Source organism: Pseudanabaena mucicola FACHB-723 (genome assembly GCF_014696385.1).
In the GTDB taxonomy this organism is placed as follows: Bacteria; Cyanobacteriota; Cyanobacteriia; order Pseudanabaenales; family Pseudanabaenaceae; genus Pseudanabaena.
Genome location: NZ_JACJQB010000006.1, coordinates 1 through 57,671 on the forward strand (window position 1 = coordinate 1; position 57,671 = coordinate 57,671).

General features: G+C 43.8%; 57 protein-coding genes and 1 pseudogene (1 of these 58 running past the window's edge). 25 read left to right on the top strand and 33 right to left on the bottom strand.

Annotated features, from left to right (window positions below; genetic code table 11):
- Both H6F41_RS19470 and H6F41_RS04860 read left to right on the top strand, forming a co-directional pair.
- Positions 1-129 (top strand): annotated as a pseudogene (locus H6F41_RS19470) (IS4 family transposase); the annotation flags it as partial.
- A gap of 241 nt (positions 130-370) precedes the next feature.
- The gene (locus H6F41_RS04860) at positions 371-1,282 is read left to right on the top strand and encodes an ABC transporter ATP-binding protein (RefSeq protein ID WP_190402362.1); all 912 of its coding nucleotides are present in this window, start codon (positions 371-373) and stop codon (positions 1,280-1,282) included.
- Here the strand turns inward: H6F41_RS04860 and H6F41_RS04865 are convergent.
- Positions 1,260-2,309 (bottom strand): hypothetical protein, encoded by a 1,050-nt coding sequence (locus H6F41_RS04865; protein ID WP_190402363.1) that lies wholly within the window; start codon positions 2,307-2,309, stop codon positions 1,260-1,262. The two genes, H6F41_RS04860 and H6F41_RS04865, sit on opposite strands and share 23 nt — an antisense overlap.
- Before the next feature lie 107 nt (positions 2,310-2,416).
- Here H6F41_RS04865 and H6F41_RS04870 point away from each other — a divergent pair, with 107 nt between their 5' ends.
- Positions 2,417-3,388: an ABC transporter ATP-binding protein gene (locus H6F41_RS04870; protein ID WP_190402475.1), complete on the top strand. Its 972-nt coding sequence runs from the start codon at positions 2,417-2,419 to the stop codon at positions 3,386-3,388.
- Between the two features lie 43 nt (positions 3,389-3,431).
- Here the strand turns inward: H6F41_RS04870 and cimA are convergent, their stop codons facing one another.
- Both cimA and tatC read right to left on the bottom strand, forming a co-directional pair.
- Positions 3,432-5,054, bottom strand: coding sequence for a citramalate synthase (cimA, locus tag H6F41_RS04875; protein ID WP_190402364.1), 1,623 nt, complete (start codon positions 5,052-5,054; stop codon positions 3,432-3,434).
- Positions 5,055-5,073: 19 nt separating this feature from the next.
- On the bottom strand, positions 5,074-5,760 hold the full coding sequence (tatC, locus tag H6F41_RS04880; protein ID WP_369683018.1) for a twin-arginine translocase subunit TatC: 687 nt from the start codon (positions 5,758-5,760) through the stop codon (positions 5,074-5,076).
- 490 nt (positions 5,761-6,250) lie between these two features.
- On the opposite strand from tatC, the gene H6F41_RS04885 reads away from it, so the two are divergent.
- Positions 6,251-6,649 (top strand): hypothetical protein, encoded by a 399-nt coding sequence (locus H6F41_RS04885; protein ID WP_190402366.1) that lies wholly within the window; start codon positions 6,251-6,253, stop codon positions 6,647-6,649.
- Between the two features lie 109 nt (positions 6,650-6,758).
- Here H6F41_RS04885 and H6F41_RS04890 read toward each other — a convergent pair whose 3' ends face one another.
- The 3 genes from H6F41_RS04890 to H6F41_RS04900 all read right to left on the bottom strand — a co-directional run bounded on the left by H6F41_RS04890 (position 6,759) and on the right by H6F41_RS04900 (position 10,511).
- Positions 6,759-8,246, bottom strand: coding sequence for a glycosyl hydrolase family 57 (locus H6F41_RS04890; RefSeq protein ID WP_190402367.1), 1,488 nt, complete (start codon positions 8,244-8,246; stop codon positions 6,759-6,761).
- A 191-nt stretch (positions 8,247-8,437) separates the two neighbouring features.
- Positions 8,438-8,890, bottom strand: a complete 453-nt coding sequence (locus H6F41_RS04895; RefSeq protein WP_190402368.1) for an Hsp20/alpha crystallin family protein — start codon at positions 8,888-8,890, stop codon at positions 8,438-8,440.
- Positions 8,891-9,152: 262 nt separating this feature from the next.
- On the bottom strand, positions 9,153-10,511 hold the full coding sequence (locus tag H6F41_RS04900; protein ID WP_190402369.1) for a TldD/PmbA family protein: 1,359 nt from the start codon (positions 10,509-10,511) through the stop codon (positions 9,153-9,155).
- Positions 10,512-10,690: 179 nt separating this feature from the next.
- On the opposite strand from H6F41_RS04900, the gene H6F41_RS04905 reads away from it, so the two are divergent.
- Entirely contained in the window at positions 10,691-13,009 is a 2,319-nt protein-coding gene (locus H6F41_RS04905; RefSeq protein WP_190402370.1) for an ATP-dependent helicase, read from the top strand.
- A 47-nt stretch (positions 13,010-13,056) separates the two neighbouring features.
- Here the strand turns inward: H6F41_RS04905 and H6F41_RS04910 are convergent, their stop codons facing one another.
- Genes H6F41_RS04910 through H6F41_RS04920 form a run of 3 tightly spaced genes read right to left on the bottom strand, consistent with a single transcriptional unit; the run spans position 13,057 to position 14,310 of the window.
- On the bottom strand, positions 13,057-13,686 hold the full coding sequence (locus tag H6F41_RS04910) for a MotA/TolQ/ExbB proton channel family protein (protein WP_190402371.1): 630 nt from the start codon (positions 13,684-13,686) through the stop codon (positions 13,057-13,059).
- Complete coding sequence (gene rbfA, locus H6F41_RS04915) at positions 13,679-14,062, bottom strand: 30S ribosome-binding factor RbfA (protein ID WP_190402372.1); 384 nt, start codon at positions 14,060-14,062, stop codon at positions 13,679-13,681. Before rbfA ends, H6F41_RS04910 begins: the two co-directional genes overlap by 8 nt.
- A 44-nt stretch (positions 14,063-14,106) precedes the next feature.
- Positions 14,107-14,310, bottom strand: coding sequence for a DUF751 family protein (locus H6F41_RS04920; protein WP_190402373.1), 204 nt, complete (start codon positions 14,308-14,310; stop codon positions 14,107-14,109).
- Positions 14,311-14,502: 192 nt separating this feature from the next.
- On the opposite strand from H6F41_RS04920, the gene H6F41_RS04925 reads away from it, so the two are divergent.
- The 6 genes from H6F41_RS04925 (at position 14,503) to H6F41_RS04950 (ending at position 20,684) form a co-directional block, all read left to right on the top strand.
- A complete protein-coding gene (locus H6F41_RS04925; protein ID WP_190402374.1) occupies positions 14,503-15,360 on the top strand; it encodes a M28 family peptidase in 858 nt (285 codons plus the stop codon).
- 4 nt (positions 15,361-15,364) lie between these two features.
- Positions 15,365-15,820: a GNAT family N-acetyltransferase gene (locus H6F41_RS04930; RefSeq protein ID WP_190402375.1), complete on the top strand. Its 456-nt coding sequence runs from the start codon at positions 15,365-15,367 to the stop codon at positions 15,818-15,820.
- Between the two features lie 106 nt (positions 15,821-15,926).
- On the top strand, positions 15,927-16,955 hold the full coding sequence (locus tag H6F41_RS04935; protein WP_199288664.1) for a vWA domain-containing protein: 1,029 nt from the start codon (positions 15,927-15,929) through the stop codon (positions 16,953-16,955).
- Positions 16,956-16,975: 20 nt separating this feature from the next.
- The gene (locus H6F41_RS04940; RefSeq protein ID WP_190402376.1) at positions 16,976-18,349 is read left to right on the top strand and encodes a vWA domain-containing protein; all 1,374 of its coding nucleotides are present in this window, start codon (positions 16,976-16,978) and stop codon (positions 18,347-18,349) included.
- Positions 18,350-18,517: 168 nt separating this feature from the next.
- Entirely contained in the window at positions 18,518-18,832 is a 315-nt protein-coding gene (locus H6F41_RS04945; protein WP_190402377.1) for a DUF6679 family protein, read from the top strand.
- 91 nt (positions 18,833-18,923) lie between these two features.
- Positions 18,924-20,684: an Rqc2 family fibronectin-binding protein gene (locus tag H6F41_RS04950; protein ID WP_190402378.1), complete on the top strand. Its 1,761-nt coding sequence runs from the start codon at positions 18,924-18,926 to the stop codon at positions 20,682-20,684.
- A 49-nt stretch (positions 20,685-20,733) separates the two neighbouring features.
- Here H6F41_RS04950 and H6F41_RS04955 read toward each other — a convergent pair whose 3' ends face one another.
- Positions 20,734-21,051, bottom strand: coding sequence for a circadian clock KaiB family protein (locus H6F41_RS04955; RefSeq protein WP_190402379.1), 318 nt, complete (start codon positions 21,049-21,051; stop codon positions 20,734-20,736).
- A 4-nt stretch (positions 21,052-21,055) separates the two neighbouring features.
- On the bottom strand, positions 21,056-22,753 hold the full coding sequence (kaiC, locus tag H6F41_RS04960) for a circadian clock protein KaiC (RefSeq protein ID WP_190402380.1): 1,698 nt from the start codon (positions 22,751-22,753) through the stop codon (positions 21,056-21,058).
- Positions 22,754-22,978: 225 nt separating this feature from the next.
- On the opposite strand from kaiC, the gene H6F41_RS04965 reads away from it, so the two are divergent.
- Positions 22,979-25,063: an ATP-binding protein gene (locus H6F41_RS04965; RefSeq protein WP_190402381.1), complete on the top strand. Its 2,085-nt coding sequence runs from the start codon at positions 22,979-22,981 to the stop codon at positions 25,061-25,063.
- Positions 25,064-25,097: 34 nt separating this feature from the next.
- Here the strand turns inward: H6F41_RS04965 and H6F41_RS04970 are convergent, their stop codons facing one another.
- Positions 25,098-25,772 carry a C40 family peptidase gene (locus H6F41_RS04970; RefSeq protein ID WP_190402382.1) on the bottom strand — a complete coding sequence of 225 codons (675 nt, stop codon included), beginning with the start codon at positions 25,770-25,772 and terminating at the stop codon, positions 25,098-25,100.
- 240 nt (positions 25,773-26,012) lie between these two features.
- Between H6F41_RS04970 and H6F41_RS04975 the strand changes: the two genes are divergently transcribed.
- Genes H6F41_RS04975 through H6F41_RS04985 form a run of 3 tightly spaced genes read left to right on the top strand, consistent with a single transcriptional unit; the run spans position 26,013 to position 28,537 of the window.
- Positions 26,013-26,633 (top strand): RNA polymerase sigma factor, encoded by a 621-nt coding sequence (locus H6F41_RS04975; protein ID WP_190402476.1) that lies wholly within the window; start codon positions 26,013-26,015, stop codon positions 26,631-26,633.
- 10 nt (positions 26,634-26,643) lie between these two features.
- Positions 26,644-28,173, top strand: a complete 1,530-nt coding sequence (locus tag H6F41_RS04980) for a hypothetical protein (protein ID WP_190402383.1) — start codon at positions 26,644-26,646, stop codon at positions 28,171-28,173.
- Positions 28,174-28,186: 13 nt separating this feature from the next.
- Positions 28,187-28,537, top strand: coding sequence for a hypothetical protein (locus tag H6F41_RS04985; protein ID WP_190402384.1), 351 nt, complete (start codon positions 28,187-28,189; stop codon positions 28,535-28,537).
- 55 nt (positions 28,538-28,592) lie between these two features.
- On the opposite strand, the gene H6F41_RS04990 is transcribed toward H6F41_RS04985, so the two are convergent.
- From H6F41_RS04990 to H6F41_RS05000, 3 genes are all read right to left on the bottom strand, one after another.
- Positions 28,593-28,820, bottom strand: a complete 228-nt coding sequence (locus H6F41_RS04990) for a hypothetical protein (protein ID WP_190402385.1) — start codon at positions 28,818-28,820, stop codon at positions 28,593-28,595.
- A gap of 208 nt (positions 28,821-29,028) precedes the next feature.
- Entirely contained in the window at positions 29,029-29,994 is a 966-nt protein-coding gene (locus H6F41_RS04995; protein ID WP_190402386.1) for a 50S ribosomal protein L11 methyltransferase, read from the bottom strand.
- 10 nt (positions 29,995-30,004) lie between these two features.
- On the bottom strand, positions 30,005-31,018 hold the full coding sequence (locus tag H6F41_RS05000; RefSeq protein ID WP_190402387.1) for an agmatine deiminase family protein: 1,014 nt from the start codon (positions 31,016-31,018) through the stop codon (positions 30,005-30,007).
- A gap of 235 nt (positions 31,019-31,253) precedes the next feature.
- On the opposite strand from H6F41_RS05000, the gene H6F41_RS05005 reads away from it, so the two are divergent.
- Complete coding sequence (locus H6F41_RS05005) at positions 31,254-32,861, top strand: Hsp70 family protein (protein ID WP_190402388.1); 1,608 nt, start codon at positions 31,254-31,256, stop codon at positions 32,859-32,861.
- An 80-nt stretch (positions 32,862-32,941) separates the two neighbouring features.
- Positions 32,942-34,195 carry a glycosyltransferase gene (locus H6F41_RS05010; protein WP_190402389.1) on the top strand — a complete coding sequence of 418 codons (1,254 nt, stop codon included), beginning with the start codon at positions 32,942-32,944 and terminating at the stop codon, positions 34,193-34,195.
- A 2-nt stretch (positions 34,196-34,197) separates the two neighbouring features.
- Here H6F41_RS05010 and H6F41_RS05015 read toward each other — a convergent pair whose 3' ends face one another.
- The 3 genes from H6F41_RS05015 to H6F41_RS05025 all read right to left on the bottom strand — a co-directional run bounded on the left by H6F41_RS05015 (position 34,198) and on the right by H6F41_RS05025 (position 37,809).
- A complete protein-coding gene (locus H6F41_RS05015; protein ID WP_190402390.1) occupies positions 34,198-34,851 on the bottom strand; it encodes a DUF2459 domain-containing protein in 654 nt (217 codons plus the stop codon).
- A gap of 12 nt (positions 34,852-34,863) precedes the next feature.
- Positions 34,864-36,909, bottom strand: coding sequence for a magnesium chelatase ATPase subunit D (bchD, locus tag H6F41_RS05020; RefSeq protein WP_190402391.1), 2,046 nt, complete (start codon positions 36,907-36,909; stop codon positions 34,864-34,866).
- Between the two features lie 69 nt (positions 36,910-36,978).
- Entirely contained in the window at positions 36,979-37,809 is an 831-nt protein-coding gene (locus tag H6F41_RS05025) for a sigma-70 family RNA polymerase sigma factor (protein ID WP_190402392.1), read from the bottom strand.
- 447 nt (positions 37,810-38,256) lie between these two features.
- On the opposite strand from H6F41_RS05025, the gene H6F41_RS05030 reads away from it, so the two are divergent.
- Both H6F41_RS05030 and H6F41_RS05035 read left to right on the top strand, forming a co-directional pair.
- Complete coding sequence (locus H6F41_RS05030) at positions 38,257-38,637, top strand: hypothetical protein (RefSeq protein ID WP_190402393.1); 381 nt, start codon at positions 38,257-38,259, stop codon at positions 38,635-38,637.
- A gap of 114 nt (positions 38,638-38,751) precedes the next feature.
- On the top strand, positions 38,752-39,138 hold the full coding sequence (locus H6F41_RS05035; protein ID WP_190402394.1) for a pentapeptide repeat-containing protein: 387 nt from the start codon (positions 38,752-38,754) through the stop codon (positions 39,136-39,138).
- Here H6F41_RS05035 and H6F41_RS05040 read toward each other — a convergent pair.
- Positions 39,135-40,070 carry a TIGR04168 family protein gene (locus H6F41_RS05040; protein WP_190402395.1) on the bottom strand — a complete coding sequence of 312 codons (936 nt, stop codon included), beginning with the start codon at positions 40,068-40,070 and terminating at the stop codon, positions 39,135-39,137. The two genes, H6F41_RS05035 and H6F41_RS05040, sit on opposite strands and share 4 nt — an antisense overlap.
- Positions 40,071-40,290: 220 nt before the next feature.
- On the opposite strand from H6F41_RS05040, the gene H6F41_RS05045 reads away from it, so the two are divergent.
- Positions 40,291-41,382, top strand: coding sequence for a RuBisCO accumulation factor 1 (locus tag H6F41_RS05045; protein ID WP_190402396.1), 1,092 nt, complete (start codon positions 40,291-40,293; stop codon positions 41,380-41,382).
- 7 nt (positions 41,383-41,389) lie between these two features.
- On the opposite strand, the gene mnmE is transcribed toward H6F41_RS05045, so the two are convergent.
- On the bottom strand, positions 41,390-42,841 hold the full coding sequence (mnmE, locus tag H6F41_RS05050; RefSeq protein ID WP_190402397.1) for a tRNA uridine-5-carboxymethylaminomethyl(34) synthesis GTPase MnmE: 1,452 nt from the start codon (positions 42,839-42,841) through the stop codon (positions 41,390-41,392).
- Positions 42,842-43,102: 261 nt separating this feature from the next.
- Here mnmE and H6F41_RS05055 point away from each other — a divergent pair, with 261 nt between their 5' ends.
- The 3 genes from H6F41_RS05055 (at position 43,103) to H6F41_RS05065 (ending at position 48,493) form a co-directional block, all read left to right on the top strand.
- On the top strand, positions 43,103-46,663 hold the full coding sequence (locus H6F41_RS05055) for a PAS domain S-box protein (protein WP_190402398.1): 3,561 nt from the start codon (positions 43,103-43,105) through the stop codon (positions 46,661-46,663).
- A 76-nt stretch (positions 46,664-46,739) separates the two neighbouring features.
- Entirely contained in the window at positions 46,740-47,795 is a 1,056-nt protein-coding gene (locus tag H6F41_RS05060; RefSeq protein ID WP_190402399.1) for a response regulator, read from the top strand.
- A gap of 86 nt (positions 47,796-47,881) precedes the next feature.
- Complete coding sequence (locus H6F41_RS05065) at positions 47,882-48,493, top strand: precorrin-8X methylmutase (RefSeq protein ID WP_190402400.1); 612 nt, start codon at positions 47,882-47,884, stop codon at positions 48,491-48,493.
- 87 nt (positions 48,494-48,580) lie between these two features.
- On the opposite strand, the gene H6F41_RS05070 is transcribed toward H6F41_RS05065, so the two are convergent.
- A complete protein-coding gene (locus tag H6F41_RS05070) occupies positions 48,581-48,997 on the bottom strand; it encodes a DUF3119 family protein (protein ID WP_190402401.1) in 417 nt (138 codons plus the stop codon).
- A 179-nt stretch (positions 48,998-49,176) separates the two neighbouring features.
- On the opposite strand from H6F41_RS05070, the gene H6F41_RS05075 reads away from it, so the two are divergent.
- Positions 49,177-49,413: a hypothetical protein gene (locus H6F41_RS05075; protein ID WP_190402402.1), complete on the top strand. Its 237-nt coding sequence runs from the start codon at positions 49,177-49,179 to the stop codon at positions 49,411-49,413.
- Positions 49,414-49,429: 16 nt separating this feature from the next.
- A complete protein-coding gene (locus tag H6F41_RS05080; RefSeq protein ID WP_190402403.1) occupies positions 49,430-50,095 on the top strand; it encodes a HEAT repeat domain-containing protein in 666 nt (221 codons plus the stop codon).
- 132 nt (positions 50,096-50,227) lie between these two features.
- On the opposite strand, the gene H6F41_RS05085 is transcribed toward H6F41_RS05080, so the two are convergent.
- The 12 genes from H6F41_RS05085 to H6F41_RS05140 all read right to left on the bottom strand — a co-directional run.
- Positions 50,228-50,506 (bottom strand): peptidoglycan-binding domain-containing protein, encoded by a 279-nt coding sequence (locus H6F41_RS05085; protein ID WP_190402404.1) that lies wholly within the window; start codon positions 50,504-50,506, stop codon positions 50,228-50,230.
- A 134-nt stretch (positions 50,507-50,640) separates the two neighbouring features.
- Positions 50,641-50,889 (bottom strand): Txe/YoeB family addiction module toxin, encoded by a 249-nt coding sequence (locus tag H6F41_RS05090; protein ID WP_322095878.1) that lies wholly within the window; start codon positions 50,887-50,889, stop codon positions 50,641-50,643.
- Positions 50,890-50,951: 62 nt separating this feature from the next.
- The gene (locus H6F41_RS18740; protein ID WP_199288665.1) at positions 50,952-51,107 is read right to left on the bottom strand and encodes a type II toxin-antitoxin system Phd/YefM family antitoxin; all 156 of its coding nucleotides are present in this window, start codon (positions 51,105-51,107) and stop codon (positions 50,952-50,954) included.
- A gap of 40 nt (positions 51,108-51,147) precedes the next feature.
- Positions 51,148-51,360, bottom strand: coding sequence for a DUF2283 domain-containing protein (locus H6F41_RS05100; RefSeq protein ID WP_169364709.1), 213 nt, complete (start codon positions 51,358-51,360; stop codon positions 51,148-51,150).
- A gap of 5 nt (positions 51,361-51,365) precedes the next feature.
- Positions 51,366-51,587 (bottom strand): type II toxin-antitoxin system HicB family antitoxin, encoded by a 222-nt coding sequence (locus tag H6F41_RS05105; RefSeq protein WP_190402406.1) that lies wholly within the window; start codon positions 51,585-51,587, stop codon positions 51,366-51,368.
- A 20-nt stretch (positions 51,588-51,607) separates the two neighbouring features.
- On the bottom strand, positions 51,608-52,012 hold the full coding sequence (vapC, locus tag H6F41_RS05110; RefSeq protein WP_190402407.1) for a type II toxin-antitoxin system tRNA(fMet)-specific endonuclease VapC: 405 nt from the start codon (positions 52,010-52,012) through the stop codon (positions 51,608-51,610).
- Positions 52,009-52,242 (bottom strand): antitoxin, encoded by a 234-nt coding sequence (locus H6F41_RS05115; protein ID WP_190352997.1) that lies wholly within the window; start codon positions 52,240-52,242, stop codon positions 52,009-52,011. The genes vapC and H6F41_RS05115 overlap by 4 nt, the downstream gene beginning before the upstream one ends.
- Before the next feature lie 198 nt (positions 52,243-52,440).
- A complete protein-coding gene (locus H6F41_RS05120) occupies positions 52,441-53,133 on the bottom strand; it encodes a DUF2290 domain-containing protein (RefSeq protein ID WP_190402408.1) in 693 nt (230 codons plus the stop codon).
- Positions 53,126-55,294, bottom strand: coding sequence for a DEAD/DEAH box helicase (locus tag H6F41_RS05125; protein ID WP_190402409.1), 2,169 nt, complete (start codon positions 55,292-55,294; stop codon positions 53,126-53,128). The genes H6F41_RS05120 and H6F41_RS05125 overlap by 8 nt, the downstream gene beginning before the upstream one ends.
- A 78-nt stretch (positions 55,295-55,372) precedes the next feature.
- The gene (locus H6F41_RS05130; protein ID WP_190402410.1) at positions 55,373-55,615 is read right to left on the bottom strand and encodes a hypothetical protein; all 243 of its coding nucleotides are present in this window, start codon (positions 55,613-55,615) and stop codon (positions 55,373-55,375) included.
- 88 nt (positions 55,616-55,703) lie between these two features.
- Positions 55,704-56,150, bottom strand: coding sequence for a cyclic nucleotide-binding domain-containing protein (locus H6F41_RS05135; protein WP_190402411.1), 447 nt, complete (start codon positions 56,148-56,150; stop codon positions 55,704-55,706).
- Positions 56,151-56,153: 3 nt separating this feature from the next.
- Positions 56,154-57,671, bottom strand: partial view of a hypothetical protein gene (locus tag H6F41_RS05140; RefSeq protein ID WP_190402412.1) — the 3' portion only. 1,428 nt of this gene lie beyond the right edge of the window; the window shows 1,518 of its 2,946 coding nt (coding positions 1,429-2,946); its start codon lies off the right edge, out of view — the gene reads right to left on this strand; its stop codon occupies positions 56,154-56,156.

The following is a 57,671-nucleotide window of genomic DNA, read 5'->3' on the forward strand; positions in this document are numbered from 1 at the left end:
AAAAAGCATGGTCACTTTCCTAAGAGTATCTTTCGGCTTGGCTTTGATTTTCTTCGGCATATTATCTTTGACCTTCATCTCAATTCTCAAGCCTTCTTTAACTCTATTAAATTTTTGTCCTGTACTTAGGATAAAACCCTAAAACCTGTGGCGCACGCGCAGCGTGCGCCACAGGTTTTAGCTCTGGGTTTTAACTATACCTAGCTACTTAGTTAGTAAATAATCATAAATCTGCGCTGCCTGCGTAGCGGGCGACACAAGCTTTATTGTTAGTTTTTAAATATGCTGCGTTGTATGTAGTTACTTGGTTGTCATGTAAAATTAGCTCACAACTTTCGCCCAATAATTTTTTCAAGAGATAGATATACCTGTGCTAGAGGTTCGTGATGTCTGTAAATCCTACGGCAAGAAGCAAGTTTTACAGAACTTGAGCTTTGCAATTAAATCAGGGGAAGTCTATGGGCTTTTAGGTCCCAATGGGGCTGGGAAGACTACTACGATTAGTATTCTTTGTGGCTTGATCAGTGCCGATCGCGGTACTGTGACCATGAATAACCTTAGTTTATCTAATGCCACTCGCTCACTGATTGGCGTTGCGCCGCAGGAAAATATTTTCTATAAAAGTCTGACCTGCGAAGAGAATTTACTTTTTTTTGGTCGTCTCTATGGGCTGAAACCAGAGATTTGCAAAAAGCAAGCACAATACTGTCTGGAATTAGTTGGACTTAGTGATCGTGTTAAAAGTATTGCCGAAACCCTCAGTGGTGGAATGCAACGCCGACTGAGTATGGCAATCGCACTCGTCCATCAGCCGCAATTAGTGGTGCTTGATGAGCCAACCACAGGACTTGATATTGAAGCCCGCTATGAAATTTGGGAATTAATTCGGAAACTGCGTGGTCAAGACACTGCGATTCTTTTAACCACCCATATGCTAGAGGAAGCCGAGCGTCTTTGCCAAAGGATTGGGATCATTAAGCAGGGTAGTTTGCTGGCTGAAGGTAACCTTGATGAGTTGCGGAAATATGTCCCTGCTCAGGAAATTGCAATTATTTGCACACCCACCGAAGATCTGGCGATCGCAAGGGCATCGGAACTTGGTTTTAGCTATCGCCGTTACGGACGAGATCTCGCTTTTTGGTTGCCCAAGGTAATGGAATTAAAGGAGATTTTGGAATGTTTTGAGGGGATCACGATTAATTCGGTTACGCGCCAACCTGTGCGTCTGGAAAATATTTATGTGGAAGTTACTCAAGGTACTAACTTACCTCGAGACTTTTAGCATGGGTGATAATTGCCTGCGTAAAAGCAAGGAGATTTTGCTGCATTTTGTCCAATTCGTTAGATACAACTCGATCTAGTGAAGTGTAGTAGGTGGCGGCTAGTTTAGGGCGGCTCGCAGATTTAACCATCCATAGACCATCGGCTAAACTGGCTCTAATTTCAATGTTGATATCGTCATTTTCTTTTAACGTAAAGCTATCGGAAATTCCTTGAAAAGCCCGAATTTGGTCTCTATCATCCCCCTTGATCCAAACCGTGGCGACTAGATAGGGACTAATTGATTGCAAATCATTATGGGATACCGATCGGGTTGTGTATATGTATAGCAGTTGCAACCAAGGCAAAGGATAATTGATTTCTAAGGCGTTATAGCCACTATGCTTTGCGATCGCAATATCTTTGTGATGAAAGTGGTCGATAGTTAAGCCCCATTGCTCACTAAACTTTTTGGCTAACTCTGGACTCAGAAAGAGATTTCCCCATGTACGATGCTGCCAAGGCTGCATGTCCATAAAATGCATATATTCGGCAAACTCATGAGCAATTCGTTCCTGCCTTTGCGCCACCAATGCATAGATATCTTGCCAGCAGAAGTAGGGCATTGATGAATCGCTATAGTTTTGCGGCTGGAGATAATATCGCTTGGCATTTTCACTGGCTAAAATTTCTGGCTCAATGAGGCAATAACTATTACCAATCAAAACGACATAGGTCGTCTTGGGCTGAAATCTAGCTAAAACTAAGAGGTTTTCTAAAGAATGGTGGGTGAGTTCGCTTTCTAAAAGATGGCTGCAAATAATGTCAAAGTCTTGGCATTGCAACAACAGATCGGGCTTAATCGCGGCAGCTAAAAAAGCATTGTGAACTGCACCCATAAACTTAGAATTCGGCTGACCTGAACGCTGAGTCAAAAAATCGACAAACTCTTGACCTAAACCCTGAACATTTTCCAATAAATATTCCCAAGAAGCTGCAAAACGCTCTTTTTTTGTCAAATTTGGGGAAAGTAGAAAAATATTACTCATAGAGTGGCGCTATCTAGCCGCATTTCCATACATTGTATAGGTTAATTGGAGACTAGTGCTTTAGAATAATGTTTTCAAGCATGAACTTTGCAACTTCGATCGCAGCTATGGTAGAAGTAGTGACCAACCAATCCGAGCCACAGATTATTTCAAGCAATGCTATTGTCGCTGAGGGCTTGAGTAAGACCTATCGCACTGGTTTTTGGTTAAATCAAAAAATTAGTTCTTTACAGGATTTTTCATTAACCATTCCGAATGGTGAGACCTTTGGTGTTTTGGGACCAAATGGTGCAGGTAAAACCACGTTACTAAAAATTTTATTGGGCATCGTCCAACCCACTTCAGGTACAGGAAAAATTTTAGGCTATCCCCTTGGCGATCGCACCGCGAAGCAATCGATTGGTTATCTGCCCGAAAATGCCTATTACTACGACTATCTAACAGGCTGGGAGTTACTAGACTTTATTGGTAGTTTATTTGGTGTTGAGGCATCCTTACGTCGCCAGAGAATTGCGGATCTGTTAGATCTGGTGGGGCTTTCACAGTCAGTAGCCCGCAAAAAGCAGTTGCGCCAATATTCTAAGGGCATGGTGCAACGGATTGGAGTTGCTCAAGCCTTGATCAATGATCCTGACGTGGTGTTTCTTGATGAGCCAATGTCGGGACTTGACCCCGTTGGTCGCTATCAGGTGCGCGAAATTATTTTGATGCTCAAAAATCAGGGCAAAACGGTATTTTTCAACAGTCACATTTTGTCGGATGTGGAGCTAATTTGCGATCGCATTGGCATCTTAAACAAAGGCGAACTCGTTGCCATGGGGACTTTGAATGAGTTACTCGGCACAGAACAGTCTTATCAAGTCAGTGGTCATGGTGGCTCTGAGGCAGAGTTAAAACCTTGGCTAGAGCATTTGACCTTTCAAGGTGATACTTGGCATGGTCAATTAGCTAAAGACTTACCAGATTTTCTCAATTTCTTATCCGGCATCAATGCCAAGGCAATTTCTATTGAGCTAGCCAGACAAACGCTCGAAGAATTTTTTATTGAGCAAATCAAAGCTTCACGGCACAAAGACTAAACCAAAGCATAGAGTTGCGGCGCAACTCTATGTTTTAGCGATTTTATGCTTTGGCGATTTCCATCATATGTCTGACTGCTGATAACAAACCATATTCAAAACCTTCGGCAAGTGCTTTACAAGAAGCATCAATAATATTTTGCGATACTCCCGCCGTTGACCAACGCCGCTTACCATTGCTGAATTCAATTAAGACCCTTGTTGTTGCTTTTGTGCCAGAGTCACTATTGAGAATTCGGACTTTGTAGTCGGTGAGATAGAAGTTCGCAATTTCAGGATAAAAACTAGTCAGAGCTTTGCGAAGGGCTGCATCAAGGGCGGCGACGGGGCCATTGCCTTCGGCGGCGGTAAGATGTTCTTCATCTTTGACTAACACTTTGACTGTGGCTTGGGAATTGACTGCACCAACGGAATGGGTGACATCGGATGTGGAATAGACATGAAAACTGCTGATCGTAAAAAATTTGGGGCGATCGCCTAAGGCTTCACGAACTAGTAGCTCAAAACTTGCTTCGGCGGATTCAAACTGATAGCCAATCTGTTCAAGATCTTTAGTGATTTGCAAAATTTGCCGACAGGCGGGATCTTCTTTGCGGAGGCAAATGCCAAAGGTTTCGACTTTGGAGATGACATTGCTGATTCCTGCTTGCTCAGAGATGACAATGCGACGATTGTTGCCAATACTTTCAGGAGTAATATGCTCGTAGGTAAGGGGATTGCGTTGGACAGCGCTGACATGGATGCCTCCCTTATGGGCAAAGGCAGAAGCCCCCACAAAAGGTGCGTGATCGTCGGGGGCAAGGTTGACGATTTCGCTAACTTGGCGAGAGGTGGCTGTGAGGTTTAATAACCTATCGGCAGCGATGCAGTCATAGCCCATTTTGAGCTGCAAATTGGGGATCAAGGTACAGAGATTGGCATTACCACAGCGTTCACCATAGCCATTAATCGTTCCCTGCACCATGGTTGCGCCATGCTGAACAGAAGCAATTGCATTGGCAACGGCTAGCCCCGCATCATTGTGGGTATGAATGCCAATTTGCGGCGAGGTGCTACCCCATTCTCTAAGAGATGCATCGACCAATTCTGTAATTTGAGAAATTTCATCGGGCAGCGTACCGCCATTGGTGTCGCACAGGATAAACCATTCTGCACCAGCATCAAAGGCGGATTTTAGGGTTTTGAGCGCATACTCAGGATTATTTTTGTAACCGTCAAACCAATGCTCGGCATCGTAAATAAGTCTGCGATCGCAATTTTTGAGATAGGCGATTGTATCGCTGATCATGGCAAGATTTTCTTCGAGGGTTGTGCGTAAACCTTCGATGACATGGAGATCCCAAGATTTGCCAAAAATGGTAATCCACTTAGTTGCTGCGCCGACAATGGGAACAAGCATTGGATCATCTTCAGCCTTGATCCCTGCGCGACGAGTTGAGCAAAAGACGACTAATTCCGCGTTGCGGAGAGGATGATCTTGCATCCGCCGAAAGAATTCGCCATCCTTAGGATTAGCCCCTGCCCAACCACCTTCGATAAAGGCAACCCCCATGCGATCGAGGCAATCGGCAATCCGCATTTTATCTTCCACAGACAGCGATAAACCCTCGCGCTGTGTACCATCACGAAGGGTCGTGTCATAAATCGCAATTTTTTGAGTTTCCATGTTTGCCGTTTCGCGGAGTCTACTTACCCATTGCCTTAACCAAGAAAATGCCGCCGAAGTACAAAATACCCACCGCACCAGCCAACAAACTCTGAGTCATTGGATCGGTCGATGGCGTTAATACTGCACCTAAAATCACTGCGCCTAGGACAACGTAGCGCCAACCTGCCAACATGCGAGCTGAGTTAACAATTCCTGTCATGGCTAATAATGCTTGGATGACTGGGATCTGGAAAGCTAAACCCGTACTGAATAGTAGCAATAGGACAAATTCAAAGTAACGATCAATTGACCAGAACTGCTCCACGACATCACCACCATAGCTGATGAAGAAGTTGAGAGCGGCGGGGATCAATAGCTCGTAGGCAAAGACAATGCCAAGTACAAATAAAATGCTAGAACCAAAGACAATGGGTGCAATCGCCCGTTTTTCTTTGCGAGTCAGCCCTGGCAGGATAAATCGCACAATTTGGTAGAGGATGGCAGGACTTGCCACCAGTAAACCACTATAGCCAGCCACCTTAATCGACACGAAGAAATATTCTCCAGGGGCAAGCTGCAAAAACTTTACGCCTTGGGCTGGGATTTCTAAGAGGGCAACAATTTTATTAACAAAGGCAAAGCAACCAATGATCGCGACAACTATGGCAATTAGGGCGTAAAAAATTCGCGATCGCAATTCCTCAAGGTGATCAAAGAGTGACATCTCTACATCTTCAATGGCATCCTCCTCGATTGCTGAGACATCTAGATTGTCTATGGCTTCGGCTTGTCCATTCGCCAAATTCTTGGATTCTTCTGCTTCACTTATCGTCTCTAGCATGATGTCGTTACTAAAATCTACTTGTCGATTGCCTAACCCGATCTTTGAAAAACTATCAACTAATCTAGTCTAAGTATATTGATACTATAGCTGTTGCCAGTCTTGTTAGGAAACAAACCCAGAATGCAAGTTGCGCTGCAACTTACATTCTGGGTTTGTAGGTAAGATAGGCCGCATTAATGCCGCATTAGTACAGATCGCGGCAATTATGTTAACTTCCTGATATTTAACCGTAAAATCCTGATGGCGATGTTATATTGCTTACTAGGTAGTCAAATAATTTAGATGTCTCTGGATATAGCAATCTCATAAATTCTTGTCGCTTGCTATGGATGTCTAAAAATAGACTGTGTATAGGTTTCAGGAAAAAATTATGATGATCACATGCAAATTTTTAGGCTTATTCGCGATCGCAAGTGGCGTATTTGCTTTAAATCCAGCATCTTTAAATGCTCAAATTGCGATCGGTAACGCTCAATCCAACCAGTTATCTCCTGCTCAACAAATCCTCCAAGATATGCAACAGAGCAATGCGCCTGCGGTGGGTGGTGGCAGTATGCAAATACTCAGGTTTACAGGTGCAGAGGTGTCGCTTGCTCCTTTAGAAGGTTTGGATCGCCTCTTCAATTGGGAAATTAAGGAAGAAAGTGGTATCACATCTGAGAAGACCTTGGGGGATCGTGTTGAAGAATTTAAATTAAATCAACGGCAGCGAATTGTTTCTGATAGTGAAATTTTTAATGCCATCGATCGCCTCAAACGCGAAAATTAGCCAAGTCCTGACTTCATAAAAAAGTTTGCTTTGCAAACTTTCCAGAGAAAATTTTAAAAGCGGCGCAAAGCGCCGCTTTTAAAATTTTCTCTGGGTTTAAATGTTGTATTTATAGCTTCGCTTGACGATATAGTTCACGGGCATAGTCTGTCCATGTGCCTTGTCCCCAATAACGGAAACAACTAGTTTGCACCAAGAGGTTATATAGCAGTGCGTGCTGATAATCTGGACTCTTGGTAATTGCAGGATTTTGAGCAACGAGAGCATCATATTTAGCATGAAAATCGGCACTGAGTTGATTCATCGGTTCCAAGACATTCTCATAGCCATTGACCCAACTCATACTATTTGTCCATGATGCGCCATCCATATGGAACTGATGGTCACTCAATTTGAGTTCGCTAATGGCTTGTTCTACGGCGGCGGTACTCATAGCATTGCGATCGCAAATTTGCTCAACCTTTTGCCAAACCCTATGTTGTTGCACTGCCTGCACGGCTGGATATTCCAAAGGATTTACTCCCGCCGCCTCAATCATTTCCAGATATTCAGTTCCATTTAAGCCTACAGTTCCTGATGTGCCACGCCCATTAGTTTTCAACTGATCCCAGATCAATGGATAATCGCGAGGAAACTCATTCATCATTACGCCGCCATTCTCACCATCAGCAATTTGCGAAACTAGCGAAGGGACAGCCACATTGCCAATCATCTGGCGACTACGACCTTTAGTCTCATGATAGGGCTGCATTTGGGCGACCAGTTTCGTGTCAGAACCTTGGGTTTTGATCAGCACCGTGATACTAATTGATTCGCCCTGAGAATTCATCGCCACTAGACGATTGGGAATATATTTCTGATCTTGGCTTAGTCCTGAGCCATCAAGGTTTTCTACCGAATGTTCCTGCACCATCAACCAACGATAGCCGCATTCTTTGAGCGCTTTGATGTATTCGTACAGGGTGTCAGGATGATTGGGAAGGTGCATTTCAGGCGGCGAAAAACCTTTCACACGCTTGAGTGCATCAATACCAAAAGTAGAAGCAAAATGACTCTGCCATGCTTGCATATGTAACTTCAGATCAGGAATGGGAGTCGAGGGGATCACCGCATGACTCCACATAGTGCCAAGCCATTCCACATAAGGTTGATATTTGCGATCGCAAGTAATTCGCTTCAAATTATCCAAAATGTCATGGCGTTGCATCTGCTGCAAACCCCAGAGTAAATTTCCTGAATAGTCCAGCATAATCCGAGGATTACAGCCTTGCTCAACTAGTTGAGGTATAAAGTCCCCCATGCGGCTATAGCACCATGCAAACACCGACGCATTGTGATTATCCCCATCGCCTTGATGTTCAAACATATTTTGCAGATTACAAATTAGCGACCCATTCGCTCCTGCGGGAATGGTGGGCTGGTGCATATGCAAAGCACAGGCGAAGGCAGAGGTGATTTCCTCAAGTCGCAAATTATGGTTACTGGAATTGCGATCGTAAAATACGGGTGCATCTTCCTGCACGGCACGTTGAATTACGTCTTCATTTCCACAAATATCAGGAAAAGCCGAGGTAACAGAGCTTGTAGCTGTAATCAAAATTTGTAAACCTCAATAAAGTTATCGAGACTTACAAATTTATGATCGTAAATCTCTACATTTATATTCTGACAGCACTTGGGTTTAAAATCTGACTGCGTGTTTCTAATCAGAGAGTTGCAGCGCGAAGCGCTGCAACTCTCTGATTAGAAACAAAGTGCTGGGCTTTGCCCAGCACTTTGTTTTAAATATTAAGAGGCAGGTAACTCAGGCACAACGTTGACTTTGAAAGCTTTGACTTCATTGGCTTTAGGTAAAGTCAATGTGAGGATACCACTGGCGTATTCTGCTTTGACTTGTTCATGTTCAATGGGTACAGGCAAAGCAAACACACGACGGAACTTACCGTAGCTCATTTCACTCCAATAGTAGCCCTTTTCAGTTTCTTCCTTGTGTTGTTCAATTTGACGTTCGCCAGAGATCGAAATCGAGTCCTTGGTAGCTTGAATGTCGAGATCCTTGGCTTCAATTTCAGGAAGTGAAAGACGTAGTGTTAAATGATCACCATCATCACGTAATTCACTGGCAGGAACCCAGCCACCTTTTAATGTTTCTTGGGTGAGTGGTTCGATGTCACGGAATAAACGATCGAATTGACGACGCATTTCTTCCATTTCTTGTAGAGGTTGCCAACGTACTAACATAAATATCACCTTGATCTATTTCTAAACAACTATGAACGTTAAGAAGTAGGTTAAGAGTTAAGTTAATGTTTGGGACTTCCCTTTCGCTCACAGTTTTATTATGGAATACCTCAAAAGCTGTGAGGAGGAGGAGAACCGAACTTTTTAAGTAGGGTTCTCCTCCTCCTCACAGTAAAGCCCTCACCCCTAGCCCCTCTCCCACTGGGAGAGGGGAACAAGATTAATTTCTTGCTCTCTTTCTCCCATCTAAGGGAAGAGGAACCTAGGCTTCACCAGTAATAGATAGACCTTCTACCCATACCTGCGGACAAACACCTGAAGGCGTGATTTTGGCATCAGGTTCTACATAGACAATTGCTTTTAGTAACGCCAAAATGTCGCCAGCCACAGTCGCCGACTCGATGCTAGTGCGATCGCCTTTATTAATTAGCCAACCATCAAAAGGCAAAGAGAAAGAACCCTGAGATGCTTGGACACCCGCATGGAGAGCTTGCAAGTCATCAATCAAAATCACGTTTTCTGCCGTTGCCAGATTGTGAACTTGCTCATCGGCATAGGTGTCACTACGCTCAATGTGGAAGAAGTTAGGACTAACGGATACTTTGGAGCCAATGCTAGCATTGCCTGTGGGCTTAGCATTGAGTCGCTTTGCCGTGACCGAGCTATGCAAAAAGTTGGTTAAGATTCCATTCGCAATTAAGGGAGTGCGCTGAGTCGGTGTACCTTCGCCATCAAAGGTGGACGAACCAATATTGGCGGCATGTAGCTCATCATCACTGACATTAAGTAATGGCGATGCAATTTGTGTGCCGATAGATTCGGGTGTGGAGAGGCTGTTTTTATCCAGAATGCTTTGGGCATTGAAAAGACTAGAGAAAGCGCTAATCAAGCTTAAAAAGGCTTCGGGGGAAAACACAACTAAGTATTTGCCCGATTTGATTTTTTCGTAATTGAGATGACTGATCGTTTTCTCGGCAGTTTCATCGACACAGCCCTTTACATCTAAATTTGCAAAGTCACGACTAACCCGATATGCACCACCACTGCGAGGCTTGCGACCGTCTTCTTCGGTTTTGGTATATAGATAAATGGAGCTATAGGAATTGCTTTCATTTCGCATTGCGCCATCGCTATTCAGATAGAATCGGCTCATATCCCGTTGCGATAGACCGTTGTAAGGAACACCTGCGATCGCAGTATGTTTGGCTAAGAGATCTTTTTCTGCACCTAAAAGAGTTTCAACCAGTTGCTCGATCGCAGTTTGGGGCGCAGTTTGCGATTCTCGCTCAGGGATATGGGCAATCGCCTCAGGACTAAAATCAGGAATATTTTCCTTAGCCCCGAAAAAGCTGGCTTCATAGGCACTTTGCAGGGCTAGCTCTAGACCAATGCGATCGATATTGGTGGTGGATGTTACGCCGACAGTGCCTTCATCATTCCAGACGCGCACGGTGATGCTGGCACGATTGGAGGCGGAGACTTGTTTGGGTGCGCCGCTATCGACTTCGGCACTGGTTTCATCGACAATTGCGCCATAAATATCAAATTTTTTGATATTTAGCTTACTAGCCGTTTCTTTGGCATCGGCAACCAACTTTTCTACACTGAGCGCTGATGACATAAACCCTTTAATTTTCCTTAGTTTCGTCTTAAATCATTAACTATCATATAGCTGTCGCTAGTCTTGTTAGGACATAAAACCTAAAAAGCGAGTGGCGGTGCTTGTGCTACCTGCCACACGGTCAGTACAAGCCTCTGGGTTTACGATAGAATGGCTGACAAATTTCTCTAAATTTCTCCATGGTATCTACCGAAGCCCTCGATCAACTCCGCGCCACGCTCCGTAAAGGGCAACAAGCTATGGTGGATTGGCAAGGAGGAGAATTAGCAGTGTCGGCAGTGCCGGGGGCAGGCAAATCAACGGGGATGGCAGTTGCGGCAGCAGTTGCGATCGCAAAGTTTCAACTGCATCGCCAAAAGCAATTAGTCATCGTCACGTTCACACGCTCGGCAGTAAGCAACATTCGTAAAAAAGTATCGGAACATCTCAAAAATCTGCGCTTACCCCAAAGTGCTTTTACGGTCAGCACCCTGCATAGCTTGGCTTATAACATTGCCAGTACCCATCGCGAACTGTCGGGATTTGGTGCTGGTGAAACCAAAATCATCTCGGAATCCTTGAGACAGAAGTTAATTCGCAATGCCACCAATCTTTGGGTAAAGGAAAATCCCAAATTGTATGCACTTTTGCTAGAGGGCAAAAGTTTTGATGGGGAAGATACGGAACGGTTGCGGCGGCAAACGGTATTGCGAACCGAGGTCTTGCCTAGCCTAGCCAAGGAGGCGATCGCCACTGCCAAAAGCTCTGGACTCAGTGCGACAGACATCAGGGAAGTCTCAGCTCCTGACGGTGGTGACATTTTGGCGATCGCGGCGGGAGTCTATGAAACCTATGAGCGTTTATTGCGACAAGAGGGTGCGATCGACTATGACGATATGATTTTGGGTGCTTTGCGAGTCTTAAAAAATGAAGGAGTGCGTAAATATTGGCAAGAGCGAGTTTTTGCGGTGTTTGAAGATGAAGCGCAGGATTCTTCGCCATTACAGACTAAGTTGCTGGAGATTTTGGCACAGAATGCCCTCACCCCCCAGCCCCCTCTCCCTAAGGGAGAGGGGGAGACGGATTTCTTGCTCTCTTCTCCTACGGGGAGAGGCTATGGGGGCAAAAACTTAATGCGAGTTGGAGACCCCAATCAAGCCATTAATTCCACTTTTACGACTGCCGATCCGCGCTTTTTTAATGAATTTTGCGATCGCTGTTTGCTCAATTCACAACTTTCCACCCTCGATCAAGCAGGGCGTAGCACCAGAAATGTCATGCGTGCTGCTAATTATGTATTGCATTGGGTCAATCATTCTCATGAATATGCCAAGTTTGAGCAGCCTTTTCGAGAGCAGAGAATCCGTCCTGTCGATGCTGATGATCCGCAACCTAATGCCAATCCTGAACCGATCGGCAAAGGTGTCGAAATTTATTTGGGAAATGTGGTCGATGACATTGACCATGAAATGACGATGATCGGCGATCGCATTAAGCAACTGCATAGCCAAGATCCGCATCTGAGTATGGCAATTTTGGTACGTCAACATAATCAGGGTCGCTTTGTTGCTGAGTCTTTGGCATGGCTCACCAAAGAACATGACATCAAAATCTATGATGTCGAGCAAAGCGATCGCCGCTCACGAGTGCCGATAGATATGTTGGCAATTTTGCAATTTATGGAACGACCCCACTCGCCCGACAACCTCAAAGCAGCACTCGAAGTTCTCAAGGATCGTCTCAAAATATCATCGCAGCAAGATCTCAATGCCCTTGCCAGTAATCCCGAAAAGTTTCTCTATCCCACCCTTCTCGATCCTGCATTGCCAACCCTTGCTAAAGAAGCTCAAGCTAGATGTATTGGACTATTACGCGCCAAAATCGAACTGCCGCTCTATAACTTGATTCCCTTTGTTGCCTTTACTCTCTATGACGATGAAGCAGGGCTATTGGCAACAGCCGATAAATTAGGCGATCGCTTAAATCTGCAACTGGCGGGCAACTATTCCATGCAAACCATCATTGAGTCATTGCGCGAGATTGTCGAGTCAGAAAATTTTGAAGCTGTCGAAGATGAAAATCTCGAAGGACGCTATATGACTGCGGGGCAGGTGACGCTGATCAGCCTCCACAAAGCCAAGGGACTCGATTGGGATGTGGTGTTCATGCCCTTTCTGCACAAACGCATTTGTCCAGGAGAAGCCTATCTGCCTGAGTCGGTGAAATTCTTAGGAGATTTTGGGCTGCCAGAGGTAACGCGATCGCAAATTCGGGCAATTGTCCATGGTGAAAAAATTCCCAATGCTGAGGATTCATGGCAACAATCAAGCTATCTCAAACAGGCAGAAGAGTTTCGCCTGCTCTATGTCGGCATGACTCGCGCCAAAAAATTACTATGGCTATCGGCAGCAAACTCTGCTCCCTTTAGCTGGAATACCATTGCCAGCCGTAATGACAATATGGCGGTTTGCCCTGCGATCGCAGGGCTAGTCAAGAAGTTTCCTGAATTTCTCGCCTAAACCAAAAGTGCCACGCATAGCGTGGCACTTTTGGGATTATTTGGGATTTATTGTGCTTTGCGTTGCCAATGCTGGCGGTAAATTAGCTCCAATTGATTGCCAAACTTAGAGAATAGCCTCGCCTGTTGGTCTTGCAGTGCCAAAAATAAGCGATGGAATGCCGATGTGAAAATGGCAATTACCAAACCTGTCGCCGTGGTAATTAATGCTTCGGCAATCCCTTCCGTGATTGATCCCGATTTGGCATTGGCAGCCACATCCCCAATTTTGAGAGAACCAAAGGAAACCATCAGCCCTGTGACCGTGCCGAGCAACCCTAACAAGGGTGCAAGCGTAATCACCGCCTCTAATAACTTTTCTCCCTTGAGCATCCCCACTAACTCCTCATCGGCGGTACTTTCGAGTGCTAATCGAAATAGTTCAGGATCGGGATCTTCTAAGGCTAGGGGCGCATAGAGAAAGCGACCAACGGGAACCGTGAGTGACTGTTGGGCGGCTTCAGTGGCAAGTTTAAGATCTTGACGAGCGATCGTTAAAATGTTCTCTGCGGTTTTTTGTTCTAGCCTAAGCAGACTAAACCAAAAAACAAGTCGTTCCATGATCCCTGCGAGAGAAAATACTGACAGCGCAAAGAGTGGGTACATAATCACGCCACCCGCCCTAATCAACTCAATCACTAGCTTGTGACTCCTTTTCTTGGCGTTCGCGGCTGAGTTGGTTAATCAATGACAGGACTTTGACACCGCGCTCAAAGGAATTATCTTCATGGAACACAATTTCAGGAACACGGCGCAAGGCTAGTCTCTGACCAACTTCACGCTTGATAAAGCCAGTTGCTGAGGCTAGCGCCTCCATGGTTTGTTGTTTCGCTTCTTCAGTGCCGTAAATGCTGACAAAAATTTTCACATGTTGCAGATCACCTGACAGCTCGGCATCGGTGACACTGACCATGCCCATGCCGACGCGATCATCCTTAATGTCTTTTAGCAACATATTGCTAACTTCGCGCTTGATTAATTCGGCAACACGAGCAACTCGTCTTGTAGTGGCCATATATTTATACTTCTGGATATTTGTACAGTGAATTCTGTACTGTGTTAAGCAACATCTAAACCTAGCATAGCTCTTAATACTAAGGATACGCCGATAAACCCACTCACCATGGCAGTAATCATGGCAATCGCGGTAACGGGTTTTTTGAGGAGGGGAATGATCGGCGCAATTACGACCGATAACACTCCGCCCGTAATCAATGCCAAAAATTTGGGATAACGCAGTAAGTTTTGGATGAAGTTTTTCATGATTTAAACAATTAAGTAGACAGCAATGAGGGTTTAATGGCTTTGCTAATATTTTCTTACACAACTTTAGCATTGTGAGATTAGCCTAGACACCTTCACAATATGAATATGAGCATTGCCGCAACTATCCCCCATTAGTTGACCAATGCCAGCGATCGCAAATGTTTGGCGCAAAGTGCCAAGGTAAAAAACATGCAAGCCCTACAAGCAAGACTCCTGCAATACCTTGAGAAAATAGTGATCGAGCGCAATCCCTACTATGCATCGGCAGGACATCTATTTGCGCGTGAGTATATCCGATCGCATTTTGCGAAATTGGGTGAAGTGAGTGTCCATGAATTTGAGGTAAACGGCAATATTCATCAGAACTTGATTTTAAATATTCCTGCTAATTCCAGTTACAAGCAGTCACCCCTGATTATTGGCGCACATTATGACACCGTTGCGGGTTGTGTGGGTGCAGATGACAATGGCTCAGGTGTGGCGGTTCTTTTAGAATTTGCGACGTATTTCGCCGCTAATCCCATTAAATATCCCCTGCAATTAATTGCCTTTGACATGGAGGAATATGGTCTATCTGGAAGTGCTGCCTATGCCCATAAACTCAAACAGGAGAGGCAAAAATTAAGACTCATGATTTCTTTGGAAATGTTGGGATATTGCGATCGCAATCCTAATTCGCAGCAATACCCCAAAGGTTTCGGATTAGAGCGACTCTATCCGAATACAGGCGATTTTATTGGCTTAATTGGTAGCGTTGCCACAATTCCTGACTTAATTCATTTTCAGCGTCATCTCAAGCCAAATTTGCCCTGTGAATGGCTTCCCGCAGGTTGGCGCGGTCTCGCGATTCCTGACACCCGCCGCAGTGATCATGCTCCTTTTTGGGATGAGGGTTACAAAGCGCTCATGGTGACAGATACTGCGAATATGCGGAATCCTCACTATCATAAAAGTAGTGATCGTTTAGAAACACTAGACTTAGATTTCCTCACTAATGTTTGCCAAGGCTTAATTACGGGGATTAACAACTTAAAGGGCAAGACCTAACCTAATGACGAATCCAGAGATTAACTTCCGTTTAGCACAATTTATTGACATCGACCCATTAATGGAACTTGTACAGGAGTTCTATCAATTTGAGAAAATCAAACTAGATGACAATGTAATTAAAGCTTTTACTGCCCTACTTAGTGATGAACAGTTGGGACTAATTTGGCTAATTTGCGATCGCAATCGGCCGATTGGCTATGTGGCACTTACATTCTTTTTTAGCATGGAATATCACGGGCGTTGTGGACTAGTTGATGAGCTATACATCAGATCAGACTATCGCGGACAAGGCATCGGCAAACAGGTATTTATCTTGATTGAGGAATATTTACGAAGCCAAAATATGCGATCGCTATCTCTCGTTGTCGATCACTGGAATAGTCCTGCTGAAGCTCTTTATACCAAACTAGGTTTTCGGCGTGAACCACGCCATTTGATGGTCAAGCATCTTGCGTAGCAAAGCGCCGCACCTCGCTGTTTGTTCAAATTGGATTTTGGGTAATCGCGCTCGATAAGTTACTATTTGGTTGTGAAATAGCTGTGAAATATCAGAGAGTTAGAATATGCAGTTAAAAAGTGTTGTCCAACCTTTTGGCGAAGTCAATGTTTATCCCCAAAATAATGGTGATATTGATGTCGTTGCAACTATTCTGATCGTTCCAGCCCTTGAGGGAGCTAGAGTTGGGCTAGCCCTAGACAGCTCGGCATCAATGAAAAAAATGTACGGCATCAGTGGCGTAGTCAGCAGTTTTTTTGCCAATGCGGCAGTCACCCACAACGTCGTGGAGCCGATCACGCGAGTTATGGTCAAATATCTCGCTAATTTTGCCGTAACTGGCAAGGTCGATCTGATTAACTGGGCTTGCGGCGCAGCAGGAACTTTAATTGAAGATTTGGGTAGCTTTAGTGGCGAAGAAATTGATCAACTTGCGGTTAAAGGCCCAAATCTACCTTGGGGAACAGGCACAAAATTACTGCCCACTGTGCAGTATTTCGTTGACAAATATCAAGACTCCCCTGCGATCGGGGTGAAGCATCCTGCGGCAATCTGCCTCATTATTACCGATGGCACGATTGATGATCTTGAAGATGTGAAGGAATATTGTTTTCAATATGCCCTAGAGATTGCCGATCGCACAAAACCATTTATTAAATTTGTCTTGCTCGGGGTTGGCAAAGAGATTGCCGAACGGCAACTAGAAGAACTCGACAACCTATTTGAGAATAGCTTCATTAAGGATGCAGAAGGTCGTGATATTGACCTATGGGATTATCAAGTTGCTGACGAGATTCAGACCCTAGAGCAAATTTTCAAAGAATTTGTCTCGATGGAAACCATCGTCACTAACTACGGTCGGATTCTCAACCAAGAGGAAGTAGTTTGCGAAGAATATAACTTTGGTGTGCCTGCTTTGATGCGATTTAAATTACCTGCGGGTTCAACCTCATTCACCCTAGAGTTTTCGGGCGGCAACATCACCCAAGACATTACCGAAGCTTTGCCTAAGCCATCCGATCAACCTTTGCTAGTGGACTTAGAAACGCCACAATCAAAATCTGAGCCATGGACAGATGTTGTAGACTTCGTGTAATTACCGCCCAATAGAATGTCATGGTACATGCCCATAATTCCGAGACCCATGCTGCACAAGCGCAATCTCAAGATGAGCTAAATAAGGAATTACGAAAATCTGCGATTCCCGCTCATCTCGTTGTGGCTGAATTTGGCGAAGTTAATGTATGGCGATATGCGATCGCAACTCAAGATGCAAAATGTCGGGTAGACTTCACGATCGCCATGGAGCCACAGGGCAAATTTGCCGAAGGTTGGCGGACTGGCTTGGCTCTAGATGCCAGTGCCTCGATGAAACGGGTCTATGGGCGTAAGGTGGAAGTACGGGTCGATCCTGAACTCTTAACTACCTATATCAAGCAAGGTCGCCTCAAGTCCTATCTAGAAGATGGTGAACCCATTAGAAAGATTCAAAGAGAGGCTTTTACGGAAATTAAGGAACGTGGATATGCGGTGAAATTTACCGAAAATATATTGCAACCACTGGTAAAAGACTTTATTGCTTATTTGGCGAATGGATTAGATGAAACGGGAAAAACGGCGCTGATCTATTGGGGATGTGGTCAAGGGGATGAGATTCAAGTGCTCGGCGAGTTTGATGCCTTAAGTTGTCAGCAATTAGCGATTACAGGCTCTAGTATTTTGCAACTTGGTAAAACTACCCATCTTCTACCTGCGATCGCATATTTTGTAAATGAATATAGTCAAGCCCAGCGCGGTATTTATCTGTTTTTAACCGACGGTAGAATTGATGACCTAGAGGATGTGAAGGAATTTACAAAGGAACTAGCGACAGAGATTGCCAAGGGGAAGCGAAATTATCTCAAGCTGATTTTGATTGGGATTGGGAATGATATTGATCGCTATCAATTACAAGAACTAGATAGTTTTGATACGGGTTGTGATGTAGATATTTGGGATTACAAAATTGCTAGTGAGATGACTAGCCTATCGCAAATTTTTGCGGAGGTAATCAACGAAAATCAAATTATTGCCGAAAATGCGGCAATCTATGACGATATGGGTAACTGCGTCAAAATTTATCCCAATGGTTTCCCCTCTAAGGTCGATTTTGTGATGCGTCAGGACTCACAATGGTTTGAGCTAGAAGTCAATCAGCAACGTATTCGTCAAACGGTGACCTTGACTGACGAAACTGCGATCGCACCATTACCAAAAAAAAGCCTATTCGATTTTGAGCTTCAGGCGCAAGCTATTAATGCAACAACTGCATCAGAGTATTCACCATCGGGGAATCTCAGTAGCCCATGGCGTATATTCGCTGCCTTGTTGATTGGTGGAGCTTTTATTGGCACTGCGATCGCCTTCGGTATTCTGATTCAGCGCTCAGATCAACGTAGAATCCTCAATCAACCAGTCCCCAACGAAATCAAAAAAACTATGCCCAAATAAATGAAGGCATCGCTTTGCGTCGCCCTCATTTATTTGGCTTTATGTTAATCAATTTGCTTAAATGCTATAAATGTTTGTTTAGTCGTTTACAATGGTAAAGGTTAGCTTTTTTACCTTTTAGGGTATGCTCTAACCTTAAAAATTATGTAACCCTGAGGACATAAGCGAATGCTACATCGCAAAATTTATCAACTTTGTGAAGCCAAGAGCGATGTTTGGATTTACCTGAGGGATCAGGGACGTTGGTTAGAAAGAGCCAAAATCCTAGATATTGAAGGTGACGTAGTCACAATCCGCTACGAAACCGAAGATGAAGACGAAGTTTGCTCTTGGGAAGAGATGGTCAGATTAGAAAGTATTGGTGCTGTGACCCAAAGATTGTCGTCATTCACGAAAACAGGGGGATCTTACGGTGAACTGTTAATATCCGATGACTGTCCTGAAGCCGAACAAATTCGCCCCCGCACAGAACCTGAAAAATAGCCAATCAACATAACTATCAGAATAGAGTGGGTGCATTGCGCCCACTCTATTTTATGAGATGCCTAAGACTTTGTAAGCCGAGATTAGAACGATGCAACCTGCTGACCTGACAACCCTTGTGGCTCTTACCCATGAGCTAGATGTAGCCTGTGTGCCTGCAAGGTTAGAGCAAGTACATCAGAGCGATCGCTATACCCTCCATTTGTTGTTACGTACCCTCGAAAAAAAACAATGGCTATTGCTATCTTGGCATCCCCAGTCGGCACGACTCCACCTCTGTGAGCCACCACCCAAACAGCCTGACACCTTTACCTTTAGTCAACAGATTTTGCATCAGGTGGCAGGTTTTGCCCTCGTTGGTGTCAAGCTGACTAGTCCTTGGGAGCGTGTTGTGGATTTGCAATTTGCCAAACGCCCTGATGATGAGGTGCAGTGGCATTTGTACTTGGAGGTGATGGGTAAATATAGCAATGCAATTTTAGTCAATGCTAATGGCGAAATTGTGACGGCTGCCCACCAAGTCAGCAGCAAACAGTCGCGAGTACGCCCAATTCAAACAGGCGATCGCTATGAGTTACCGCCTGCTTTGTTAGAGGCAATTCCTAGTCTTCATGAATCCTTTGACTCATGGCGCGAGCAATTAATTTTAATTCCCAAAGAAATTAGTCGTAATTTACTAAGTAACTATCGTGGCGTGAGTTCCGCCCTAGTGCGCTCATTACTTGCGATCGCAAAAGTCGATGGCAACACCAATGTGTCTGTGCTGACTATGCCTGAATGGGAATCTCTATATAGCGCATGGCAAATTTGGCTTGGTTGCCTTGACCAAAAAAGTTTTTATCCCCAGCTGGAGGGAAAAGGCTATGCCATGATTGCGGGAGAGCATGAGCGCAAATCTTTAACCTTCGTGAATGAATTTTGCGATCGCTATTATTCGCAACAAACAGGCAAGATTGCCTTTCAGCAACTCCATCAACAAATTAGTCAAGCACTGCAAAATCAGTTAACCAAGCTCAATGTTAAAGCCAAAGACTTTTGCGATCGCTTGCAACTTTCAGCCCAAGCCGATGACTTTAAAGATAAAGCCGATTTACTGATGGCACATTTACATCTTTGGACAATTGGCATGAAGGAAATTACCCTCACCGATTTTCATTCAGGAGCTTCGGTGCAGATTCCCCTTGACCCCACCCAAAATGCGGCTCAAAATGCTCAATCTTTATATAAAAAGCACCAAAAACAAAAAAGAGCCGCTCTTGCGATCGCACCCTTACTAGAATCTGTACAACAGGAAATCGCCTATCTTGAGCAGGTTTCTACCGCCGTCAGTTTGTTGGAACAGGATGAACTCGCTGCCTTACAGGAAATTCGTGCTGAGCTAGCACAGCAGGGCTATCTCAAGGTCACGGCTGAATATGCTCCACGCACCAAAAACAACAACAAAAGCATCAAAAACAAAGGTAATCGAAGTAAACAGGAGGAAATTCCTGATTGTCACCGCTTTACTACTCCTAACGGCTTTGAGGTGTGGGTGGGCAGAAATAATTATCAAAATGATTTGCTGTCGTTTCGCATCGCAGGGGAATATGATCTTTGGCTCCATGCCCAAGAAATATCGGGTAGCCATGTGTTATTACGCTTACCTGCGGGATCTGTTGCCGATGACCAAGATCTCCAAGTTGCCGCCAACTATGCCGCCTACTACAGCCGTGCTAGACAGAGTGATCAAGTTCCCGTCGTTTGTACGATTCCCAAGTATGTATTTAAACCCAAAGGCGCAAAGCCGGGCATGGTCGTTTATACCCATGAAAAGATTATTTGGGGACAACCCACTACTCTAAGAAGCGAATAAGAATAAGTGCGGTGCGGAGCGCCACAATTATTCTTATTGCCTAGGGCGGCTATAACCGAACTATTTCCAAACCAATTAGCACTTTTTCCTGATTCGATAAGTCACCAATAATCTGTTTAAAGGGCAGTGGTAACTTTTTGACTAAAGTCGGAACCGCAATAATCTGGTCTTTTCTAGCAATATGAGGATGCTCAATCAGATCGATTACCTCAATTCGGTAGCGACCTTGCAGGAACTCATCACATATTTTTTGTAAATTGCTGATAGCTAAAAGCGATTTAGCAGATTTTCCTGCTATGTAAAGCTTCATGTCCCATAATTCATTTTCTTCGGGCAGGGGAATCTGATCGTTTGTATTTATATCCATATTTCTAATCAGCTTTGCGAAGAACTGATATTTCAAATTTGCTGTCAGTTAAGATTTGCTGAGAAATGTCTTCTTGTTGGCTAAACATATCTAACTCCGCTTGCTCAATGGCTAGTTGAATTTCGAGAGCTTGGATTTGAGCCTTTACTAACGATTGCTGCTGTTCTAGTCTGAGTTTTTTACGCTCAAATTCTTGCTTTTGATGGATATGCTCCAATTTCTCTTGGGCTTGTTGCGCGACCCTTGCAGTTCCAGTCAAGAAGCCCTGACGACCTAGATATACATCAACTATGTCTATACCACTACTCGTTAAGATAAATTCACGTACCTGATTAGAATGCTGCATACCACGGGATTTCAGAATATACAAAGTGCGATTACGTTCGCCATTTGTTTCCATGGTACGGAGTTCTAGCCAAGTATCCATGAGTGAAGATGTTCCTAAGTCTGTATGCTCAAAAGGAGAACCACCTTGCAGTAAGTTTGTGAAAAAAACAGTGATTTGTTGAGATTTAAATATGTCGATCAAACGCATCAGAAAATTCTTGGTTTGATTTAATGTTCCACTACTAGCAAGATTGCTCATCGGGTCAACCACAATCGAGCTAGGCTTAAACTCTTTGACCCAATTCTGAATTGTGAGTAATCGCAACTCTAACCCATAGGCAGTTGGACGTACTGACTCAAATCGTAGTAAACCATTTTCGACATGATGGGTCAAATCAAGTCCTACCGATCGCTGATTTCTGAGGATTTGCTGGGGAGGTTCTTCCATTGCCAAATAGAGGCATCGTTCGCCGCGATCGCAAGTGGCTGACGCAAAGAAACCTGCTAAGGTCGTTTTACCCGTTCCTGCCATCCCAGTCACCAAAATACTACTACCCCGATAGTATCCACCCTCATCTAACATCGCATCAAGACGGGGGATACCTGTCGATACTCGTTCCGTAGAGATTTCGTAGTCTAAGCCTACTGAAGTGACTGGAACTACTGAAATACCATTTTCCTCAATTATAAAAGGATATTCATTGGAGCCATGTCTTGAGCCTCGATATTTAAAAATTTGCAGATAGCGGGTGGTGATCTCTTCTGAGGTACGCTGCTCTAAGCGAATTACACAGTCAGAGACATATTCTTCTAAGCCTTGGCGCGTTAATGTGTTGCTTCCCCGCTCTCCTGTAATTATTGCCGTCACCCCCTGTTCTTTGAGCCAGCGAAACAAACGATGCAGCTCCGATCTGACAATGTGAGCATTGGTTAATCCTGCAAATAGGACTTCCAATGTATCCAAAACTACTCGCTTTGCCCCGATTTCTTGAATTGCACTACCCAGCCGAATAAATAAGCCGTCAAGATTATAGTCACCAGTTTCTTCTATTCCCAATGGACTGATATAAACATGGTCAATAATCAATTTACCATCGGCTTCTAATTGTTCTAGATCCCATCCCAAAGACACAACATTTTGGGCGATTTCTTGAGCATTTTCCTCAAAGGTCATGAGTACGCCTGCTTCGCCGTACTTAATTGCACCATGCACCAGAAACTCAACTCCAAACAGGGTCTTGCCACAACCTGCTGAACCACACACGAGGGTGGGGCGACCTTGTGGCAAGCCGCCATCGGTTATTTCATCTAGACCCTGAATTCCTGTGGGGGATTTGGGGAGTTGAGGCTTCAATGTTTTTTTACTTCTATTCATAGATTTCTATCTATTTTTAGCATATACTCAGACTTAGTTTTTGAAAAACTTGCACTAATTAGTTATATTTACCTGTAAAACCCAAGTAAGGGGAACTACTAATTAGCAATTATGTCTAGAGAACTAAATTATATGCATAAAAAATTAGTTCGATTTTCACTAGACCCAAGTTGCAATAAATCTTGCAAAAATTATTTTTATAAAAAAATTATTCTATGATTTCCTGTGATTAACTTAAGTAACCTAGAGCAGAAATCATTATTAACTGCGATCGCAAATCGTATTCAAGCGTCACTAGATTTACAAGTGATTTTGGATACAACTGTCCAAGAAATTCGTGACTTTCTGCATACAGATCGGGTCATAGCCTATCAATTTGCAGCAGATTGGAGTGGTCGCATCGTCTCGGAAGCCGTTGGACAAGAATGGGAATCACTGCTAGGACAAGTCCTCACCGATCCGCATTTTGGTGAAGCGATGGTGGAGCCTTACATCAATGGACGGATCCAAGTAACCGATGATATTCACGTAGGATTAACCAATTGCCATACCAAATTTCTAGAGCAAATTCAGGTAAAAGCAATCATTGTGGTGCCAATTGTACAAGGTGGAGAATTATGGGGACTGTTGGCTGCACAGGAATGCACCCAAACTCGTCATTGGCAAACCTCAGAAGCAGAGTTGCTGCAAGAGTTAGCGACGCATATCAGCATCGCGATTCGTCAGTCAATGACGATGACACAGTTGCAGCAATTTAACCAAGAGTTAGAATCCAAAGTCCTCGAACGCACAGAAGCTCTACTTACTGCTAAAAACCAGTTAAACATGCTTGTGTTTAATGTTTCTGATGGGATTTTGATTATTGATGAGGATGGGTATATTGTATTTGCCAATCCATCCGCTGCCAAAATATTTGGTATCGGAATTGAGCAGTTTATAGGCATCTTGTTCGGAGTGCCTAATGATTTGAATAATCGATTTGAAATTAATCATCTGATTAACTTTGAGGAGGTGGGGGGCAGTGAAATGCAGGTTGTTGAGATTGAATGGAATCAGCAACCTGCCTATCTCATCTCTCTGCATGATGTTACTGAACGTCTTCAAATGGAAGAGAAACTACGAGAGTCTAACCAAGAATTAATGCAGGCAACACTCCTCAAGAATGAATTTCTTGCCAACATGAGTCATGAGCTGCGTACTCCGCTCAATGCCATCTTGGGTATGAATGAAGGTTTACAGGATGGTGTGTTTGGGGCAATTAATGAGAAACAGTTAAAGGCATTACAAACTGTTGAAAAGAGTGCCAACCACCTGTTATCAATGATTAACGATATTCTTGATGTTGCCAAGATTGAATCAGGACAAGTCACTTTAGATTTAGCACTTACCTCTATTGAAGAACTATGTCATTCTAGTTTGGTTTTCATCAAGCAGCAATCTTATCAAAAACACCTGCAATTGGAAATTAAAGTAGCACCAAATTTACCAAAACTGCTTATCGATGAACGGCGAATGCGTCAAGTGCTAATTAACTTACTAAGTAACGCCGTCAAATTTACACCAACAGGGGGAAGGATTACTTTAGAAGCCTCAAAACTAGTAAGAGAAGATGGGCTAAAAGCAGATCTAGTCATGACTGTAACCGATACGGGCATTGGTATTTCTCCAGAAAATATCAAAAAGCTGTTCCGCCCATTTATTCAAATTGATAGTGCCTTAAATCGTCAATATGCAGGAACAGGACTTGGTCTAGCTTTGACAAAAAATATTGTGGAACTCCATGGCGGGAGGGTAGGAGTAACCAGCAAACTGGGCGGTGGCAGTTGCTTTACGATTGAGATACCTTACGATCTTGAGTCTTCCTCCCCCGTTATGAGTGGAGATAAATCTCGATCGTTTAAGCAAGAAGTTGATGTTGAAATCGAAGCATCAACTAGCCAAATGCCCTTACTACTCATCGCCGAAGATAATGACGCAAATGCACTGACATTTTCCAGCTATTTAGAGGTTAAGGGCTACCGAACGTTATTTGCGAAAAATGGCAAAGAAGCGATCGCAATCGCCAAAGATAAGCATCCTGACTTAATTTTGATGGATATTCAAATGCCAGTTATGGATGGGTTAGAAGCAATTAGACAAATTCGCCTTGATCCTGATGTCGCTGGTATTCCGATTATTGCCCTAACGGCATTGGCAATGAAAGGAGATCGGGAGCGCTGTCTGGGTACAGGTGCAAATGATTATTTGAGTAAGCCAGTCAGACTCAAGGAATTAGCAGCTATGATTCAAGGGTTACTCCAGAGAAATTGAAAAAACACCGCTTTGCGGTGTTTTTTCAATTTCTCTAAGCCTTAGGTTGGATAGCATTGTAACAACGAGTAATTCTGCCAACCCCACGGAGTTGTTGCCTATACCATTGCGAAACGGGATCTTGTCCTGAAAGCGTACTCATGGCAATTCCGTTATGTCCATGCTCTTTCCCTGAGCTATGGATATAGGCAGCATCCCCAATATAAATACCGACATGGGTCGCTTTAGTAGGTGTCCCAAAAAAGATCAAATCGCCAACTTGGATATGATCAATGGCGATCGCATCACTAAACTCTTCCTGCTGGTAAGCATCACGGGGCAACCAAATGCCGACTGAGGCAAAGGCAACCTGCATCAAACCTGAACAATCATAATCTGGTGCGACAGTCCCTCCCCATAGGTATTGATTGGGGACTGCGATCGCAGTTTGTATAAACGCAATCACATCAGAAATGCGATCGCAAATTTCTTGGCTACTTAAATTTGGTGGACGACTTTCTAAGAAACTTTTGCGATCGCTAGATACTAGCTTTGCAACATCTTGGCAATCTAGCAAACCTGTATAGCCATCTTCAAGTAATTGGATCTGCCAAAAATCTGGTTCAGCCTCGATTACCTGCAAATATCGTCCCTTAGCCATCTGCGTCGCTAAGCGATCAAGGGTTGGCGAATCATAAATATTAATGTCAGCCAGACTACGGTAGATCATGATTTTTTAATAAAACAAGTCTTATCAGAAATTATTTCAGGTCTAAGTAACTGGGCGAAATTAAATATAAAACCCTAAAACCTGTGGCGCACGCTGCGCGTGTTCCACAGGTTTTAGCGATGGGTTTTAATTATGCCTAGCTACTTATTACGAAGTAAAAGTTGCATTATCATACTTTGCTGCTAGTATGTGTGCATCAAATTTGAAAACTTAAGAAGTGAGCTAGCAATAGCCGTGACCGTGCAGCTTCCCCCCCTTCCCGAAATTCATCACCCCAAGATTCAGGCACTTTTCCAGAAGAGTGATCGCGAACTCGTGACGCTATTTCAAAGATATCCTGAAGAGGGTCAATACTTTGCCGCGATCTTCTGTCGATATGGTCAAGTGCTATATACCTTAATTGGTACGGCAACTCGATCGCCAGTACAATCTGACTATTTATTTGTCAAAACTTGGGAATATATCTATCACGAGATGCGTGCTTTAGATCTCAGAGCTAACACACCGCATTTATCTCTGCAAAGTTGGCTGATTAATATCGCGGCGATGATGATCAATCGTGCCGAAGTGCCACCCGTTGAAGACATCCAATATTCATTAAAAGATACACCGCCCGTATTTTGGTGCTACCTTAATCAAGCCCTAAATCAAATGGCGGGAAACCTCCGTCTGATACTATTGTTGTCTCAAACTTTTCAGTGGAGCCATACGCGCATCGCCGCCTACTTACATGCTGAGGGGGAAAACATCTCTGCTAGTGATGTCAAACAGCTTCTAGTCAAGGCATATCAAGCCCTAGAAGATGCCCTACCCGCCGACATTCGAGACATTTACCTAGCTCAAACCGCCGTTACTGCCTGAGGTAAAGATCATGCAAACATTGAGTCCTACCATCTCTCCAACTATCGCTAAATCAAATAATTCCAAAATTGCTGATCCAGAAAATGATTTTCTCCCCGCAATTGCACAGTCTTCCGTCTTACAAACAGCGTTGGCTGGTTTGGATGCAAGTCTCAATGATGAGCTAGACCGCTATCGCCATTGGCAAGAGAACGGACAAACAATTTCCTATCTCAACCCGTTCCGTCCCCGCTCGATTTCGACGCAATCAATCTGGACATCGCCGAGTGTGTCCGATGCCCTCTCGCCAATTGCCCCATTGGAAAGGCATAGCGAGCATCGCCATTCCCTACAAATGCCTGTAATGCCGCCAATGGGAACAACAAGTAGCCCATCGATCAATATATCTACGGCTGAACTACATAGCTATCGGGGCATCGAAGATTTAAAAAATGTCGAAAATCGCCCTGATGATCATGGTATTGATCTTCCCTATGTCGAAAATCTGCATAAGGGTACGCCTGAACCGATGCTGATAACTCCGCCGACGATGGCGCAAGACTCTGAACCTGATGAAGACCAAATTTTGCAAAGTTTCATCAATGACTATGCAGAAACGAATCAGGATGAGACTAGTCGGGATTTTTATCCTATAGCTATGCCTGAGCAGAAAGGCATCATCGCCAGCTTGATGAATCCTGTGGGTATTATTTCACTGCTCTTATTGCTCTTTTCGAGTGCCGCGATTGGCTACCTGTTGGTTGATCCATCGGGAGTAATGCAACTTTTTAAAAATGAACCGAAGAATGATCCTAAATCCAAAGCATCGCAAAACAATGTTGATAATAAAGATTTAGGCATAGATATTAATTTAAGAAGCACCAGAAGAACCAATGATTCTGGGTTATCATTTGTACCTTTTGCGGGGGACAGGAATGATCCTTTAAAAGCACTCACCAATCCCACGACGGCTCCGACAAATCCTCTAACAAATTTATCGCCAAAAACTCCTGCCCAAGGCTCAAAACCATCAAATTTATTTGCGCCTAGCAGCACTGTTCCTTCCAGCCCATTGAGAACAGTGCCATCAACGGCGTTACCACCAATATCAGTTGCGCCACTGCCTCCTGCCCTTGCGCCGGTGGAAAGTTATAGCCCTGCTGCTCCTGTACGGCAGCCTGAGCCTGTATATAGTGCACCTAGTGCACCTGTCCGTAAACCTGCTAGCCGTCCCTCCAGTGCTGCCCGTTCAACTACGCCGCCACCAAAGAGTGAGTCAACTGCCTATGTTGCGCCAGCCCCATCGCGTAGTACCGCAGTAAAATATGCGGCTCCCCTTTCTGCTGATCCAGCGCCAGCACCTGTAAGTAATGCGCCTGCATCTTCCTATCGCGTAGTAGTTGAAAATAGCTACGCCTCTAGCGCTCAGCAGATTGACCGCGATGCCTATGTGCGTCCTACGGATGGTCAAGTACAGGTTGGCTCGTACCGTGATCCAAATGTGGCGCAACAGCGTGTTGAAGAATTACGCCGTCAGGGAATTCCTGCCAGACTCGAATAAAAACCAAAGAAATATGCAACTTTTTTATGATGCAATTGCTTGTGGACTTTTGGCAGCTTTAACATGGATGGGATTGGTGTGGATGTCGCCCAATCGTCCGATTCAGTCTGGGCAAGCTTGGGTGCAGGGTGTTAGCACGGTGGCAACTACCAATATTGTCACTTGGGTTTTGTTGGTGACTTTAAATTTGCGATCGCTACCTATATGGGCAATCGTATTTCTACTGATCAATATTGCGATCGCAGGTTTTCTCTTTCCCCTGTATAAAGGCATCCAGATTCCGAAGCTCTGGGCTTTATTAATTCATCCCTTGGTGATTGCCATAATAACTGTGTTATTAAGTGGCGCAGTCGGTGCTATTTAATGATCAATAAAAAAGAGGGGTGCAATGCATCCCTCTTTTTTATTGCTGAGAATAATTATTTTAGTGAAAAGTTGAGAAAGATGAGCATGATGCCAAAAGCGAGCATTCCCACGGCAAACACTGACAAAGCATTGGTAAGTTGTTCTGAGAATTGCATGACTTCAGCAGCAATTACTTCTGGAGTTTTGTAGCGATCTGCCCACCAGAAATAGCTTAGGGTAAACGCCACACCGAGAAATAGCGTGATGAATAGAGTGAAACTGATTAAAGGTGTGTACACCATATCTTTTCTACTTCCTATAAATAGGGTGAAAATGTAAAACCAGCTCCCAGAGTCGTAGAACTGTTTTACGCTTAGATTAGTCTAGGTAAAAGATAGATAGTGATGGTAGCGATCGCTACTAGTGGTAATTTTATCTACAGTCGATCCAGACTTTGTTCATTATCACCGCTCTGTTTGAGTTTTGGTTTGAGCAATGTTTGACGATTTGTTACAGAATGTGAAAGGCGATCGCAATCCATTCATCAATTTGAGCGCGATCGCTAACGGAAAAGCCCGCCGCGACCATGGCATCGGTAACATTTTCGGCACGATCGCTGGTATAGCCTGCGGTGATTAATGTACCTGAAGAAGCTCCTGAGTTTGGAGAAATGCGTAACGCTCTGTAAAATTCATCGGCAAGGGAAATATGCACTCGCGCAAAAATATTTGCCACGATCAAGTCAAATTTTTGATCGGCATCAATCGCAGGGACTGCACCAACACCGTCACCACCCATCCAATGCCCCAATTGACTCGCACTGCCAAGGCTGCCACACATCGTCGTTACTTTGTCGATGACTTGGTTAAGCTCTACTGCTTCGGCGGTGGCTGTCACGGCGATCGGATCATTGTCAATCGCTAAGACTGTCGCCCCCATCTTTGCCATCGCCACACTGAGAACCCCTGAACCTGAACCAAGATCTAGCGCATAGAGATCGGGCTTAACGTGACGCTCTAGTAATTGCAAACTGAGAATTGTCGCAGGATGTAAACCACTACCAAAGGCGAGACTATTTTGTAAGCGCAGAATAATTTCTGGGTCATTTTTTTGATCATCATTAGTCCCATAGTGAGCATCATTAGCCAAAATCACAAAGCGACCAATCCGACGGATCATCGCATTATCAGCATTAAGACCTGATGCCATTGGCTTCTGATCAATCACAAAGGTTTGTAACTCGCTGGTCATGCCTGTGCGGTGCAGAGGCTTGAGAATATTTGCGATCGCATCAATGCGCTGATGAATTTGGCTATCTTTGGGCAGGTACATTTGAATCGTAAATGTCCATTTGCCATGGCGATCCTCATGGTTGCCAATCCGCATATCTTCGACTGCGATCGCATTTGCCAATAACGTACAAACCCAGTCCACCGCTTCATTGGTGGTGTCAAGACTCAATTCTATCCATGCCATAAATTGCGCCCTACTGCGGTTGATGACAGGTGATGCAGTGAAATGCTCCACCACCAAGGAGAATATGCTTTGCCGAAAGCCCAATCGCTTTGCGGTTCGGGAAATGCTTGGCAATTGCGGCTACAGCAAGCTCATCATTGGCTGAGCCATAGATGGGAATAATCACACTGTCATTAGAGATATAAAAATTGAGATAACTCGCGGGCATAATTTCCCCTGCATCGTCAATCACCAGACTGGGAGAAGGGATTTTCACCACATCTAATTTACGCCCCTTAGCATCGGTCATGGATTCCAATTGAGCCGCGATATCAAGGAGAACTTGATAGTTAGGATCATCATTAGAAGTCGGTTGCATACACATAACTATGTGCGGTGCAATAAAACGAGCAATTGTATCAATATGTCCATCGGTGTGGTCATTGAGAAGCCCTTCTTCAATCCAAAGCACTTTCTCCACGCCCAAGGCATTTTTTAACCCCTGCTCAATCACCTCTTGATCCATGTCAGGATTACGGTTGGGATTTAGTAAACATTGCTTAGTGGTTAGACAAGTACCTTCGCCATCAACTTCGATCGCGCCACCTTCAAGTACCCAATCAAATTCAAACTGAGGAATATCAAGAGTTTGCAAAATCCGATCGGCAACGCGATCATCATGCTCAAGCATATATTTACCGCCCCATCCATTCCATTGAAAATGCAAAGCTCCTAATTTCCCATCCTTGTTTTTGATGTAAATTGGAGTCATATCACGCATCCAAATATCGCCAAAGGGAATCTGATGGAAGCGTACAGGTAAATTACCTAGCATTTGCTTTGCGAGTGCGGCGGTTTCTTCGAGTACCAAGATTTCGAGCTGCTCTGATTTTGCGATCGCAGTGGCAAGGGCGACAAACTCAGTCTGGACGATATCGAGATATTCTAACCACAGGTCACGATGGCTGGGAAAGGCTAGCCAACAAGCGGTGTGGGGTTGCCATTCAGCTGGCTGAGCATAGCCCAAGTTTTTTGGGGTTTCCATGACTGTGGTGTGATTAATTGTCCATCGGAAATCCTACCGTTATTTGGTGCGATCGCGCTACCTATGGACTTACATGAAACCAGATCAGTGTAGTTTTTTTGCTTTATCCTATAGTTAAGTAGCTAGTCATAAGTAAACTAAAAACCCAGAACGCTGTTCCGCTCGTTTCGCAGGCGGAACAGCGTTGGGGTTTGGAGTTTAATTACACCTACCTACTTAGCAACTTGGGTTATCTATGGAATATGCGATCGATTTTGGGACAAGTAATACTGTAGTGGCAAGGATTAACGCCACTGGGACGATTGAAACTTGCCAATTAGCGAACTATAGCAGTCTGATGGCTGATAATCCGCCGTTAATTCCCAGCTTGGTTTATGTGCAAGATGCCGTCAATGACAAGATTTTTATCGGTCAAACCGTTTGCGATCGTGGTTTAGATCGGCAAAGCGGCAAAGGAGAACAGCGCTTTTTTAAGGACTTTAAAAGAGCAATTGGTTCTAATAAATCTATGTTTGTTCCCGAAGTTGATGGGCGCGAAGTGGAATTTGAACTGGTGGGGGAATGGTTTCTCAAAGGCATTATCGAACAACTGCCCGATGTGGACGCATTGATCTTTACAGTGCCTGTGGATAGTTTTGAGTCCTATCGTAACTGGTTAGGTGATGTCTGCGAAAAGTTGACCGTTGAGAGAATTCGCATCCTCGATGAGCCGACAGCCGCAGCACTGGGCTATGGCATTAGTGGCGGCAGTGAAACGCTATTGGTCGTAGATTTTGGTGGTGGCACATTAGATTTATCCTTGGTGAAGCTGGCTTTTGCTGAGGCACAAACTGAACCTGAACAACCCAAGTCCCCATTGGGATTTCTCTTAAAATGGGGCGATCGCACGATCAAATCAAACAATATTAATAATTCAATTAATTCAAGTTCGCAAACGGCGAAAGTGTTTGCCAAAACAGGACAAAATCTCGGCGGCATTGATATTGACAATTGGATTGTGGATTATTTCCATGCCACATTAGGACTTCCCAAAAACTCGCTGGTGAGTCGCTTAGCGGAAAGGCTGAAAATCGCCCTGTCCCATCACGAATCTGCGACAGAAGTTTACTTTAATGATCAAGCCTTTACCTCCTACGAATTGACCTTAACGCGATCGCAATTAGAGCAAATTCTGGAGCAGCAAAAATTTTTTGCTAGCCTTGATCAAGCCCTTGATCGGGTGCGTCAGCAGGCAATCCGCCAAAATCTAGATTTAGCCAAAGTGGATGCGGTGCTTTTAGTCGGTGGAACTTCCCAAATTCCTGCGGTAAAAGCATGGGCTTTACGACATTTTACGGAGGCTCAAGTCAAATCCCATAAACCCTTTGAAGCAATTGCCCATGGGGCAATCTCACAGGGTTGGGAATTAAAGGATTTTCTTTATCACAGCTATGGCATTCGCTATTGGGATAAGCGCTATAAAAAACATAACTGGCACACCATTGTTAAGGCTGGCGAAACCTATCCATTGCCCAAGCCTGTAGAATTGACCCTTGGGGCATCCATCGCCGATCAGCCGAGCATTGAGCTAGTCATCGGTGAGTTAGGGGAAACTAATGTAGAAGTTTATTTTGAAGATGAGCGGCTAATTACTCGTGTTTTGGAAAATAAACAGGTGGCGGTGCAGATCCTCAATGAAAAGAGTACCGCGATCGCCCAGCTTGCTCCTCTTGGTCAAACGGGTTGCGATCGCATTAAAGTTTGCTTCCAAGTCGATGAAAAACGCACGCTGAGAATTACGGTACAAGACCTGTTAACTCAAAAAGATCTCTTGAAAAATGCGGCTGTGGCACAACTGATATAATCAACGGGCGCATATGCCTGTGTTTTACCCTTAACTTGCCTTAATCCTGCACTAATCTCGGTCTTGAGCCTCAACCTGTTATGCCTATCTCGAAAACAAAACAATCATCAAAAAAAGGATTTGCTCAGTCTACAGCCCCAATGCTGGTCAGTGCTTGTCTGATTGTTAAAAATGAAGAGCAGCGTCTCGCGACCTGTTTGGAAAGTTTAAAATCATTTGTCGATGAAATTATTGTGGTTGATACAGGCTCAACCGATCGCACCGTGGCGATCGCCAAAAAATATCGGGCGAAATTATTTCATTTTGAATGGTGTGATGATTTCTCACAGGCGCGAAATTTTGCGATCGCAAAAGCTAAGGGCAAATGGATATTTGTGATTGATGCCGATGAGGTTTTAGAACCAAGTGCCATCGCCATGGTGCACCAAGCGATTGCATCGGAGCAATGTATTGCCGTGAATCTGTTGCGTACCGAAATCGCTGCCAATCAATCACCTTACTCTCTAGTTACAAGACTATTTCGCAATCATCCTGATATTCAATTTGCAGGTGTTTATCACGAATCGATTGATCAATCCGTAACTGCTCTGCAACAGCGAGAACCGCATTGGCAAGTTCTGAATATCGAAGTACCTGTATTGCGCCACTATGGTTATACAAATTCGGAAATTGATCGTAAGCGCAAATACGAATTCGCAAAACGCTTAATGCAAAAGCACTTGCAGCAATTTCCTGAAGATGCCTATATGCTCAATAAATTAGGTGCTTTGTACATTAGTGAAGATGCTGAAGAACGGGTGAAGGGAATTGAACTATTGCAGCAAGGTTTAACAATAACGGAAAATGATCATTCGCAAAATCTAACCCGCTATGAGTTGTATTTCCATTTAGGTGTTGCCTATGCCTATGGTCAGGATTTCAATCTTGCCAAGATTGCTTATTTACAAGCGATCGCGCTGCCTATTCCCGACATTGCCAAACTCGGAGCCTATTTAAATTTAGGTAATCTCTATCAAGACCAAACTTCACCAGAGGCAATCACCTATTTTGAGAAGGTGACCCAAATTGCGCCTAATTTTGCCCAAGGGTATTTCAACTATGGAATTGCCCTCAAGACCGCAGGACGTTTTACCGATGCGATCGCAATTTATCAAAGAGCAATTGCCTGTGATCCAAACTATGCCGAAGCTCATCAAAATTTAGGTGTGGTTTTAATGAAAGTTGGCTATTTCCCTGAAGCAATTGCGGTGTTTAACAAAGCGATTCAACTGCACGAACAGCAACAAAACTACGAAGCAGCGGCAATGTTGCGAACCGCTTTGCAGGAGTTTTAACGTTACTTAATAAGCTGCTTGCCAAGATCCTTTGCCATAAGGGCGCGATTGGGACAAACCGCAACTCCTGCTTGACGAAGGGCTTCAGCCGCCCATGTATTGCAATTAAACAATCCAAAATATCGCGGTACAGCCGCATAAAAGTTGCTGATGACATACTGTCCTTGACCGATTGCCGCTAAGCGATCACCGTTCCCATCAACAGCAAAGGTATTCTTGACATAGTTAAATAGGTTCTGGAATCCCACCTCCGATAGTGTCATTGGTAAAACGGGTACTTGGAAAAATTGGGCGGGTGATACCGCCAAACTTGCCACATGGATAACACTATCGGAAGGGATAAATACTGCCCGCAGCATTGAAAGAATTGACTGATCATTAGCGTAATAAAACTGGCGATCGCCCCAACCTACTTCCACATAGGGAGCATCTTTCCATGCCTCAGCACCAAATTTTTCGCCTTGTTGCTGCTGCCAAGCTAAACCCGAATGCCAGTCATGTTGCACAAAGTAGACGACGCGATTTTTGCTATTGGATTTAGATGACGGATCTAGCACCAAGATTTGATTAGGACAATAGAGAAAGTAGCTAGCGATCGCCATCGCTAAACCTAAAAATATTCCGAATATTATGATTAGCCAATGCTTGCGAGTCACGGATCTAGACCACTAGCTACGTAAATCTGCGATCGCATTTAAAGCGACATTGGCGATCGCCTGATCGGTTGCTTTCGGCAAATGGTAATACTTCCCACCAGCGGCAGCAGCAAGTTCCTTGGCAAAGCCCGTCGATACAAATTTATTTTCGGTATCGATGACCAATAAGCCCAAGTTCAAGGCGCGAATCTTGCGACAAATATCAATCAGTTCACCCTTGATGTCAGGCTTGACTTCAGGGTCGATTGGCTCACCTTGCGATCGCGCTAACGGCACATTGCCACGACCATCGGTGATGGCCACAATTGTGACCGAGCCAACATCGCCAGACTGACGGGCATTCATCCCCACGCGCACCGCTTGAGTCAAACCATGCGCCAATGGCGAACCACCACCACAGGGCATCGTATCCAGACGACGACGCGCCGCCTCAATCGAACGGGTCGGCGGCAACAATACATCCGCCTTTTCCCCGCGAAAGGGAATCAGGGAAATTTGGTCACGATTTTGATAGCTGTCGGTTAGCATCCGCAAGGCAGCTCCCTTCGCTGACTGCATCCGATTTAACGCCATCGAGCCAGACGCATCCACCAGAAAAATCGTCAAAGCCCCAGCTTTGCGTGCCAATTTCTTTGCCCGAATGTCAATATCTTCAACAATCACATTGCGGTGGGGTTGGCGCAATCTGCGGGCTTTTTGGTATGGTGCGGAGGCGCGGAGAGTAGCATCAACGGCAATGCGATCGCTCTTGCCTTGAGGTAAAACTGGCTTAATATAGCGACCACGTTCTTGGGAATAGATCAAGCTGCGTGTCCCCGATCTACCTTGCTTTTGCATGGACTGAGCAAAAAATAGCACTTCAGGATCGAGAATCACGCCTTCAGGATCAAAGACAAATTCTTCAGGAATTTCAGGAGCTTCATTTTCCTGTTCAGGTTCATTTTCCTGCTCCTCTTGCTCTTCCTGTTCCTGCTCACCTTCATCTTGATTTTGAGGTGGTGGCGGGGGTGGCGCTTGTTGTTGCTGCTGTTCAGGTTGTTGTTGCTCAGGTTGCAACGGCGATCGCGGCACGATTACCAACTCGACGGCTTGACGCAAATCGTCGGCATTAACTTGAGTGCGGCTATCGAGGGCGGCAGCAGCTTTTGCCACCCGCAAAGCAAATAACTCGGCACGATGCCCCTGCACACCACCCCGCACAGATTCCGCCACTAAATATTGAATCTGCGCCCTCGAAATGGTGACATCATTTAGCCATTCCCTTGCCAAAATAATTTGTGTCCGCAGATCTTCAATATCAGTGTCGTAACCGCTTAAAAAGGCTTCAGGAGAATTGGCATAATTTAAGACCATATCGACAGCTTCCACACGCTGATCGAGGGAGAGAACACCATCGGCGGATAGATTAATCGCAATGCGATCCATCAAGTGTTCACCCAATGCGCCTTCTTCGGGATTATAGGTCGCAATTAGCAGAGGCTGACAGGGATGTTGATAGCTGATACCTTCCCGTTCGACTTGGTTGTAGCCTGTGGAGAGAACGGAAAGCAATAGATTAGAAATTTGGGGATCGAGTAAATTGATTTCATCGATGTAGAGAACGCCACGATGGGCTTCTGCTAATAGCCCGGGTTGGAATACGGTTTGACCTTCGCGCACCGAACGACTCACATCCACAGAACCAATCAACCGATCTTCTGTAATTCCCAATGGAATTTGAATGAATGGAGCAGGAATAACTTTTGTAGCGATTTCACTGGGATGTTTATTCTGCATTGCCTCCACTAAGGCATCGTCCCATGTGTCAGGTTTAGTCGGATCACAGTTACTAAGTGAGTCTACAGCTACTTCGATGGGGGGCAGTAGAGCATGAATACCACGGGCTAAGACCGATTTGGCTGTGCCGCGTCTACCTGCAAGGGCAATCCCGCCGATGCAAGGATCGATCGCTGCTAGCAGTAAAGCGGTTTTAATCGCTTCTTGTCCGACCACAGCCGCAAGCGGAAATGTGATTGGTGGATTGTTGGGGTTTGTGGTTAGGGGCAGCGAAGAGACCATTTATCGATTTATCTAAAGTTTTTGGGACTTGAATTTATAAGTATTTGCCCAATTATAGCGGTTTGTCGGTCAACAAGCCTCAGCTTCTAAAACTCCACGCAATGTCAATAAACCCTGCTTTAATTTTCGAGAGATCGTCACTGCACTTACGCCCAACATTTGAGCTACTTCCCTTTGAGGCATATCTTCAATAAATACAAATTCAACGATTTCTCTAGTTTTTTGTTCTAAAACTGATAAAGCCTGCTGTAAACGCCACTTCTCTTCTTGTTGCTGAGTATTACTTTTAGGATCAGCGACTAAATCACCAATAGAGCCGCAGTCTTCTTCTTCGGAACGAATTGGTGCATCCAGACTAATGGGAGCACGATTTTGACAGGCAAGCTTGACTTCTTGCCATTCGTAAAGGCTGACTCCGAGAGCGTTAGCAACTTCCTGTGCGGAGGGTTCCCTTTGTAAAGTGTTGCGTAATTTTTGCATCACGCGCACTGATTGCTGTTGCAGATCCATCCAACGGCGAGGGATGCGAACGGATGTGCTTTTGTCTCTTAGGTAATGCTGAATTTCGCCACGGATATAACGCACGGCAAAGGAGCTAAAAGCATATCCACGGTTTAGCTCAAACCGATCAATTGCGCCAATTAAGCCTAATGCACCTACTTGAAGCAGGTCGTCGTACAACTCTGAATGGCGATCTGCCCAAAAGCTAACTTCTTTTTTGACTAGGCCAATGTTTAGGCGAACGATGCGATCGCGTAAATATGCAGATGGGGCATGACCATATTTTTTGAGTAGTTCGAGGGTAGTCGTCTTATCCATGCTCGAAAATTCATGTACCTTACGATGACTGCTAGCTAGAGCAGACAGATCGGAAGTTGCGGTAAATGTGTTGGTGGTCATGGCTTTTCCCCGAACTGATCAAGATAAATTCAAGTCATTAAGAATGATTGTTGTTGCAATATAGTCAGAATAGCTGCCTTACATAGGATTGGTCACCTTCCAAGCTGTTAGGAGTTTTAAACCCTTTACATAACCAAATACCTAACAAGCTGTTAGGTATGCTTTTTCTGGGTTTTGTAAATATGCCACTGTACTTAACTGTACTTACTTGTAGTTATGCCTTTGCTGGCGCAAACTGGATTAGTTGCGATCGCAGTAAAGCCTCGAAACGATGCAGTCATTTCGGCATGAGTGGCGAATTATCTTGCCATCAGGTAAGAGCAACACTTTTAGACGGTTTTAGTCGAACAAAAAACAAATAAAAGTAGATAATAGATAAATTATGGTTATGCGCTTTGGCATACCCTTAAAAGATCTCATCCCACAACAAATTCTTTTAATACACTTGTGAACTACTATTTTCCATCCGATCCTCCCTATTTCTTGTTTGCAGTTTCCCTAGTGGCTGGACTTGCATGTGGCAGAGCTTTTGAAACTACCCTCCGCTCTCTCGTTAATGTCTGGTCAACCAGCAAATCCTCTCGCGTCATGCTAGAGCTAAAAAGTGCCAGCATTAAAGTCCCTTACCTCGGTATGACCATCAGTATTGCCATCTTCATGGCAGCAGGCTTAGAAATATTTGGTCTACCCACCCTATTTGGCTATGTAGTCGCAGTTCCCATCACCGTTGGCATTGCCCTACTCGTATGGCGGCAACTAGGACAAATGCTGATTGAGCTAGAGCGGGGCGGCTCGGCAGCACTGGATCTAGACTCTTTTGAGGGTTAGGGAAACTAAGCAAATTTTGAGAAATTGGTTTGTCTAAATCTTCTCAAAATTTGCTTGAGTAAGCATCCTCCAATTTCTTAGTCTGCCAATATTTGGGATAGATGCATTGATTTCATGAATACTCAAGAATTTTTAAAAATATATCGCACAGGTCGCAAAGATTTCGCCAATATTAATTTGATCGGTGCGGATTTACAGTCGGTCGATCTCCACAAAATCGATCTCAGTCATGCCTTGATGAATAAGTCAAACCTTAGTAATGCAAAGCTTTGTCGAGCGAATTTAACTGGTACAGATCTTAGTTATGCCAATTTGTTCAAAGCTGATCTGCATCAAGCAAATCTCCGCTATGTCAATCTTAAAGGGGCTGACCTCCGCAAAGCAGATTTACGCGGAGCAGATCTGCGGGGAGCTAATCTTAGTTGGGCAAACTTACAAGAGACTCTATTTGAAGGCGCACAAATGAGTAATGTCAATTTATTTAATGCCAAAACAAGTTAGGCGACTGCCAGTATCGATTGGCTTTGCCACATCACATTTTCGGAAACAATCTGACAGTCAGAATTTAACCATAGCAGTGATATATGTTGGACTTGTCCAGATGCTAAGGTCACAATTGAGAAGTTTCGGTACTGCCTTCCCCGCTCATCTTTGTAAATGCGCGGTGTACAGGCGGCATTGAGAAAGATTGTTCCCCTTGAGTTAGTTGCGATCGCAGTTCGAGACTTGTGATTATTGAGCTTTAAATGATGGTGCATATGACCAAAGGTAACCAAAGGTACATGTTTTCGCATTTGATAGGATTGTTCAATTGCATTCATAAAGTCAGGATCGCCATAGTCGCCGCCCACAGGTTTCCAGTCTTTGCCACAAATAGAACTGGCTTCAGCACCTAGACCCAAGGGGCCATTGTGACCTAAAAAAATGATCGTTTCATGGGCTGCCTGAGCAACAGCATGGGTGATCCGTTCTGTCGATTCCTCAAAATTATTGACATTAAAGCGATCGCGATAAAAATTTGCTTTCTTCCACTTAGAGCCGCCCCAACTAAAGGGACGTGAACCAACTACCGAGAGATTAAGTGCAGGAAAATCTAAACAACTAAATCCCACATGGGCTGATCCTAAAAGGTCTAACTGTTGTTGCACCCAATCTTCCTTGGTGCGGTCATAGGGACATTTTCGTTTGCTAGGCTTCTTTTGTGGCTCGAAGGCACTATACCAAGCATCATGGTTTCCTAAAATTACGGCTTTAGGTATGTCTAGATTTGCGATCGCACGGACAACTTCCACAGCTTCATTGCCAATGTCCCCGACGAAGAGAACTAAATCTACACCTAAAGCCTGAAGTGCTAAACGATCTTCGATAGGCTGCCATAGCTCATGGACATCCCCCACCACAGCGATCTTGATTGATTTCAACGGATCAAGCATGAACTAATGACTAAAAAATATAACGTTCCTATCATATACAAACCCAAAGCCAATAAGTGAGTCGCGGCGCGACTCACTTATTGGCTTTTATAGAGGTTTTCAGCCTAGTAAGGTATACATTAAGCTAGTTGAAAAAGGGTCTTAAGCCCCTTGCCTGTAAGTTACCAGTGTGAGAATTGCTATAAGATGATGTAAACCTTATTATTCCGTATCACAACATATGCCCACGCCCGTACCAACACTTCCCGCCGACTCCGAAGGACTATTAAAACTCTTACGCCATAAGGAAGGAACTTGGGTGCAGTGGGGGCAAGCCTGCCAAATGTTGCAAAAGATGGGAGAGAGTTCCCTCGCCATTTTTGAGAATACAGGATTTGAACCAATTCAACAAAATCAAATTGTCGTTGCTTCACAGGTCTATGCCAGCCTTCAAGCGGGCAATGCGGCGGATATTGTACTTGCCCATTTTGAGCAAAAGGGAAGTGATATTCTCAATGAATTGCGTGTACTTAATCAATCGGAACGAGTCACCATGGCAACCTTTGCCCTTGAGAAGAATCTGGATGTTTTAGAAGCAAAGGATGTTGTTAGGGCAATTAAGGAAGCTTCGGCAGTGGCAAATTTGCCCGAAGGCTTTACTCGTCACCCCGGAGATGCCGTAGTTTTGCAGGTGATCAAAGCCGCTCAAGGCAAAATTGAACCACAGGAAAGAACAAGATTAATTGCAAGGGGCTTGCGGTTTGCCCATAGTGAAAAGGCAAGAGCCGAGGTCGAGCGGTTACTCATGGATATGGCAAATCCTACCCGCAAGAAAGCGCCAAATCTGCCCAATTTTCGCTATGACGGTGAAGATAATATTCCGAGAATCTTGCCAGTTGCGGGGACTTTGCCGCTATCGGTTGACCAGTTTCAATCGGTGGCTCAATTGCAAGAAATACCACCCTTCGGGATTGTTCAGTCATCAGGGGCAGAGGCTTGGGCGACCCTGCCAGGATGGTTTGTTGTACATCAAGCGGAGGATGGCGTGATCGTGGCAGGCAATACGGATACGCTGCAAGCAGCTATTAATCAAGAAGTATTGAGTTCTATTCGCGATCGCAGTGAGGATATTTTGGTGCTAGTCGATCGCAGTCAATGTGATTGGGATGAAAACAGCTATTTTGCGATCGCAGATGACAATGGCAATCTCAAGTTTGCATGGTTTGACACACAGCCAGACGTAAAACTATTGGGTAAGGTGACCTTAACCCTACGTCCCAAACGTTTCTTTGATGAAGAAGCATCTAAGGATCGCTGGCAATTTGAAGAATAATGAAATCTTATTTGCCAATGCAAAACCTACTAAAAATCTGATCTAACACAGATTCCGTCACCTCTTCCCCTGTAATCTCACCGATTGCACTAATAGCAGCGCGTAGATCAATCGTCCAAAAGTCAAGGGGTAATTGATCTGCGATCGCAATTTTTACATTATCTAAAGATTGCACCACCCTAATCAAGCAAGCTTTTTGGCGTTGATTGATCGCAACATCAAGATTAGCGGCTGCGATCGTATCCTGTGCAATTGATTGCAAAATCGCCGCCTCCAGATCCTCAATTCCCTGCTGCTGTGCCGCCGCCGTTTTAACAATGGGAATGCCCTCACCCCCCAGCCCCCTCTCCCCTAGGAGAGGGGGAGTAAAGATTTTTTCTTGCCCCCCTCCGATGGGAGAGGGGCTGGGGGTGAGGGCTTCTTGCTCACTGATACTAGGAGCAAGATCAATCTTATTGATCACCAAAATGACAGGACGATCGCACACAGTCTTATAGATTTCCGCATCTTTTTCAATCCAGCCGACACTGGCATCGATCACCATCAATACTAAATCGGCAGATTGCGCCGCTTGCCGAGATCGCTCCACACCGATCTTTTCCACCACATCCTCCGTTTCCCTAATTCCTGCCGTATCAAGCACCTGAATGGGAATACCACCCACTACCAATTGCGAATCAACAACATCGCGGGTCGTTCCGGGTAAATCGGTAACGATGGCGCGATCGCTACGACTCCAAGCATTGAGCAAACTTGACTTACCAACATTGGGGCGACCCACAATCGCCACCTTTAAGCCTGTCCGCAATAGTTCGCCACGATCGGCGGTTGCCAAAATTTGCTGCGCCTCCTGTCCCACTATCCCAATCTCTGCCTTAACCCACTCAACATCAAGGGGTGGCAAATCATCCTCAAAATCAATCCTTGCCTCAATTTCAGTCAATATATTTAGGCATTTTTCACGCAAATATTTTAAGGATTGGGTAAGTTTGCCCCGTAAACCTGCGATCGCTGCTTGAGCTGCTTGAGCCGATTTTGCCCCCACTAGATCATGGATACTTTCAGCTTGGGTCAGATCAATTCGACCATTCAAAAAAGCTCTGAGGCTAAATTCTCCCGCCTCCGCCAGTCTTGCCCCCTGCTCTAGGCAGAGATTTAGCACCTGCTGCACTGCCATAATTCCTCCATGGCAATGAAACTCAGCCACATCCTCACGAGTAAAAGAACGCGGCGCTTTCATTATCAACAATAGGCTTTCATCAATTACACCTTTGGTGATCGGATGCTTGACATAGCCATAGAGGACACGATGGCTTTCCCAAATCTGTTTACCCCCTGCATGGAAAATTGTTTGGGCAATCGCCACCGCCCGATCGCCCGATAACCTGACAATACCGACACTACCCTGTTGTGGCGAGATAGCCGTAGCAACTGCTGCGATCGTATCAGATAGGCTCATGTAGTTACTCTCAAAAAAAACTAGTAAATGATTTATGATAGTTATGAATAGAAAAACTTATAGATGTAAGTCTAAAAATTAAATTTGTAAATTAATGTAAATTTACAGCCTAAATTTACATTGTGAATTTGCACTATAAATTTGTATTTAGGGGGCGACATCTAACAGGTTTGAAGTTTAATCAGTCTATTGGGAAACAGTTAGATTTGCCATCATTTTTTTGCAGACTAATTGTCCTATTGGGGTTATCGAATTATGCTTATGGTTAGTCACAACGAATCTCTACCTCATTCAGGAAACAACCGAAAATTGCGTGGTAATCTCACAACAGACCAATCAGCAAGTCAAGTTGAGGAATCGTTAAGACTCCATCAAGCAATTCTAGATAGTGCGGACTATTCGATTATTGCCACAAATACTGAGGGTGTCATATCGGTTTTTAATGCTACTGCCGAAAAGTGGCTGGGTTACTCAGCATCAGAAATAATTGGCATTGCCACACCTGAGCGCTTTCATGATCTCGCAGAAGTACAGAAACGCGCCGCAGTTTTGACGGAGGAGTTAGGAACCCCAATTAACGTTGGCTTTGAAGTATTTGTCGCCAAGGCGAAAATCGAACAGGTAGAAGAGAGTGAGTGGACTTATGTTCGCAAAGATGGCTCACGTTTTCCTGTACTGCTATCCATTTCCGTCATGCGGGGTGAAAATGGTGAAATGTCTGGCTTTTTGGGAATTGCCAGCGATATCTCCCGCCGCAAAATATCCGAAGAAAATTTACAGGTAACCCTCCGCGAATTGGCTTTTCAAAAATTTGCTCTAGATCAAGCTGCCATTGTTGCAGTTACAGACTTGCAGGGACGTATTTCTTATGCCAATAGCCGATTCTGTGAGATCTCTGGCTATAGCCAAGATGAACTTTTAGGTCAAGATCATCGCTTTATCAATTCTCAATATCATCCACCGAAATTTTTTGATGACCTTTGGCGAACTATTTCTAAAGGCTCGATCTGGCGTGGTGAGGTTCGCAATAAAGCTAAAGATGGATCTTTCTACTGGACTGACAGTACAATTATTCCACTGCTTGATGAGGAAAAGCATCCTATCAAGTATTTAGCAATTCGCTTTGATATTAGCGATCGCAAAAAACTGGAAGAAACTCTGAGATTAAGAGAAAGGGCGATTGCCTCAAGTGAAAATGGAATCGTGATTACAGATTGGCGGCTGCCAAACAATCCGATTGTTTATGCCAACCCAGCCTTTGAAAAAATTACTGGCTATTCCGCCAATGAAGTAGTTGGTAAAAATTGTCGTTTTTTACAGGGAAATGATTTATTTCAGTCCGAAAAGGATACTTTACGGACAGCGATCAACAAGGGGGAATCTTGCACCGTTGTGATTCGGAATTATCGCAAAGATGGTTCTTTATTTTGGAATGAACTCAACATCTCGCCCATCACTGATGAAAATGGGAATGTTACCCATTTCATTGGTATTCAAACCGACATTAGTAAGCGCAAAGAGGCAGAGAAGGCTCTTAAACGACAAATGCGGTTAACGGTTTTGCTCAATCGGATTACCGATGAAATTCGTCAAAGTCTTGATGTGGAGAGTATTTTTAATACGGCAGCCCAGCAAATTCAGATCGCCTTTCATGCTAGTCGATGCCTCATTTACAAAATCGAGTATCAAAATCCTGAATTGCAGACCAATCCAAGTATGACGCTCGTTTCTGAATACTTAGCTGACAAGATTTTTTCAGTCAAAGAACTGGACTTCCCACTACTGAGTAGTAGCTTAGGAACACAAATTATTAATCAAGATCAAGCGATCGCCGTAACTAATGTTTACCATGAGCCAGACTTGGAGCAGTTTGGCGACCTATTTTATCGGATGCAATTGCGATCGCTATTGGCAATCCGCACCTCATCCCATGGCATAACCAATGGCGTGATTTTATTGCACCACTGTAATACTTTCCATGAATGGACGACCGAGGAGAAAGAATTACTGGAGTCAGTAACTAATCAAGTTAGTATTGCCCTCTCGCAAGCCCATTTACTGATGCAGGAAAAGCGCCAGCAAGAGCAGCTAATTCAACAAAATGAGGAGTTAGAAGAGGCAAAATTGGTTGCTGAAGCTGCCAATCGGTCTAAAAGCGAATTTTTGGCAACTATGAGCCATGAAATTCGCACACCCATGAATGCTGTTATTGGGATGACGGGGGTACTGCTCGATACGAGCTTAACCAAGGAGCAACGCGAGTTTGTGGAAATTGCCCGCAATGCAGGCAGCACCCTACTGACGATCATCAACGATATTCTAGATTTCTCAAAGATTGAATCAGGGCATCTCGAACTAGAAGAACAAACCTTTGACCTTCGCACCTGTCTGGAAGATACGATCGAGTTGCTATCCGCTAAAGCCCTCGAAAAAAATATCGAACTCGGTTATTTAATTCATCCTGATGTTGAGCTAATCGTAGTGGGCGATATGACTCGTCTGCGCCAAGTTTTGGCAAATCTGATCGGTAATGCGATTAAGTTTACCAGTCGTGGCTCGGTGAACATTTCCATCACCCAAAAGGTGATTTCGCACTATTTGCGGTGCAATCTCAGTAGTCACAATGAAGAGACACAACTATTACGCACCTTACAGTTTGCTGTTAAAGATACAGGTATTGGTATTCCTCGCGATCGCCTCCATCGGCTGTTTCAACCCTTTAGCCAAGTCGATGCTTCAACGACAAGGCAATATGGAGGCACTGGGCTTGGTCTAGCAATTAGTAAACGCCTTTGTGAACTCATGGGCGGCACAATGTGGGTTGATAGTGATGTCCAGCAAGGTTCAACTTTTTACTTTACGATCACCGCACCTGTAAATGACAATTCTGGTGTAAATATTGGCAGCGAAGTGACAAGCAACTTGCCATTAGAAATATTGCGATCGCAAACAGAATCATCATCAATATTAGCAACCAAAATTGGCGCAACATCGCTTCCCGTCAATCCTCCCATTAAGGTTAACCTAACTGCCAAACAAGGATTTGTCTTTGATCCTCTGATGGCTCGTAATCATCCCCTGCGGATTTTGCTAGCCGAAGACAATGTCGTTAACCAAAAAGTAGCAATTCACATATTACAAAGAATGGGCTATCGCGCTGATGTTGCCGCTAATGGTATAGAGGTGCTCACCGCGATCAGACAGCAGACCTATGACTTAATTTTCATGGATATGCAAATGCCTGAAATGGATGGTTTAGAGGCAACCAAACACATTAATCAAGACTGGCAAGCTGGTAAACTCGCTAATAAGCCGAGAATTGTGGCAATGACAGCTAATGCCATGCAGGGAGATCGTGAAGTATGTCTCGCTGTAGGCATGGATGACTATTTGAGTAAGCCAATCCGTAACGCAGAACTAGTCAGAGTTTTACAGGAATGTCCATCCATAAAATCTGGACAATCTTCTCCATTATCTTCGATTAATAGTTTTACTCTTCATGCCGCCGCCAATGATATCGGCGGAGAAGATCCCGCATTTTTAGCAGAATTGATTGACAGTTATCTAGATAATACGCAATCACTCCTACAAGAGATATATACTAGCTTTACACAACAAAATTTTCCAGTAATGCTACGGGCTGTTCATACCCTGAAATCCAGTAGTAGTGTGATCGGGGCTGAAGACTTGTCAAACCTATGCCGTGATTTGGAGACTAATCTCCGTAATGACAAAATTGAGGACTTAGATAGCAAAATCAATAAAATCACCGAAGAATATGCTCACGTTAAGGTCGAGCTAGAGCGTGAAAAGCACCATTAAACGCTAAAAAACGCTGAAAGTACAAGGATTCTATTCATGTCAAATTTCCTGTCAAATTTACCGTCTCGCCATTGTAATGACCATCGACGATACTAGCGATCGCACGCCCCTAGGCACAAAATCGGTTCTAGAAGTGCCTCTCCCCGAAAACTTCGCTAACAATCCTTTAATTTTGGTTGTTGACGACGATCTCTTCATGCGGAAAATTTTGGTGCGTTACTTAGAACGGGAGCATTATCGTGTAGTTGAAGCTGCGAATGGTCTAGAGGCGTTACAGCAATATCAGCAATGCAACCCCGATATGATTTTGCTAGATGCGATGATGCCGATAATGGATGGCTTTGAATGCTGTTCAAAATTGCAAAATCTTCCCAAAGGCGATCACACCCCAATCCTCATCATTACGGCTCTTGAGGATCGCGAATCCGTCGATCGAGCCTATGATGTCGGTGCATCGGACTATGTGACCAAGCCAATTCACTGGGCGGTACTACGTCAAAGAGTCCGTCGTTTGCTCGACCAAGCCAACTTACGGCAACAGATTGAGTCGGCAAATCAGCAATTAGCTGTCGCCAATCAGCAGTTAGCGATCGTTGTCCAAGAGCTACGCCGCCTAGTGTCGATCGATGGTTTAACCCAAGTTGCTAATCGTCGATGTTTAGATGAATACCTAGAGCAGGAATGCAAGCGCTCGCTCCGAGATCAACAGCTCATTTCTTTGGTGCTATGCGATATTGATTTTTTCAAGAACTATAACGACAACTATGGTCATCAAGAAGGCGATATTTGTCTCAAGGAAATCGCTCAAGCGATCAGAAAATCGGCTAGTCGCCCTGCAGATTTGGTTGCTCGTTATGGTGGTGAAGAATTTGCGATCGTTTTACCAAATACTGATGCAACGGGTGCATTAAATGTAGCTATTCGCGCCACAGAGATTGTAACAGAGCTAAATTTACCCCATGCCTATTCAAAGGTGGCTGATCATGTGACGATTAGCTGTGGGGTCGCGACACTCAATCCTCAACAAGAATGCCGAGTGAGTAATTTGCTCAATGCTGCCGATCGCGCACTATATCTGGCCAAAGCTGAGGGGCGTAATTGTGTTAGACAACATAATGATTTAGCCGAATAAGTATCTAGGTTTTCTATGTTCGCTTGATATGGTACGGTCGTACCTAAATCATGAATTTATAAAAATATATCAAATTGCAAAATTGTATGGAATGGCATATTACCGACGCACAAAGTTTAGCAATCATTGACCGCGAAATAGGTGAACATTGCCTTACGCCTGCCGAGTACGAAATTGTGCGCCAAGTAATTTATGCCACTGCCGATTTTGAGTATCAACATCTGGTGAAATTTTCTGATAATGCTTTGCAGGCAGGTGCAACTGCGCTAGCGGCGCGTGCCACTGTAGTGGTCGATGTACCTTCTTTGCAAGCAGGGATATTTCCTAGTCTTTGCGATACTTTCGCAAACCCGATCTATTGTGGTGTCGAAGCAATTACGCGCCCTCAAAAGACAAAGACACAGGCTGCTTGGGGCGTGGAAACATTAGCAAAGCGCTATCCCGAAGCAATTTTTGTAATTGGGGAGTCGGCAACTGCTTTGGATACAATTGTGGATCTAATTGAGACTGAAGACCTGAATCCTGCTTTGGTAATTGCGACTCCTGCGGTATTTATAGATGCAAATACGGGCAAGTCTCGCCTCCAAAATTGCTTAGTCCCGCATATTTGGGTAGAGGGTCGCAAAGGAAATGCGATCGCAGCGGCGGCTATTTTTAACTCTTTAGTCAGACTGGCATGGCAAGCTTACGGTAGCTAGGCTCAAGGCTTGTAATGCTTGCTAATCAAGCGAAATTAGCGAAATTATAAATTATTATTTTCCTGCCGAAGGCAGGAAAATAATAATTTACTCGCCAGTGTTGTTTTTTGACTGAGGAATATGTTTTTCCAAACAAGTTTTTAGGGCTTTTACATCAAATAAAATGGGCAAGAAATGGATGCTTTTTATTTCCTTAAAATAAAACAATACAGGGAAAGAAAACCAAAAAATTTTCCAATCTTGCCATTCTTGATAGGGGAAAGTTCGGAATTTTTCTGATGATCGATATACCTCTAAATCTGTTGCCGTAAATATCAGTCGAATCGTACCTGCTTGATAAAATAAAAACAACCCAAAGAGCGCAACCACACCCGCAGCAATCACCTGCACCCAAATTAATGGTATCGCAGACAACACTAATACGGTTGGGATTGCATAGTTTGCCTTTAATTCTGTAGCCTGTGATGCAATTTTTGGGTCAACAAATGGATTTGAAGTAGTCATGGTGATTTAAATAATTGATTTCTATCTATAGATATACATTTAATTCTAAATCTATGTCCCCTTTGTTGAAGTGATAAGATGAATCTAGCTGAGCTAACTAAACGCTTTAGTTAGTTCACTGCTAACTGAGTGATGCCTTAGCACAAAATCCAACTTCTATGTAAGATTAGGAAATGTTTATGAACTTATCCTCAACAGCCAATAATTTGAATTTACCCTTGCGTGATGCCGACAAAGATCCAAAAGTCTGGAGCGAACTCAAGCGGGCAATCTCTACTAGCTCTGGATTTGATAAATGGCAACGCTCTCGCCACGGCTCAAAATACGAAACTAAAGATGTCACCGCACAGGAAGGCGTTCTTGATGATCTCGTGCGTAGCTACTTACGTGAGACACTAGAGACGTTAGCCTATTAAGTGTGAGATCTTCGTTGTGAGCGAAACATTTGCATCTTTGAAAGAGCAACTAGCTATGGATGACATGGGACTTCGGATGAAAGCCATTCATGCTAGTCGCTCTCTCTCATTAGCTGAGCGATTTGAATTACTAGTAATCGCTGCTGCTGATCCCTACGCTCGTGTCCGTTACGATGCAGTTAGCCAAATCGGTACAGTCGGTACTGTCGATTTGCCAAAGTCTTTAGAAATATTAAGTAATTGTCTGTTAACTGACGCGGAAATTGATGTAAGGGCTGCCGCCGCCGCTTCCTTGGGCGCTCTCCAACTTACCCAGTCCTTTGACATTCTCAAAACTGCCTACGAGTCCACCAATGACTGGATGTTTCAGTTTAGTATCGTCGCTGCGATCGGTGAATTGGGCGATGCTCAGGGTTTTGACTTTCTTGCGGAAGCATTGCAAAGCCCTAATGAGTTAGTCAAAATTGCGGCAATTGGTTCATTAGGCGATTTAGGTCAACCTGAAGCTGTGGATTTACTTTTACCCCTGATTGAGTCTGAAGATTGGCAAGTACGCCATCGCGTTGCTCAGTCCTTGGCGCAACTCGGTGGTGATCGGGCTAAGGTAGGTTTAGAAAGGCTTGCTAATGATCCCATGCCTCAAGTCTCCGAAGCAACTCAATCATTTTTAGAATCTATTTAACTAGAGGTTTTGCTGAGTCAGGGCACTGGACAGTTAAAGCGTAATCGACGTATTTGCGTCTTTTTGTTGGCATGAAATGGGCGTTCTAGAACCTATCCCCAATTAGCTGACCAGTGCCTTGAACAAATAAATCTAAGTTTGATTACCCAAACCAATACCAATTCCACCCATGATTTTTCCAACAGCATTGGAAATCACGTCAGGTTCAGGCGAGGCTTTCTTTGTTTCTAAAGCTGCCCATGTCAATGAACCGACTATGCCATCAGCACCAAGGTTATGCTCTGTCTGAAATTTAATGACAGCAGCCTCAGTTTGATCACCAAAAACTCCATCAGCATTAATTCCTAATAATGATTGCAGGAGAGTTACCTCTTCACTGGCATCTCCTTTATATAACTCTGCATGCGCCATAATAATTCTCCGATAAAAACTTAGATTTGGCAAAACCAAAAATTCAACCCTATTAGCTTATGCTGCATTTGCAAGCTAATCAAAAAATCTGAAGGATTTAGTAAGAATTTCGTTAGTGATCTATAAGTATTATTTTATTTAACTACGCGATAGATCAAGCATCGCTTGATATTTATACGCCTTGAGTAGAAGCATTGCAAATTTCCAACTAATTTCTCGTAAGGTGGTGGATTTGTGAATGGATTTTCTCTTAGTATGGCAACTAGCTCTTTGGTTTTCTCAAATAGACCAATACTTTTCAATTTATTTAAATCTTCTTGGGCTTTTTTACTGAAGATAACTTCCCACATTGTTACAGTCCTAACTCTTGAGCGTTTACCCATTCACTTCTAGGGCTAGTCATAACTTCTTTGAGTGAGTCGATATATCCATGTATAGAGTTCAGCTAGATAGTCTCTTCTATCGCTGCCCAGTCTTCTTTAGAAATCAAAACCACGTCATTCTCTGAGCCTTTAATCATGACGGGCTTATGATTTGCACTGACTTGGTTAATTAAATCATTAAAGTTGGCTGTTGCTTCTTGAATTAGTAAGTAATCCATAATGTTTTTCTACAATAATCAATTAATTAAACTGTAATACTTATGCTGCTAGGGTTTCAAAGGAAAATCTGAGATTAGATGATTCTTGAAGGCTGTAATTAAGTTTCTCAAAACCAATTACTACACCAGATTTATTTTTCATCAAGATCACTTCATCGCCTGTTTCTTCGCAGATATATTCTTGGTTAGGATCGCCAAACCAGACGGTGAGGGTGTTTCCTAGTTTGTCGTAGTAGACTTTTACTTCTGCCATAGTTTTTAAGCCACAATTTGATAAATTATGGGGCGATAACGGGGTTTTGGAATTGTTTTGTTTTCTGCTGTGGCAGATTCTAGCCATGCGGTTTTAGCAAGAATTACTTCAGAGAGTGCTTGCTGTGGAGTTTCACCGATCGCTGAGCAATATTTTAAATCAGGGATATCGGCAATATATGCCTCATCTTCTTCGCTGTAGAAAATGTTGATGTGATAGTCTTTCATGGTTGTTGTTCTACAAGAAGTTACGATGTCACCCAGTTTTCAAGAGCAAGGTTTTGAACTCGATTAAATTCTTTGGTGTTGTTGGTAACTAGGGTTAGGTTTAAACTCAGGGCATGAGCTGCTATGAGCAAGTCCATTGCACCGATGATTTTGCCCGATCGCTCTAGGGTTGCGCGGATGTCTCCGTAAATGGTTGCGGCTTGTTCGTCAAATTGGACAATTTCTAATGGGATTAGGAATTGGTTAAGGGCGGCACGATTGCGATCGGGAAATTGGCTTTTGGCGGCTCCATATTCTAGTTCGGCTACGGTGATGGATGAGATACCAATGTCAAAGGGGGCGATGGTTTGAAATTTTGCTAAAACGTCTTGGGGCTTACGTTTAATGATGTAAATGCAAGTATTGGTATCGAGCATATACTTCATGAGAATAGCTCCTCTCTTTCTTGTAATGGAGGTTGTTCTCTAGTTTCCATAAAGTCATCTGAGAAGAGATCGAGGCTATTCCAGAGGGTTTGCCAAGGATTGTTTTTTGGGATAAGGATGATCGCGTTGCCGACTTTTTTGATGTAGACTTCTTCGCCGACTAGTTGGAATCCATCTGGTAATATGGCTAGTTGTTCGTTGCCTTGCATTCTGAGTTTGGCGGTGTGCATGGGTTTGTTCTCCTAGTTGTATTCTAAGTTAATTCTTCTAAGCCAAGCTTTGACTTCATTTGTGAGTTCTTGGGTACTTTTTTCTCCTGTGAATGGGCGTATTGGGATTGACTCTGTGTTAGGCTTTGGCAGAGTTTCACGACCTACTCATTAGCGCTTTTGCCAGTGTTGTGACGATAAAAGGCGATCACTAAACTACTAAATATTTATAAAAGACAACTTTTTTACAGGAACCTGAAAATGTGCAATTTTTAACTCTTCGGGATGGATTGAGTTTTCAAACTCTTCAGAGAAAAATGGTAGTTGCTCTGAGTATTTCTTAAACGCTGTATTGTAGAAATTTCTCAGTAAAAAAGAGATGAAACAATAAGGTGTCAAAGGAGCAGCTATCGGTATTCTACAATTTTGGTACTGCCCCAAAGTCAAATGGGATTTTGGATGATCTACTGGGACAAAAACATCTTCTCGACAGTCAAAATCAAAACGAATCGGGAATGGCACAATATTTCGTGCAATGACATCAGCATACACAATATCTTCTAGATATATATCGGGAGAATTCTGAAACTCTTCTAGGTTGGGTGATGGATAAAAGCCAAGAGAATGACGCTCTAATCCTTTAGCATTGTACAAGTAACGCATTGTGACTAAAGCCCCATCTGGCAGCTTTGTAATGTAAGCTCTTTCAGAGGCAAGATTTTCATAAATTTCTGCATAACTATAATTTTTGAGCGCAACTGATAAATACTCCGATTGAGGAAAAGTAACCTCTACTATATTATTGTTGCCCCTTCTCACAAAGGGATAGTTCTGGTCACTTGATAAGCCAACTTCAACCAAGTAGCCAAGTAACTGCTTAATATGTGTACAGACCTCTTGAGGGCTAAGCATTAATCGCTATTCCTGAAGATTCTCTGAGAGCAGCTTCAATAGCAGCAATATTTTCTTCATCTAGCTCTCCTGATTTGATGGCTTCAATAACTTCTGCAACTTTCTTACCCTTACTATTCCGTTGACTACGTTCTGCGGGGGATATATCACGATGAACAATACTCAGATGTTCTCGTTCTGCTTGTGTTGGATATCGAAAATGTAATTCATAATTTTTGCTTTGTAGAGACTTATATTCATCTATTAAACTCTGCATACCTGCACCAATCCCAAGAACCCTAACCCATGCTTTGCTACGTGTAATTGCCGTAAACAATCGATTCCGAAGAGTGGCAAGATTCGCGGAGGTTGAATGACAATCTTGAGCATTAATGATATAGACCATGCCTGCCTCATTACCCTTGGCGCGATAGATTCCTGTAAATGTAATTGATGGTGTATCAGATTTAAAGAATATGTCTGGATCTGTATCTACTCCAGCTAAGTGTGAATTTATTTCACTTTCTAACAACTTTTTGCGGATTGATCCAACTTTTTCTCTAGTTGTTAATGGTTCGGGATTGATAACGACAATATCATCGTAAGAAAGTTCTTCTTGCTGTAAATTTTTCTTTATTTCATTGACAACCCAATTACTCTGTTCTTCTTCATTTTTAAAAGGAATAAATTGAATTAAGTCATTGATTGGAGAATGATTCTCTAACCATTCTGGACTTGCATCAGGTACTCGTTGAAGAACTACATTAGAGTTATCTTGTAAATCACCTTCCTTAACTTCATACCCAATTTCTCGCCAGAGTCCAGATTCTCCAAACATTTGCACCAGCCCCGTATTTCTATTTGCAGGTGGCTGACGATAAATCCCAAAGCCTAGTGCATGGGCAGTAACCAATACAGGACGAGAATTTCGATAACATTTTTCGAGAATAATGTCACTTCTAGGTTTATCAGGTGTTGGGACAGGAAATGTAATGCGAGGTGTTCCATCAGGATATGTACCAAATATCTCTTCAGGAGTAGATACCGAAGTTCCCGAAAGATTTTGTAATTCGTCATAGGCATAGACAAGCCTTTTGGGATCATCAAGAATCTCATAGCATAAACGCAAGAATGAAGGTGGAAAATCTTGCGCCTCATCAACAAGAATTACATCATATAATTTCTTGGCTTTGTGAGAGTGTGTTAAAGCGTTTTTACATACAGCATCAAATACATTGCCACTATTGAAATTTCTTGTAGCAGAAGGGAAATCAAAATATGGAGCATCTACAGAACGACAAAACTGATGATAAATTCCGTCACGTTCTCCACCACCAGGCGCTCCCCAAGCATTTAAAACTTTTATTTGTTCCCAATCAGGCTCATTGTCAGTTTTTTTTAGAAAATTTTCAATTAGTAGTTTTAATTGACCTTTTAAAGCCCTAGTGTTGAAAGTGACTGCTATTTTCCAATCTGGATGCTGAGAGTGGAGATATGCAGCTTTTAAGGCAAGTACAATTGTTTTGCCTGAGCCAGCAAGTCCTCTTATCCGTTGAACACCTTCAACAGTCTCAATAACTGCTTTGCTTTGCAAATTATCTAATGTAGCAATTGAATCTTCTAGTTTCTTTAATTTAGATCCTCGTGAATCTGGGTTCGTGATATGTCTTCGAGATTTACCTTTGCGAATCGTAGATATATTCTGCAATACAGAAAGCGTTGACTTGTAATAAGCAAGGCTACTTTCATGCCAACTAAATTCTTCTAACGCTGTTTGGAGGTTATCTTCATTTACAAGAATGTATTCTGAGTCGGATGAGTAATCAGTTGAAGCTAATCCAGGTGCAAAAGAAATTGTATGGATCTTTACTACAAGATCTTGCTTCTTCATTAATTCTTTGTAAAGTGTGAGGCGAGATTTAAGCTTGTTAGCTAAGTCATCCTGACGATCCTCAAACTCTGAAATATCGGAGCCTTCAATTAGATCAAAAATAACTATTCCTTTACTAGGTGATACCCATACAGCATCAAAAGGGAAACTACCGTCAGGACTGGCAATAATTGGATAACCAATAAATAATTCTCCATCTCCACCTTTTAGAGAAGAGAAGAAGTTTACTAAAGCGCGGCTTGAGACTGGCTTACTATTGGTTCCTTGAACAATTGATGTTGAAGATGCCATTTCCCTGATTTCCCAGATTCTTATCCTAGATAGTTTTTATCATAACAAAACATGCTTACGTCTTTACTCAGTGGCTTTTCATACAGGACGGCGAATACTCTTGAAAGAAACTACATCATCTCTTTCAACTTCTTGCAAAGCCTCTTGATAGTCTTCCAAAAAATTAGGAATACTCAACAACTCCTCCGTTGCATCATTGCTTTCTCTTTCATCAAGATAAGCCAAAAAATCCGCCACCACCCGCAATCTTTCAGGTGAAAGCCTTTGTAAAATCGCCTCAATTTTCTGCACAGTATAGAGATCTTCAGCAACAGCTTCCATGTGAATCACCCGAGAAACTTACTGCAAACATTTTACAAGCAATTTAGCTAACTCAGGTTGCTTTATGACTGCGACAAAAACAAATGGTTTACGTGCCTAGTTTTTTCTGCAAATCATTAAGCATGATGTTTTGACTGCGAATACGCCGCGACAAAATGCGAATAATATTAACGGCAATATCAGGAGTCTCATCAATTGCGTCATACAGTTGTTGCTGTGACAGCACTAAACATTCGCAATTCGTGATTGCTGACACCGATGCTGAACGGGGTTCGGCATCAAACAACGACATTTCGCCAAAGCAGCTCCCCTTTTCCAGAACTGCCAAATCTTTGTCTTCGATATGTACGCGCACCTTGCCAGTAATGATGATGTATAGCGATCGCCCTTCCTGTCCATGGGCAAAGATCATCTTTCCTGGTGAATAGGCGACCTCATTCATTCCTGCCGCTAAGCGCACCAAAAAGCCATCCCGTAATTCTTTAAAAATCGGTACGCCACGTATTAATAGTAGTCGGTCAATACTGGTTAACATCGCCTAAGACTCCTTAATACCATTGCTCTGAAAGTAATAGGAAATTGCCCTAGCTTGAGCAAGTACCAAAGGATCGCGATCCTTTAATAGACGGGGCAAAATCTTGATTAGCGATCGCGGCGAAGCAACTTGCAGATAGGAAATCACCGACTCCCTCACAAAACCTGTGGGATAGTCTAGGCATTGCAGCATTGCTTCGGCAGGTAAACCCCAACGTTGGGTACGTGCGACATGGAAGCAGCAAGCCAAAGTCCAATCTGACAGACAATATCGCAGATCGACGATTTGCTGTAAACGGTTGAGCGGGGGGAGCGGTTGATAGGGGTGAATCGTAGACAAAATATTTAGCTTGTCGGAAACAGAGCGGCTGTCAATTACGGATAAAAGGACTTTTTTGAGACCAAGATCAACTGTATTGTCTAAAATTTCCATACCACGGGCTATTCCCCCCTTGGAACCAGACAAGATGTTAAAAGTTGCGGCTTGAATCGCGGAGGATGGATAGAGGAATTTCATCATTAATAAAATTCGCTCTAGGCTATTGATGGCTTCATTTTGCAAAGAGTCAAGCAATAGATCGATTTCGGTGTTGGTGTTATTTCCTAAGGAAATATCTTCGATACCTGCCCATACCTCTGCCATAAGTCTAAACTCTTGCAGGATCATTTTTTCAATTCCGCCCCTGCCCATTATTTCGAGAATTAATTCGATGCCTTGTTCCTGTGGAATCCGCAGCAATGAACGCAGGATTTGTCGCCGATTTTTACCCCAACATTTAGGTAAATTATTTGCTAGTACGCCGATCGATGTCTCTGAGCAAATTTCCCCCAAGATGTCCCAAGCTTGAATGCGTACATTGTCGGGACTGCGATCGCAAAAAGCTAGATCTAAAAGCGGTGCAATCGCGTCATCACCGAGATTAACTAGCGCTTGGTGGGCAGCTTTGCGGGTCGCTTTGTAATGTAAGCCCCGAATGATCGATGGGAAATATTCGCTAACACGGGTTGCTGCGATCGCACCTAAGAGGGCGCAACGCACCTCAATCGATGGATCTTGCAACAACTGTGGCACATAAAAACGCAGAGACTGCATAAAGGCAGCCTCTGCCAAAGCCCGACAACCTAGAACCCGTTCTGATTGCGAATGGCTAGTGAGCATATGGCGCAAAGTATTGGTTGCCTCAGCGACTTGGGTCGGTGAGCCGAGTCGCATCATCATCGCCACGGCTGTACCGCGAATAATCGGATGTTGTTCGAGATTGAGATAGCGCCGCAAACCATCGATATCGCGACTTTTTTCATCGGCAAGCAGTAGGTAACGTAAGCATAGGGCTTGGACTTGTGGCGAGTTACTGCTTGTTTTCATAACCTCGCGGACATAGGGCAAATACCTTGCTTCAGGATTTTCTAACATTGCCTTGAGGCTTTGGGCTTGCAGTTCGGGAGACATTTGCGCCAACATGGGGGCAAGGGATTCGCCAACGGACTGCGGAGCAATTTGCGTCAACAGGTCAATACATAC

Excerpts from the sequence above, each read along its gene's own strand:
- H6F41_RS04865 (WP_190402363.1), bottom strand. The coding sequence starts at position 2,309 with ATGAGTAATATTTTTCTACTTTCCCCAAATTTGACAAAAAAAGAGCGT.
- H6F41_RS04870 (WP_190402475.1), top strand. The coding sequence starts at position 2,417 with ATGGTAGAAGTAGTGACCAACCAATCCGAGCCACAGATTATTTCAAGC.
- cimA (WP_190402364.1), bottom strand. The coding sequence starts at position 5,054 with ATGGAAACTCAAAAAATTGCGATTTATGACACGACCCTTCGTGATGGT.
- tatC (WP_369683018.1), bottom strand. The coding sequence starts at position 5,760 with ATGTCACTCTTTGATCACCTTGAGGAATTGCGATCGCGAATTTTTTAC.
- H6F41_RS04885 (WP_190402366.1), top strand. The coding sequence starts at position 6,251 with ATGATGATCACATGCAAATTTTTAGGCTTATTCGCGATCGCAAGTGGC.
- H6F41_RS04895 (WP_190402368.1), bottom strand. The coding sequence starts at position 8,890 with ATGTTAGTACGTTGGCAACCTCTACAAGAAATGGAAGAAATGCGTCGT.
- H6F41_RS04900 (WP_190402369.1), bottom strand. The coding sequence starts at position 10,511 with ATGTCATCAGCGCTCAGTGTAGAAAAGTTGGTTGCCGATGCCAAAGAA.
- H6F41_RS04905 (WP_190402370.1), top strand. The coding sequence starts at position 10,691 with ATGGTATCTACCGAAGCCCTCGATCAACTCCGCGCCACGCTCCGTAAA.
- rbfA (WP_190402372.1), bottom strand. The coding sequence starts at position 14,062 with ATGGCCACTACAAGACGAGTTGCTCGTGTTGCCGAATTAATCAAGCGC.
- H6F41_RS04920 (WP_190402373.1), bottom strand. The coding sequence starts at position 14,310 with ATGAAAAACTTCATCCAAAACTTACTGCGTTATCCCAAATTTTTGGCA.
- H6F41_RS04925 (WP_190402374.1), top strand. The coding sequence starts at position 14,503 with ATGCAAGCCCTACAAGCAAGACTCCTGCAATACCTTGAGAAAATAGTG.
- H6F41_RS04930 (WP_190402375.1), top strand. The coding sequence starts at position 15,365 with ATGACGAATCCAGAGATTAACTTCCGTTTAGCACAATTTATTGACATC.
- H6F41_RS04935 (WP_199288664.1), top strand. The coding sequence starts at position 15,927 with ATGCAGTTAAAAAGTGTTGTCCAACCTTTTGGCGAAGTCAATGTTTAT.
- H6F41_RS04940 (WP_190402376.1), top strand. The coding sequence starts at position 16,976 with ATGGTACATGCCCATAATTCCGAGACCCATGCTGCACAAGCGCAATCT.
- H6F41_RS04945 (WP_190402377.1), top strand. The coding sequence starts at position 18,518 with ATGCTACATCGCAAAATTTATCAACTTTGTGAAGCCAAGAGCGATGTT.
- H6F41_RS04950 (WP_190402378.1), top strand. The coding sequence starts at position 18,924 with ATGCAACCTGCTGACCTGACAACCCTTGTGGCTCTTACCCATGAGCTA.
- H6F41_RS04955 (WP_190402379.1), bottom strand. The coding sequence starts at position 21,051 with ATGGATATAAATACAAACGATCAGATTCCCCTGCCCGAAGAAAATGAA.
- kaiC (WP_190402380.1), bottom strand. The coding sequence starts at position 22,753 with ATGAATAGAAGTAAAAAAACATTGAAGCCTCAACTCCCCAAATCCCCC.
- H6F41_RS04970 (WP_190402382.1), bottom strand. The coding sequence starts at position 25,772 with ATGATCTACCGTAGTCTGGCTGACATTAATATTTATGATTCGCCAACC.
- H6F41_RS04980 (WP_190402383.1), top strand. The coding sequence starts at position 26,644 with ATGCAAACATTGAGTCCTACCATCTCTCCAACTATCGCTAAATCAAAT.
- H6F41_RS04985 (WP_190402384.1), top strand. The coding sequence starts at position 28,187 with ATGCAACTTTTTTATGATGCAATTGCTTGTGGACTTTTGGCAGCTTTA.
- H6F41_RS04990 (WP_190402385.1), bottom strand. The coding sequence starts at position 28,820 with ATGGTGTACACACCTTTAATCAGTTTCACTCTATTCATCACGCTATTT.
- H6F41_RS04995 (WP_190402386.1), bottom strand. The coding sequence starts at position 29,994 with ATGGCATGGATAGAATTGAGTCTTGACACCACCAATGAAGCGGTGGAC.
- H6F41_RS05000 (WP_190402387.1), bottom strand. The coding sequence starts at position 31,018 with ATGGAAACCCCAAAAAACTTGGGCTATGCTCAGCCAGCTGAATGGCAA.
- H6F41_RS05005 (WP_190402388.1), top strand. The coding sequence starts at position 31,254 with ATGGAATATGCGATCGATTTTGGGACAAGTAATACTGTAGTGGCAAGG.
- H6F41_RS05010 (WP_190402389.1), top strand. The coding sequence starts at position 32,942 with ATGCCTATCTCGAAAACAAAACAATCATCAAAAAAAGGATTTGCTCAG.
- bchD (WP_190402391.1), bottom strand. The coding sequence starts at position 36,909 with ATGGTCTCTTCGCTGCCCCTAACCACAAACCCCAACAATCCACCAATC.
- H6F41_RS05025 (WP_190402392.1), bottom strand. The coding sequence starts at position 37,809 with ATGACCACCAACACATTTACCGCAACTTCCGATCTGTCTGCTCTAGCT.
- H6F41_RS05035 (WP_190402394.1), top strand. The coding sequence starts at position 38,752 with ATGAATACTCAAGAATTTTTAAAAATATATCGCACAGGTCGCAAAGAT.
- H6F41_RS05040 (WP_190402395.1), bottom strand. The coding sequence starts at position 40,070 with ATGCTTGATCCGTTGAAATCAATCAAGATCGCTGTGGTGGGGGATGTC.
- H6F41_RS05045 (WP_190402396.1), top strand. The coding sequence starts at position 40,291 with ATGCCCACGCCCGTACCAACACTTCCCGCCGACTCCGAAGGACTATTA.
- mnmE (WP_190402397.1), bottom strand. The coding sequence starts at position 42,841 with ATGAGCCTATCTGATACGATCGCAGCAGTTGCTACGGCTATCTCGCCA.
- H6F41_RS05055 (WP_190402398.1), top strand. The coding sequence starts at position 43,103 with ATGGTTAGTCACAACGAATCTCTACCTCATTCAGGAAACAACCGAAAA.
- H6F41_RS05060 (WP_190402399.1), top strand. The coding sequence starts at position 46,740 with ATGACCATCGACGATACTAGCGATCGCACGCCCCTAGGCACAAAATCG.
- H6F41_RS05065 (WP_190402400.1), top strand. The coding sequence starts at position 47,882 with ATGGAATGGCATATTACCGACGCACAAAGTTTAGCAATCATTGACCGC.
- H6F41_RS05070 (WP_190402401.1), bottom strand. The coding sequence starts at position 48,997 with ATGACTACTTCAAATCCATTTGTTGACCCAAAAATTGCATCACAGGCT.
- H6F41_RS05075 (WP_190402402.1), top strand. The coding sequence starts at position 49,177 with ATGAACTTATCCTCAACAGCCAATAATTTGAATTTACCCTTGCGTGAT.
- H6F41_RS05085 (WP_190402404.1), bottom strand. The coding sequence starts at position 50,506 with ATGGCGCATGCAGAGTTATATAAAGGAGATGCCAGTGAAGAGGTAACT.
- H6F41_RS05090 (WP_322095878.1), bottom strand. The coding sequence starts at position 50,889 with ATGGGTAAACGCTCAAGAGTTAGGACTGTAACAATGTGGGAAGTTATC.
- H6F41_RS18740 (WP_199288665.1), bottom strand. The coding sequence starts at position 51,107 with ATGGATTACTTACTAATTCAAGAAGCAACAGCCAACTTTAATGATTTA.
- H6F41_RS05100 (WP_169364709.1), bottom strand. The coding sequence starts at position 51,360 with ATGGCAGAAGTAAAAGTCTACTACGACAAACTAGGAAACACCCTCACC.
- H6F41_RS05105 (WP_190402406.1), bottom strand. The coding sequence starts at position 51,587 with ATGAAAGACTATCACATCAACATTTTCTACAGCGAAGAAGATGAGGCA.
- vapC (WP_190402407.1), bottom strand. The coding sequence starts at position 52,012 with ATGAAGTATATGCTCGATACCAATACTTGCATTTACATCATTAAACGT.
- H6F41_RS05115 (WP_190352997.1), bottom strand. The coding sequence starts at position 52,242 with ATGCACACCGCCAAACTCAGAATGCAAGGCAACGAACAACTAGCCATA.
- H6F41_RS05120 (WP_190402408.1), bottom strand. The coding sequence starts at position 53,133 with ATGCTTAGCCCTCAAGAGGTCTGTACACATATTAAGCAGTTACTTGGC.
- H6F41_RS05125 (WP_190402409.1), bottom strand. The coding sequence starts at position 55,294 with ATGGCATCTTCAACATCAATTGTTCAAGGAACCAATAGTAAGCCAGTC.
- H6F41_RS05130 (WP_190402410.1), bottom strand. The coding sequence starts at position 55,615 with ATGGAAGCTGTTGCTGAAGATCTCTATACTGTGCAGAAAATTGAGGCG.
- H6F41_RS05135 (WP_190402411.1), bottom strand. The coding sequence starts at position 56,150 with ATGTTAACCAGTATTGACCGACTACTATTAATACGTGGCGTACCGATT.